At 57.8% G+C, this 55,008-nt stretch carries 47 protein-coding genes and 1 tRNA gene; 32 read left to right on the top strand and 16 right to left on the bottom strand.

Features of this window, described 5'->3' with window-relative positions; all coding sequences use genetic code 11:
• Together AC2FLA_RS19045 and AC2FLA_RS19050 are read left to right on the top strand one after the other, a co-directional pair.
• A partial coding sequence (locus AC2FLA_RS19045; protein ID WP_496724349.1) for a COG4223 family protein occupies positions 1-1,110 on the top strand: 1,110 nt, incomplete at its 5' end.
• Between the two features lie 10 nt (positions 1,111-1,120).
• On the top strand, positions 1,121-2,635 hold the full coding sequence (locus tag AC2FLA_RS19050; protein WP_496724350.1) for a heme biosynthesis protein HemY: 1,515 nt from the start codon (positions 1,121-1,123) through the stop codon (positions 2,633-2,635).
• Between the two features lie 4 nt (positions 2,636-2,639).
• Here AC2FLA_RS19050 and AC2FLA_RS19055 read toward each other — a convergent pair whose 3' ends face one another.
• From AC2FLA_RS19055 to AC2FLA_RS19075, 5 genes are all read right to left on the bottom strand, one after another.
• Positions 2,640-3,419 (bottom strand): citryl-CoA lyase, encoded by a 780-nt coding sequence (locus AC2FLA_RS19055; protein WP_496724352.1) that lies wholly within the window; start codon positions 3,417-3,419, stop codon positions 2,640-2,642.
• Entirely contained in the window at positions 3,416-4,603 is a 1,188-nt protein-coding gene (locus AC2FLA_RS19060) for a CaiB/BaiF CoA transferase family protein (RefSeq protein WP_496724354.1), read from the bottom strand. The genes AC2FLA_RS19055 and AC2FLA_RS19060 overlap by 4 nt, the downstream gene beginning before the upstream one ends.
• A complete protein-coding gene (locus AC2FLA_RS19065; protein WP_058275183.1) occupies positions 4,593-6,104 on the bottom strand; it encodes a tripartite tricarboxylate transporter permease in 1,512 nt (503 codons plus the stop codon). Before AC2FLA_RS19065 ends, AC2FLA_RS19060 begins: the two co-directional genes overlap by 11 nt.
• 1 nt (position 6,105) lies before the next feature.
• A complete protein-coding gene (locus tag AC2FLA_RS19070; protein WP_058275184.1) occupies positions 6,106-6,588 on the bottom strand; it encodes a tripartite tricarboxylate transporter TctB family protein in 483 nt (160 codons plus the stop codon).
• A 69-nt stretch (positions 6,589-6,657) separates the two neighbouring features.
• Positions 6,658-7,635 carry a tripartite tricarboxylate transporter substrate binding protein gene (locus tag AC2FLA_RS19075; RefSeq protein ID WP_058275185.1) on the bottom strand — a complete coding sequence of 326 codons (978 nt, stop codon included), beginning with the start codon at positions 7,633-7,635 and terminating at the stop codon, positions 6,658-6,660.
• Between the two features lie 108 nt (positions 7,636-7,743).
• Between AC2FLA_RS19075 and AC2FLA_RS19080 the strand changes: the two genes are divergently transcribed.
• The 11 genes from AC2FLA_RS19080 (at position 7,744) to AC2FLA_RS19130 (ending at position 19,430) form a co-directional block, all read left to right on the top strand.
• On the top strand, positions 7,744-8,412 hold the full coding sequence (locus tag AC2FLA_RS19080) for a response regulator transcription factor (protein ID WP_282121206.1): 669 nt from the start codon (positions 7,744-7,746) through the stop codon (positions 8,410-8,412).
• Positions 8,402-9,769, top strand: coding sequence for a sensor histidine kinase (locus AC2FLA_RS19085; RefSeq protein ID WP_496724356.1), 1,368 nt, complete (start codon positions 8,402-8,404; stop codon positions 9,767-9,769). The genes AC2FLA_RS19080 and AC2FLA_RS19085 overlap by 11 nt, the downstream gene beginning before the upstream one ends.
• Positions 9,748-10,752 (top strand): ABC transporter substrate-binding protein, encoded by a 1,005-nt coding sequence (locus AC2FLA_RS19090; RefSeq protein WP_496724358.1) that lies wholly within the window; start codon positions 9,748-9,750, stop codon positions 10,750-10,752. The genes AC2FLA_RS19085 and AC2FLA_RS19090 overlap by 22 nt, the downstream gene beginning before the upstream one ends.
• A gap of 142 nt (positions 10,753-10,894) precedes the next feature.
• The gene (locus AC2FLA_RS19095) at positions 10,895-11,992 is read left to right on the top strand and encodes an MHYT domain-containing protein (RefSeq protein ID WP_496724360.1); all 1,098 of its coding nucleotides are present in this window, start codon (positions 10,895-10,897) and stop codon (positions 11,990-11,992) included.
• 139 nt (positions 11,993-12,131) lie between these two features.
• On the top strand, positions 12,132-12,965 hold the full coding sequence (locus tag AC2FLA_RS19100; RefSeq protein ID WP_496724362.1) for an FAD binding domain-containing protein: 834 nt from the start codon (positions 12,132-12,134) through the stop codon (positions 12,963-12,965).
• Between the two features lie 14 nt (positions 12,966-12,979).
• Positions 12,980-13,474 (top strand): (2Fe-2S)-binding protein, encoded by a 495-nt coding sequence (locus tag AC2FLA_RS19105; RefSeq protein ID WP_058279311.1) that lies wholly within the window; start codon positions 12,980-12,982, stop codon positions 13,472-13,474.
• Complete coding sequence (locus AC2FLA_RS19110) at positions 13,471-15,888, top strand: aerobic carbon-monoxide dehydrogenase large subunit (RefSeq protein WP_496724364.1); 2,418 nt, start codon at positions 13,471-13,473, stop codon at positions 15,886-15,888. Before AC2FLA_RS19105 ends, AC2FLA_RS19110 begins: the two co-directional genes overlap by 4 nt.
• A gap of 105 nt (positions 15,889-15,993) precedes the next feature.
• The gene (locus AC2FLA_RS19115) at positions 15,994-16,860 is read left to right on the top strand and encodes an AAA family ATPase (RefSeq protein ID WP_496724366.1); all 867 of its coding nucleotides are present in this window, start codon (positions 15,994-15,996) and stop codon (positions 16,858-16,860) included.
• Positions 16,861-16,907: 47 nt separating this feature from the next.
• Entirely contained in the window at positions 16,908-18,047 is a 1,140-nt protein-coding gene (locus tag AC2FLA_RS19120) for a vWA domain-containing protein (protein ID WP_496724368.1), read from the top strand.
• A gap of 11 nt (positions 18,048-18,058) precedes the next feature.
• Positions 18,059-18,871 (top strand): XdhC family protein, encoded by an 813-nt coding sequence (locus AC2FLA_RS19125; protein WP_496724370.1) that lies wholly within the window; start codon positions 18,059-18,061, stop codon positions 18,869-18,871.
• A 106-nt stretch (positions 18,872-18,977) separates the two neighbouring features.
• Complete coding sequence (locus AC2FLA_RS19130) at positions 18,978-19,430, top strand: SRPBCC family protein (protein WP_109313033.1); 453 nt, start codon at positions 18,978-18,980, stop codon at positions 19,428-19,430.
• A gap of 103 nt (positions 19,431-19,533) precedes the next feature.
• Here AC2FLA_RS19130 and AC2FLA_RS19135 read toward each other — a convergent pair.
• Positions 19,534-19,620, bottom strand: a tRNA-Leu gene (locus tag AC2FLA_RS19135).
• A 198-nt stretch (positions 19,621-19,818) separates the two neighbouring features.
• Here AC2FLA_RS19135 and AC2FLA_RS19140 point away from each other — a divergent pair.
• Positions 19,819-20,802 carry a complex I NDUFA9 subunit family protein gene (locus AC2FLA_RS19140; protein WP_496724372.1) on the top strand — a complete coding sequence of 328 codons (984 nt, stop codon included), beginning with the start codon at positions 19,819-19,821 and terminating at the stop codon, positions 20,800-20,802.
• Here AC2FLA_RS19140 and AC2FLA_RS19145 read toward each other — a convergent pair whose 3' ends face one another.
• Positions 20,803-21,606, bottom strand: a complete 804-nt coding sequence (locus AC2FLA_RS19145; protein WP_496724434.1) for an undecaprenyl-diphosphate phosphatase — start codon at positions 21,604-21,606, stop codon at positions 20,803-20,805. It abuts the gene before it with no gap.
• 229 nt (positions 21,607-21,835) lie between these two features.
• Here AC2FLA_RS19145 and AC2FLA_RS19150 point away from each other — a divergent pair, with 229 nt between their 5' ends.
• The 8 genes from AC2FLA_RS19150 (at position 21,836) to AC2FLA_RS19185 (ending at position 33,491) form a co-directional block, all read left to right on the top strand.
• Complete coding sequence (locus AC2FLA_RS19150; protein ID WP_496724374.1) at positions 21,836-23,269, top strand: NAD(P)-dependent oxidoreductase; 1,434 nt, start codon at positions 21,836-21,838, stop codon at positions 23,267-23,269.
• A 26-nt stretch (positions 23,270-23,295) separates the two neighbouring features.
• Positions 23,296-23,730: a GFA family protein gene (locus AC2FLA_RS19155; protein WP_496724376.1), complete on the top strand. Its 435-nt coding sequence runs from the start codon at positions 23,296-23,298 to the stop codon at positions 23,728-23,730.
• On the top strand, positions 23,727-28,259 hold the full coding sequence (gene gltB / locus AC2FLA_RS19160; RefSeq protein ID WP_496724378.1) for a glutamate synthase large subunit: 4,533 nt from the start codon (positions 23,727-23,729) through the stop codon (positions 28,257-28,259). The genes AC2FLA_RS19155 and gltB overlap by 4 nt, the downstream gene beginning before the upstream one ends.
• 161 nt (positions 28,260-28,420) lie before the next feature.
• Positions 28,421-29,155 (top strand): monofunctional biosynthetic peptidoglycan transglycosylase, encoded by a 735-nt coding sequence (gene mtgA / locus AC2FLA_RS19165; RefSeq protein ID WP_496724380.1) that lies wholly within the window; start codon positions 28,421-28,423, stop codon positions 29,153-29,155.
• Between the two features lie 58 nt (positions 29,156-29,213).
• Positions 29,214-29,879, top strand: coding sequence for an FtsZ-binding protein FzlA (fzlA, locus tag AC2FLA_RS19170; protein WP_496724382.1), 666 nt, complete (start codon positions 29,214-29,216; stop codon positions 29,877-29,879).
• 78 nt (positions 29,880-29,957) lie between these two features.
• A complete protein-coding gene (gene queG / locus AC2FLA_RS19175; RefSeq protein ID WP_496724384.1) occupies positions 29,958-30,995 on the top strand; it encodes a tRNA epoxyqueuosine(34) reductase QueG in 1,038 nt (345 codons plus the stop codon).
• Between the two features lie 72 nt (positions 30,996-31,067).
• Entirely contained in the window at positions 31,068-33,074 is a 2,007-nt protein-coding gene (locus AC2FLA_RS19180; RefSeq protein ID WP_496724386.1) for a hydantoinase/oxoprolinase N-terminal domain-containing protein, read from the top strand.
• Positions 33,075-33,323: 249 nt separating this feature from the next.
• On the top strand, positions 33,324-33,491 hold the full coding sequence (locus AC2FLA_RS19185; protein WP_496724388.1) for a YegP family protein: 168 nt from the start codon (positions 33,324-33,326) through the stop codon (positions 33,489-33,491).
• 35 nt (positions 33,492-33,526) lie between these two features.
• Here AC2FLA_RS19185 and msrA read toward each other — a convergent pair whose 3' ends face one another.
• Together msrA and msrB are read right to left on the bottom strand one after the other, a co-directional pair.
• A complete protein-coding gene (msrA, locus tag AC2FLA_RS19190) occupies positions 33,527-34,036 on the bottom strand; it encodes a peptide-methionine (S)-S-oxide reductase MsrA (RefSeq protein WP_496724389.1) in 510 nt (169 codons plus the stop codon).
• Entirely contained in the window at positions 34,033-34,482 is a 450-nt protein-coding gene (gene msrB, locus AC2FLA_RS19195) for a peptide-methionine (R)-S-oxide reductase MsrB (protein WP_058279328.1), read from the bottom strand. The genes msrA and msrB overlap by 4 nt, the downstream gene beginning before the upstream one ends.
• Before the next feature lie 145 nt (positions 34,483-34,627).
• On the opposite strand from msrB, the gene AC2FLA_RS19200 reads away from it, so the two are divergent.
• On the top strand, positions 34,628-35,149 hold the full coding sequence (locus AC2FLA_RS19200) for a glutathione peroxidase (RefSeq protein WP_496724391.1): 522 nt from the start codon (positions 34,628-34,630) through the stop codon (positions 35,147-35,149).
• Here the strand turns inward: AC2FLA_RS19200 and AC2FLA_RS19205 are convergent.
• Complete coding sequence (locus AC2FLA_RS19205; RefSeq protein WP_496724393.1) at positions 35,125-36,012, bottom strand: DMT family transporter; 888 nt, start codon at positions 36,010-36,012, stop codon at positions 35,125-35,127. The genes AC2FLA_RS19200 and AC2FLA_RS19205 overlap by 25 nt on opposite strands.
• A gap of 181 nt (positions 36,013-36,193) precedes the next feature.
• Between AC2FLA_RS19205 and AC2FLA_RS19210 the strand changes: the two genes are divergently transcribed.
• Both AC2FLA_RS19210 and AC2FLA_RS19215 read left to right on the top strand, forming a co-directional pair.
• Positions 36,194-37,390 carry a BCCT family transporter gene (locus AC2FLA_RS19210; RefSeq protein WP_496724436.1) on the top strand — a complete coding sequence of 399 codons (1,197 nt, stop codon included), beginning with the start codon at positions 36,194-36,196 and terminating at the stop codon, positions 37,388-37,390.
• A 174-nt stretch (positions 37,391-37,564) separates the two neighbouring features.
• On the top strand, positions 37,565-38,902 hold the full coding sequence (locus AC2FLA_RS19215) for a metal-dependent hydrolase family protein (protein WP_496724395.1): 1,338 nt from the start codon (positions 37,565-37,567) through the stop codon (positions 38,900-38,902).
• Between the two features lie 148 nt (positions 38,903-39,050).
• Here the strand turns inward: AC2FLA_RS19215 and AC2FLA_RS19220 are convergent, their stop codons facing one another.
• The 4 genes from AC2FLA_RS19220 to AC2FLA_RS19235 form a co-directional block, all read right to left on the bottom strand.
• Positions 39,051-39,338 carry an HU family DNA-binding protein gene (locus AC2FLA_RS19220; RefSeq protein ID WP_039533371.1) on the bottom strand — a complete coding sequence of 96 codons (288 nt, stop codon included), beginning with the start codon at positions 39,336-39,338 and terminating at the stop codon, positions 39,051-39,053.
• 130 nt (positions 39,339-39,468) lie between these two features.
• Complete coding sequence (locus tag AC2FLA_RS19225) at positions 39,469-40,932, bottom strand: AMP nucleosidase (RefSeq protein WP_282154110.1); 1,464 nt, start codon at positions 40,930-40,932, stop codon at positions 39,469-39,471.
• On the bottom strand, positions 40,929-42,731 hold the full coding sequence (gene ade / locus AC2FLA_RS19230) for an adenine deaminase (protein WP_496724397.1): 1,803 nt from the start codon (positions 42,729-42,731) through the stop codon (positions 40,929-40,931). Before ade ends, AC2FLA_RS19225 begins: the two co-directional genes overlap by 4 nt.
• A 144-nt stretch (positions 42,732-42,875) precedes the next feature.
• Positions 42,876-43,751 (bottom strand): LysR substrate-binding domain-containing protein, encoded by an 876-nt coding sequence (locus AC2FLA_RS19235; RefSeq protein ID WP_496724399.1) that lies wholly within the window; start codon positions 43,749-43,751, stop codon positions 42,876-42,878.
• 118 nt (positions 43,752-43,869) lie between these two features.
• Between AC2FLA_RS19235 and AC2FLA_RS19240 the strand changes: the two genes are divergently transcribed.
• Both AC2FLA_RS19240 and AC2FLA_RS19245 read left to right on the top strand, forming a co-directional pair.
• Complete coding sequence (locus AC2FLA_RS19240; protein ID WP_496724401.1) at positions 43,870-44,625, top strand: class II aldolase and adducin N-terminal domain-containing protein; 756 nt, start codon at positions 43,870-43,872, stop codon at positions 44,623-44,625.
• Between the two features lie 22 nt (positions 44,626-44,647).
• Positions 44,648-45,637 carry a sterol desaturase family protein gene (locus AC2FLA_RS19245; RefSeq protein ID WP_496724403.1) on the top strand — a complete coding sequence of 330 codons (990 nt, stop codon included), beginning with the start codon at positions 44,648-44,650 and terminating at the stop codon, positions 45,635-45,637.
• On the opposite strand, the gene AC2FLA_RS19250 is transcribed toward AC2FLA_RS19245, so the two are convergent.
• Positions 45,634-46,575 carry a GlxA family transcriptional regulator gene (locus tag AC2FLA_RS19250; protein ID WP_496724405.1) on the bottom strand — a complete coding sequence of 314 codons (942 nt, stop codon included), beginning with the start codon at positions 46,573-46,575 and terminating at the stop codon, positions 45,634-45,636. The two genes, AC2FLA_RS19245 and AC2FLA_RS19250, sit on opposite strands and share 4 nt — an antisense overlap.
• Before the next feature lie 78 nt (positions 46,576-46,653).
• Between AC2FLA_RS19250 and AC2FLA_RS19255 the strand changes: the two genes are divergently transcribed.
• The 3 genes from AC2FLA_RS19255 to AC2FLA_RS19265 are packed head-to-tail and all read left to right on the top strand — an operon-like array spanning position 46,654 to position 50,622.
• Positions 46,654-47,814, top strand: coding sequence for an acyl-CoA dehydrogenase family protein (locus tag AC2FLA_RS19255; RefSeq protein ID WP_496724407.1), 1,161 nt, complete (start codon positions 46,654-46,656; stop codon positions 47,812-47,814).
• A 16-nt stretch (positions 47,815-47,830) separates the two neighbouring features.
• Complete coding sequence (locus AC2FLA_RS19260; protein ID WP_496724409.1) at positions 47,831-49,846, top strand: acetate--CoA ligase family protein; 2,016 nt, start codon at positions 47,831-47,833, stop codon at positions 49,844-49,846.
• Positions 49,843-50,622 (top strand): carnitinyl-CoA dehydratase, encoded by a 780-nt coding sequence (locus tag AC2FLA_RS19265; protein WP_496724411.1) that lies wholly within the window; start codon positions 49,843-49,845, stop codon positions 50,620-50,622. The genes AC2FLA_RS19260 and AC2FLA_RS19265 overlap by 4 nt, the downstream gene beginning before the upstream one ends.
• Before the next feature lie 5 nt (positions 50,623-50,627).
• Here AC2FLA_RS19265 and AC2FLA_RS19270 read toward each other — a convergent pair whose 3' ends face one another.
• Entirely contained in the window at positions 50,628-51,260 is a 633-nt protein-coding gene (locus AC2FLA_RS19270) for a class I SAM-dependent DNA methyltransferase (RefSeq protein WP_496724413.1), read from the bottom strand.
• Between the two features lie 90 nt (positions 51,261-51,350).
• Between AC2FLA_RS19270 and AC2FLA_RS19275 the strand changes: the two genes are divergently transcribed.
• Both AC2FLA_RS19275 and katG read left to right on the top strand, forming a co-directional pair.
• On the top strand, positions 51,351-52,196 hold the full coding sequence (locus tag AC2FLA_RS19275; RefSeq protein WP_496724415.1) for an SDR family oxidoreductase: 846 nt from the start codon (positions 51,351-51,353) through the stop codon (positions 52,194-52,196).
• Between the two features lie 269 nt (positions 52,197-52,465).
• On the top strand, positions 52,466-54,667 hold the full coding sequence (katG, locus tag AC2FLA_RS19280) for a catalase/peroxidase HPI (protein WP_496724417.1): 2,202 nt from the start codon (positions 52,466-52,468) through the stop codon (positions 54,665-54,667).
• Positions 54,668-55,008 lie beyond the last annotated feature (341 nt).

Genomic DNA, 55,008 nt, shown 5'->3' on the forward strand with positions numbered 1-55,008 from the left:
GAAGCCGAAGCCGAAGCCGAAGCCGAAGCCGAAGCCGAAGCCGAAGCCGAAGCCGAAGCCGAAGCCGAAGCCGAAGCGGCTGTGGAACTGACCCAGGAAGAGAACTCCACTCCGCCGGAAGAAGCGCATCGTGAAGAGCCGCAGCAGGAAGAAAAACGCAGTGGATTCGTCCCCGCTTTGCTCGGCGGTGTGATCGCGGCGGGAATTGGATTTGCAGCCGGCAGCGCGGGCTTGTTCGGATCTGGTGATACAGATGCGCTTACGACGCTTGAGGCGAAGCTCAACGATCAGTCCACTCAGATCGAGGCGCTGACCAAATCCCTGTCCGACACAACTGGCGTCGACAGCAAGATTGCAGCGCTGACCGACCAGGTGACACCGATCACAACCGATCTGGATACGCTCAAATCCAGTGTCGATGAACTGGCGGGTAAGATCGATCCACTGGTCAGCCGCCTAAATAAAATTGAAAGCGATGCGCTGACCCAAGGTGCATCCCCCGAGGCTTCGGCAGCCTTTGAGGCCGAACTGAAAAAACTGCAGGACTCACTGGCGGCGCAGCGGGCCGAAGTGGAAAAAATGGTGTCGGACGCACAAGCGCTTGAGGCGAAAGCCTCGGCCGAGGCTCTGGCGGCGACAAACGCGGCGATCCTCTCACGCCTACACGGTCAACTGGATGCTGGTCAGCCTTACGCAGACCTTGTAGCGGAACTGAAGGCAGGCGGCGTTGATGTGCCTGAGGCGCTTGCCGGTCCTGCGGACAAGGGCGTTGCAAGCGTATCGACCTTGCGGGCATCGTTCTCACCCGCTGCGCGCGCCGCGTTGGCGGAAGCACGGGATGCGGACAAAGCCACCGGGCTGGTGGCGTTCCTACAGCGACAGACCGGGGCACGTTCGGTCACCCCACAAGATGGCGATGGCCCGGATGCGATCCTGTCGCGCGCCGAGTCGGCCCTGTCCAGTGGCGACGTCTCAACGGCCCTGACCGAACTTAAATCCCTGCCCGAAGCGGCGCAGGCAGCTATGGCTGATTGGGAGCAGGCAGCCCAGGCGCGGGTTTCCGCGGTGGATGCCGCCAATGCGCTTCAGCCTAGCGTGAACTCGAACTGAAGGACCTGCCATGCTGTGGTCACTGTTTAAGATTTTAGTTTTTGTTGCGATTATCGGTCTTCTGGCCGTGGGTGCGGGTTCCCTCATGGAAACCAGCGGTGGTGTACAGATCACAGCCGGCGGGACGGAGTACACTCTGGGGCCGTTGCAATCGGTCATCGCGCTGGGCGTTCTGGTTTTTGCAGTTTGGCTTTTGTTCAAGTTGCTGACCCTGTTGATCGCCACGCTGAAGTTCCTCAACGGAGACGAAACCGCCCTGTCGCGCTATTTCGACCGCAGCCGCGAGCAGCGCGGGTATCAAGCGTTGTCCGATGGTCTGATGGCGCTGGCCTCGGGCGAAGGGCGCGTGGCTGTGAACAAGGCCACCAAGGCGGAGCGGCTTTTGAACAAACCCGAGCTGACCAACCTGCTGGTGGCCCAGGCTGCCGAGATGAACGGTGACAGACAGAAGGCGGCTGACACCTACAAGAAGCTGGTGACAGATAACGCAACTCGATTTGTCGGTGTGCGCGGTATCATGAAGCAGAAACTGGCCGAAGGGGATGACGAAACCGCCCGTAAACTGGCCGAAAAAGCCTTGGCCATGAAGCCGCGCCATCTGGAAATACAGGACATTCTGCTGGGTCTTCAGACCAAGGCGCAAGATTGGGCAGGCGCGCGGTCAACATTGACTGCCAAGTTGAAATCCGGCCACCTGCCGCGCGACGTGTTCAAGCGCCGCGATGCTGTGCTGGCCCTGTCCGAGGCCAAGGGGATTCTGGACGAGAACGCCACGGTCGAACAGCAAGAGCGCGCGATTGAGGCGAACCGCCTGTCTCCTGATCTGGTGCCTGCGGCTGCAATGGCAGCGCGTGCTTACATCGAAAAAGGCAAACCGCGCAATGCGACCAAAATCGTGAAGAAAGCGTGGGAGGTGCAGCCGCACCCCGACCTCGCCCATGTCTTTGCCGAGATTGCGCCGGATGAAACGCCACATGAACGGATCAAACGCTTTACTGCGCTGACCCGCATTCACCCTGAGAATATGGAAACCCGTCTGATTTTGGCGGAGCTGAACATCGTGGCCGAAGACTTCCCCGAGGCGCGTCGCGCACTGGGCGATGTGGTCGAAAAGCAGGCGGATGCGCGCGGTTACACGTTGATGGCCGCTATTGAACGGGGCGAGGGGTCCTCGGACGCGGTAGTACAGGGTTGGCTGGCCAAGGCGCTGACTGCACCGCGCGGGCCACAATGGGTCTGCGACAATTGTCATGACATCCAGCCCGAGTGGGCTCCGGTCTGCCAGAACTGCAGCAGCTTTGACACGCTCAGCTGGCAAACACCGCAAACGCCGGAAATCGCAAGCGCGACGGGTGTTCATATGCTGCCTCTGATTGTTGGTGCGTTGGAAGACAGCAGCGAGCCGGAAGCTGAGGTCGAGGTTGAAGTGGAAGACGTCGAGGAACCGGTTGATCCCGAGATCATCGAATTGGATGTGGAACCAGTCCGCCCTGACGTCGAGCCCGTGGTCGAGAAACAGGCCTGACGCACTATTCCTCAGGCGAGTTCCTGACATAAGTCCAACGGTACGTCGGAGGTGTGGGGCCTTTGTTGCGGCCACCTTGCTGCATTTGCTCCCACGCATGTGCCAGTATCCCGACTGACCGGGAGAGGCAAAACAAACCACGCGCAAGCGGTGGTTCGAACCCAAGCTCTGCATAGATGACAGCCGTGGCCCCGTCGATGTTCATCGGGACGGGTTTGCCTTTGCGGCGTGCAAGCTCTGCCTCGATATCCAACGCGATTTTCCGGAAACGTCCGTCACAGGCGCCGCGTTCTACTGCCTCAGAGACCAGGACCATCAACCGCGGTGCGCGTGGATCGGTGGGTGTGTGAAACCGGTGGCCGAAACCCGGCAGTATCTTTCCGTGGTCGTCGATCCAGTCGTCAATCGCTGCACCGATCCCGCCCGGGTGGGACCCGACAAAGTGATACAGCTCAACCGCCTGCTCACCAGCGCCGCCGTGGATGTCGCCCAGCATGTTCACCGCGCTGGCCATTGCGTTGTTCAAAGGCAAACCGCAGGTCACAGCCATCCGGGCCGTCGCAATAGAAGGTGCCTGCGGTCCATGATCCACGGCGGCGACCAGGGCCGCTTCGAACAGATCTGCCTGCGCGGGTAACGGGCGGTTGCCGCGAACCAGAAACCAGATCATTTCAACGAAACTGAGGTTGCCGATCAGGTCCTCGATGGGTTCGCCGCGCAGGGCGATGCGTCCGGGTTCCATGTCAATGATGGATGTGCTCCACCAGTCGGATACATCGCTCATATCACACCATCCTTGGTCAGTTCCTTGATCTCATCCGGTGACAAGCCAAGTTCGGACCAGATTGAATCGTTATCCACGCCCAATTCCGGCGGTGAGACTTTCGGCATATTTCGCTGCCCGTCCATCACCACCGGGCTGCCTGCCAGCTGCATGTCCTCTCCGTGCACGTGCAGAGATCCAATCAGCCCCCGGTCAGAGAGTTGTTCGTCCGCCAACGCCTCGGGGACTGTCAGCACTTGCCCCGTGGGTACGCCCAAGCCATTCAATTCGCTGACCCACTCGCTCGCGGGGCGCAATTTCAGGGACTTCTCCAGCTCATGCCGCAAAGCGTGGCGGTTTCGTTTGCGATCTTCGCGTGTTGCATAGTCGGGGTCATCCAACAGGTCCTCGCGGCCAAGATGCTGGGCAAGGGTTTGCCATTGTTCATCGCGATTGGCGGCGATGTTGATCGGGCTGTCGGATGTGGCGAAGGTACCGGACGGTGCCGAGGTTGTGTTTTCATTGCCATGCGCGCCGGGCATCACACCGCCGACAAGGTAGTTGGACACAACCCATCCCATGGTCGAGATCACGGCCTCAGACATGGCAATATCCAGAAACGCACCGCGTGGTTTCGCGTTCAACGCAGCACTGATTGCGAAGGCGGCCGTCAGCCCCCCAACCGTATCAGCCAACGGATAGCCAACGCGATAGGGTGCGGTGTCTGGTGCGCCGGTGATAGACATGACCCCGCTGATGCCCTGAACGATCTGGTCATAGGCAGGGTCGTCGCGGCGGGGACCGTCCTGCCCGAACCCGCTTATTGCACAATAGATCAAGGTAGAGTTTTCGGTACGCAGAACGTCATACCCCAGACCCAACCGATCCATCACGCCGGGCCGGAAGTTTTCAACCAGAACATCCGCCGTTTTCACAAGTTGCTTTAGCAGAGCCTTGCCCCGACTGGATTTCATATCCAGCGTGACCGATTTCTTCTGCGCGTTCTGGGCCAGAAAGCTGACCCCCATACCGAATTTGTTCCGGTCAGGATCAGCCCCAAGCACACGTGCCAGATCACCGCTGACGGGGCGTTCGACCTTGATCACCTCGGCCCCCATCAAGGCCAGTTGGTAACAACAATACGGGCCAGCAAGCACGTTTGTCAGATCAAGAACCCGAACACCCCTGAGCGGTTCAGTCCCCATCAGCCACACCAGCGGCCCGTGCCCGTGCACGACGTGCGCGGTAGCTGGGCAGCAGAACCAGCAGGACGGCAATGGCAAGCAGGCCCAGGGTCATCGGACGTTCCCAGATAAACGCGATGCCATCATACAGCTGCATCGAGCGCGAAAAGTTATCCTCCATCATGCCGCCAAGGATGAACCCGATCAGCAGGGGTGCCAGCGGATAGTCTGCGAACTTTAAGGCCGTTGCGCATACGCCGAAACCCACCAGGATCAGCAATTCGGTGGCATTGTTCTGCCCGATATAGGCCCCCATCAGTGTGAAAAACAAAATGAACGGGATCAAATAGTTGCGCGGAACGGCCAGCACTTTGGCGATGTAGGGGATCAGCGGCAGGTTCAGGATCAGCAGGACGAGGTTGCCAATGAACATCGACATGATCACCGCCCAGAAGATCTGAGGCTCATCCAGCATTAGGCGCGGACCCGGGGTGACGTTCAAGGCAATCAAAGCACCCAGAAGGATCGCCGTTGTCCCGGAACCGGGAATGCCCAATGTCAGCAGCGGCACGAAAGATCCGGTGCAAGCCGCATTATTCGCCGATTCAGGCGCGGCCAGGCCTTTGATAGAGCCTTTGCCGAATTCCTCCTGCTCATCCTTGGGGGCAATGTTCCGTTCCACCGCATAGCCGAGGAAACTTGCAATTGTCGCGCCCGCGCCGGGCAGGACGCCAATAAAGAAGCCCTGCACCGATTGACGGCCGATGACCGGGGTGATGGCCTTTGCCTCGGCCTTGGTAATGCGCAGATCCTTGATCTTGCCGTCATCCCCTTTCAGGTCCTTGGGTTTAAGCACCAGGAACAATGCCTCGGGCAAGGCGAACATTGCCATGGCCAGAGTGATGAAGCCAAACCCGGATTGCAGGTCCATGATACCCATTGTGAAACGCGGAAGATTGAACAGCGCCCCCTCTCCGACGGTGGCCATGATCAATCCCATGGTCGTCATGATGATGGCCTTTGCCACTTGCCCCGAACCGGCAAAGGCTGCGATGGCCGAAAGACCTACCACCATCAGCGCGAAGTATTCGGCCGAATGGAACAGCAGAGCGACCGAAGACAGTGCCGGAGCAAAGACCATCAGCAAAATGGCACCGATCGTGCCGCCTGCGAAACTGGCGATTGCTGCGATGGTCAGGGCCTTGCCCGCCTTGCCCTGCCGGGCCATTGGGTAACCGTCAAAGCTTGAGGCCACGGTGCCCGCGACCCCCGGCGCATTCAGCAGAATGGACGACGTCGAGCCGCCGAAGATCGCGCCATAGTAAACGCCTGCCAACAGGATCAGTGCGGCGGATGGATCGCCCATCGAAATAGCAACTGGGATCATGATTGCGATGATCGACATTGGGCCCAGACCCGGAAGCATGCCGATAAACGTGCCGATCAGACAGCCCGCGACAACCATCAGCAGGTTTTGAATTGAGAATGCCGTTTGCAGGCCGATCAGAAGTCCTTCAAGCATGTCAGCCTCCGAACACGCCCGGCAGGGGGCGCATATAAATTCCAAGAACTTCCTGAACCAGATACCAGACGGATCCGGTTGCCACGAACGCGACAGGCAGCATGATGTGCCACTTGCGTTCACCCAGAATGAAAGACCCGAGGATCAGGAAACTGGATGTCGCGATCAGAAAACCGACCGGGCGCAGGCACAGGGCATAGACAACCATCAGCACCAGAAGAGAAATTGCCTGACCCAGGTGATATTCCCCAAGTCTGCGGTAATCGATATCGGCCTCTTTGACTTCGCTCTTTTCAAAGCCAAGCAGGATGATCGAACACGCGACCACGCCCAGAATCGACAGCACCTTTGGAAACGTGCTGGGCCAGATCGGATTTCTCTGCATGAAAGGAGGAAGACTTCCGTCCATCGTGAACCAGGCAGTGTACCCATATGTCAGGCAAACACCCAGTAAAATAAGCGCGATCCAGCGATCCAGCGCCATAACGTCCCCTCCCATGTATCTTGGTTTTTTGGGACGGCAGAGCGACCAAACGCTCTGCCGTAGATTGCCTTAGAGGAAGCCCAGCTTCTTCATCAGGTCGCTGATCTGCTGTTCCTGACCTTCCAGAAACGCTTCGAAATCTGCACCCGAGTTGTGGATGTTGACCCAACCGTTACGGGCACGAACCTCTTCCCATTCGGGTGTGTCATACATCTTGGCGATGGCTTGCTGATAGGCGGCCAGTTTGTCCTCGGGCAGGCCGGGGGCAGCAAAGAATCCACGCCAGTTCACGAAGGTGGTGTCGATGCCCTGTTCTTTCATGGTCTGTGCGTCAGGTGCTGCATCAACGCGTTCCTCTGCGGTCACACCGATGATTTTAACCTCACCCGCGTTGGCCAGATCGACGGCTTCGGAGAAGCCGGTCGACAGTGCGGCGATCTCACCCGACAACAGGGCAGCCATAGCTTTGCCGCCCGCGTCATAAGGGATGTATTTTACGCCCAGCGCGTCTTTGCCTGCGGCTTCCATGACCATCGCGGCGACCAGATGGTCCATGCCACCCGGAACCGAGCCGCCACCGATCGCGGTTGCGCCCGGATCAGCGTCATAGGCGGCCAGCAGGTCCGCCATCGAGTTGATCGGGCTGTCTTTGCCTACAACAATCGCTGCGTAGTCGCCGATCGTGCCCGAGACCAGTGTCAGGTCACGGAAGTTATGCGGGAACACACCGGTCAGCGAGCGGATCACGATGGGGGTCGAGTTGACCATCAGCGTGCCGTGGTTGCTGTCTGCGTTTTCGATCAGGAAACCGATGGCCTTGCCACCGCCGCCGCCCGACATGTTCTCATAAGATGCTGTGCCGACCAGACCAGCATTTGTCAGGGCCTCGCCTGTTCCGCGGGCGGTACCGTCCCAGCCACCGCCGGCGCCGCCGGGGATCAGAAAGTGGATGCTGTCGACGACTTCTTCGGATGCGGCAGGTCCAACCAGACCAATTGCTGCAACAGCTGCGATCAGGGCCCGACGGCCCAGGTTAAATGTTGTCATTATGTCCTCCCATTTGACAACTGGCCGCTCAGCGGCACAGATTATCCTGCACCTAAACACGCCAACCTGACATCAACCTGTCATGCAAAAAGAAACTGATTTTCGCCCATGAAATTTCTGCTTGTCGAAGACAATCTCGACCTCGCGAACGCGATCAGTTCCCGCATGCAGCTGGATGGTCATGTTGTTGATCACGCAGCAAATTTAGAGGATGCGCGCGCCTTTGTTGCGACCGAGGAATACGACCTTATCCTGCTGGATATCATGTTGCCCGATGGGGATGGCCGCGAGTTCCTAAGGCAGCACCGCGCAAGCCGTTTGGACACGCCGGTGATCGTTCTGACCGCGCGCAGTCAGGTGTCGGATCGAATCGGTTCGCTCGATCTGGGGGCGGACGACTACGTCACCAAGCCTTTCGATCATGCGGAACTTGAGGCCCGCTGCCGCGCCGTTCTGCGTCGGAAGTCCGGAAGCTCAAAGTCGACGATTGAAGTTGGCGGAATTATCTTTGATCCGGTTGCTGGTCATTTGACCGTCGATGGTGTCACGCTCTCCCTACGCAATCGCGAGTTGAGAATGATCGAGCTGTTCATAAACGCGCCGGGTCAGGTGTTTTCCAAGCAGAAGCTGGCGGACAGGTTGTTTTCTTATGATGACAACGTGTCGGACAACGCGATTGAGGTCTACGTCGGACGCCTGCGCAAGCATCTTGAAAAATCCCGCATGAAAATCACCACTTTGCGTGGACTGGGGTACAGGCTGGATCATGACGACTAGCGCAACCGTTTCGGGATCACTAAGAAATCGACTGGTGTTGACCCTGATCGGCGGGGCAGCGGTTTTGGCGATCCTTTTGTTCCTGACAGTGCGCAGCTATGCCGCAAAGGTCGCCCAACAGGGACAGGACGATATATTGGGGGCGTCCGTCTCGTCGATCCTTGATGCCGCAGCGCTTAGGGATGGTCAGCTAGAGGTGGATATCCCCTATGCCGCATTTTCCATGCTCAGCACGCCGTCGGATGACCGGGTGTTCTATGCCATTTATCAGGATGGAGAATTCTTGTCCGGCTACGATGATCTGAGCCTCGCAGATGGCCCGATTGAAGGCAGATGGGCCTTTCAAACCGGTCAGGTCCGCGGCGAGCGTGTCCGTCAGGTCAGCGCCAGCCGAGCGCTGGTCGGTTTGGGCCGCCAGACCGAGATTGAGGTCGCGTTGGGGCAAACGCAGGACGCGTTGTCCGATACGCTGGATCAGATTTCACGCAACGCGGCGTATTTGGGGATCGGGTTCTTTCTGCTGACCGCCGCGCTATCGTTCTGGGTGACATCATCAACGATCGGCCAGTTGAACAAACTGACGACCTCGGTCACACGCAGAGGTCCGCAGGATCTAAGCCCGTTCAAGAAGCCGGTGCCAAAAGAGATGGCGCCGCTGGTTACGTCGCTGAATTCGCTCATGGGCCGTCTGGACCAATCGCTTAGCCAATCCGAGGACTTTATCGCCGAAGCCGCGCACCGGGTGCGAACGCCGTTGGCGACGGTCAGGTCTTATGCCGAGGCAACCCTTCACCGCGTGGAACGGGAAGACAACCGCGAGGCCTTGAAGGCCATGGTACGTGCCATCGACGAAAGCTCACGTGCGGCGGGGCAGTTGCTGGATCATGCGATGATCACCTTCCGGGCGGATCATCTGGAACGAGAAGAGATTGATCTGGTCGTCCTGATCCGCGATCTGGTGCAGCGCCTGATCCCGATTGCCGAAATGAAGGAGCTGACGCTTTCATTGTCGGGTGAGCCGTCGGTTCCTTACTCGGGCGACTCGATCCTGATCCAGAATGCTGTGCGAAATATGGTTGATAACGCGATGAAATACGCACCATCTGACAGCGCTGTTGAGATCACGATCATTGCGCATCCCGAACCCCAGATACAGGTGCGCGACTCGGGTCCAGGCTTTCCGCCTGATGAAATCGACACGCTGACGCGACGGTTCGAACGCGGACAGAACGCGGTTGGGACCATCGGGTCCGGGCTGGGGTTGACGATCGCGCAGGATGTGGCAACGGCGCATGGGGGTTCGTTGATCCTCAAGAACCGATCAAAGGGGGGCGCATGCGTTATCTTATCGCTTTAGTATTGTTGGCTGTTCCCTGCCTCGGGTGGGCCGACGACTGGGAAGACCGCCTGGTCTTTAATGAAAGCGCCGATGGTCCACGCCTTCGCGTGATTTCCAGCACCGATACTGTTCTATTCGCCCCGGTGATCGAGGGGTTTGTCGCTGAGAACCCTCGGATTAGTGTCGAATACCTCGTTTCCGGAACCGCCGACATCAACCGTCGTGTCCGCGCAACGCCCGATGCCTTCGACGTGATCATTTCCAGCGCGATGGACCTGCAGTTGAAACTGGCAAATGACGGCTTTGCCCTGCCAATCGACGATGTCCCGGTACCACACTGGGCACAATGGCATCACAGCCTTTTTGCGTTCACTTCGGAACCCGCGACAATCGTGATCAACCGAACCGCGTTTGAAGGGCAGCCCATCCCCCAGACACGGCAAAGCCTGATCGAGGCCTTGCGCAAACGACCCGAAGAATTTCGGGGCAAGGTCGGTACCTATGACGTGCGCCAGTCTGGTCTGGGATATCTGTTTGCAACCCAGGATGCGCGCGCGTCTGAGACGTATTGGCGCTTGATGGAGGTTATGGGCGGCCTGGATGTGCAGCTCTATTGCTGCTCGGGCGAAATGATCAATGACCTAGCGGATGGCTCGATCCTGGTTGCTTACAATGTTCTGGGCAGTTACGCCGCCGTCCGAGCCGAGGGCAAAGACGCCCTTGAGGTCGTGTTACCGTCTGATTTTCAAACAATTATGATGCGCACAGCGATGGTTTCGAAAGCCACGCCAGAACCCAAAGCAGCTGAGTTGCTGCTGCGATACCTCGTAACTGAGCGGCCAGCAGTGGCCGAAGAGGCCAGCCCGCTTCCTCTTTTGCAGCGGAGTGATGGTTCAGACGGGCGCGAGACAATCGGTCTTGATCCTGCGTTACTGACCTTTCTTGACGGGTTGAAACGAACAAAGTTCCTTTCCGCTTGGGAAGATGCCGTTATTCAGTAATAAGACCGCCACCTAAGCCTGCCGGGTCGGTAAAAACTGAATCCGGCACCGATGCTGTTGGAATTCCTTTCCAACATCAATTGTCGCAATCAATTCCGTTTGCTAACGTCACCCACGCGTCGGGGAGGGCGTGTAAATCCAAATGTTGGACTATTCTCATAACGCTTGGCTTGTGGCGGCGTCTCTGGCTGTTGCGATGATGGCCGGATTCACAGGGCTTTATCTGACGCATGGGGCCTCAAAACTGGACGATCAGAAACGCAAACTGGTCGTGGCGTTGGCTGCGATCATTCTGGGCGGTGGCATCTGGTCGATGCATTTCGTGGCCATGCTGGGCCTGCAACTGCCGATCCTGTTTTACTACGATGCTTTGATCACCCTGATCTCAGCCCTGGTCGCGATCCTGATGGTTGGCCTTGCGCTGCTGATCCTGCATTTCCGTCCCCGTACGATGGGAACGATTGTCGGTGCGGGCGTGATCGTGGGTCTGGGGATTGTTGTCATGCACTACGTCGGTATGGCCGGGATGGAGCTGTGCCGCCCCGTTTACAACGTTTGGGATGTGGTGATTTCAACCTTGGCTTCGGTCGTTCTGTCGGTGCTGGCGATTTGGGTGGCCTATGACAACCGTACACAGCGCAACATTCTGCTGGGAACGGTGTGTTTCGGGTTGGCGGTCTTCACCATGCATTTCGTCGCCACCGGCCTGACTGATTTTGTCGCAAGCGATACCGCCGGTCGCGCTGGGCCGGCGCTAAACAATCAGGTGCTGGCGATGGGGGTCACGGTTTCCGTGTTCCTGATCTGTGGTGCATTCCTGCTAACGGGCATCACCTTCATCGAACCTGCGGCAGCAGACGTATCGCCCAGCGCGCCGGAACCTGCCCGGGAGCCAGAGCCCACATTGCGGGCCGGGGTTCCATTTGAGCGGGAAGGACAAACCTTTTTCGCCCAGCCTTCCAATATCGCAGCCATCCGGGCCGAAGGGCACTACACCGTTCTCTATATGAACGCCGAGAAACTGTTTTGCCCGTGGTCCATTACCGAAGCTGAATCGCGCCTGGCGCCTGACGGGTTTTTGCGGGCTCATCGCAGTTATCTGGTGAACCCCAAACAGGTCTCGCGGTTCGAGAGGCACAAGGACAACGGCACCTGCTATTTCGATGGTGTCGATGCGCTAGCCAAGGTGCCGGTCAGTCGATCCCGCCTGACGGACATTCGCGAGGCGCTGGGCCTTTGATCGCAGCTCGTGCAGCGCATTCGCATTTCGTGAAATAAGCCGCGCTCTCCGTTTCCACTGGCTGGAACGGATGGCTTCAGCGTTCTTTCCTTATCGCAGGTCCCCCAAGGCATACCGCTTGGACCCAGGGAGGAAAAACATGATACCAGCCGGTTTTGAGTATCACCGGCCAGGCGATATCGCCTCGGCCATTGGCATTTTGCAGGAACACGGAGATGAGGCGCGCGTGATCGCGGGCGGGCACAGCCTGATCCCGATGATGAAGCTGCGCATGGCCGAAATGGGCCACCTAGTCGATCTGCAAGCGATCGAGGAGCTGAAGGGCATCGAGGTTGGTGCCGACACGGTTTCGCTTGGCGCAATGGTGACCCAGCATGAGCTGATCACTCATGACGGCTTGGCTACAGCCATTCCGTTGATCCGAGAAGCCGCGCTGCAGATTGCGGATCCTCAGGTGCGATATGTGGGAACTGTTGGTGGGAATGTCGCCAATGGTGATCCGGGCAATGATATGCCGGGGTTGATGCAATGCCTGAACGCGACTTTCGAACTGTCTGGCCCCGATGGTCGCCGCAGTGTCGCTGCGCGTGAGTTTTATGAGGCCGCTTACTTCACTGCGCGTGACGATGAGGAAATCCTGACCCGGATTTCGATCCCGGTGCCGGGCGCGGGTGTGGGTCAGGCCTATGAAAAGCAGAAACGCAAGATCGGTGATTATGCGACAGCGGCAGCTGCCGTGATGGTTGGCAATGGTCAGGCCTCGGTCGCGATGACCAATCTGGCGGACACACCCGTCTGGTCTGAAAGCGCAAGCAATGCGCTGGCGGATGGGGATGTCAGCGGTTGTATCGCCGCGATGCTCGAAGCGATCGACCCGGTGGCCGACAATCGTGGCCCCGTCGAATTCAAGAAACACGTGGCCGCTGTGATGCTGCGCCGCGCCATCGAACGCGCGCAAAGCCGCGCGGGTTGAGGGGAGGAACAACGATGTCAAAAATGCACGTAAAACTCACCGTGAACGGCAAACAGGTCGAAGGCCTGGCCGAGCCGCGCACGCTGTTGATCCATTTCCTGCGGGAAGATTTGAAAATCACCGGTCCTCATATCGGATGCGAAACAAGCCATTGCGGGGCCTGTACCGTGGATATTGATGGCAAGTCCGTTAAATCCTGCACGACCTTTGTGGCGCAGGTGAACGGCGCCGACGTCACCACCGTTGAGGGGTTGACCAACGACGATGGCAGCCTTGGGGTTCTGCAAGAGATGTTCCGCGAACATCACGGGCTGCAATGCGGCTTTTGCACCCCGGGCATGATCACCCGCGCGCATCGTCTGCTGCAGGAAAATCCAAACCCGACCGAGGAAGACATCCGCTTTGGCATGTCCGGCAACCTGTGCCGCTGCACCGGATATCAGAACATCGTCAAGGCGATCGCGGCATCTGCCGATATGCTGAACGCTCAGAAGGAGGCTGCGGAATGAACGACCAGACTCTGACCCCCGAGGAACGCGTCGCCAATCTCAAAGGGATGGGCAGTTCGCGCAAACGCGTCGAGGATGTGCGCTTTACCCAGGGCAAGGGCAATTATGTCGATGACATCAAGATGGACGGGATGCTGTTTGGCGCCTTTGTCCGCTCTCCCTATGCCCATGCCCGCGTCGTCAACGTGAACAAAGAGGCTGCGCTGGCGATACCTGGCGTTGTTGCTGTTTTGACTGCCGAAGACCTTGCGCCATTGGGATTGCATTGGATGCCGACTTTGGCGGGCGACAAGCAAATGGTGCTCGCCGATGGCAAGGTTCTGTTCCAGGGCCAGGAAGTTGCCTATGTCGTCGCTGAAAATCGCTATATTGCGGCGGATGCGGCCGAGCTGGTCGAAGTTGACTATGAAGAGCTGCCCGTTCTGACGGACCCGTTCGAGGCGCTGAAATCGGATGTTGTCCTGCGCGAAGACCTTGCAGGTCAGACCGAAGGCGCACATGGGCCGCGAAAGCATCACAATCATATCTTCACCTGGGAACAGGGCGACAAGGACGCGACCGAAGCGGTTCTGGGTGAGGCCGATGTCGTGGCCGAAGAGATGGTCTATTACCACCGCACGCATCCTTGCCCGTTGGAGACCTGCGGCTGTGTCGCGTCGATGGATAAGGTGACCGGCAAGCTGACGCTCTATGGCACGTTCCAGGCCCCGCACGCGATCCGGACCGTTGTATCGCTGATCTCGGGTCTGGCCGAGCACAATATCCGGGTGATCAGCCCTGATATCGGTGGTGGCTTCGGCAACAAGGTTGGTGCTTATGCGGGTTATGTCTGCTCGGTTGTGGCCTCGATCGTCACCGGCCAGCCGGTGAAATGGGTCGAGAACCGGATGGAAAACCTGATGTCCACCGCCTTTGCCCGCGACTACTGGATGCAAGGCAAGATCGCGGCGACAAAGGATGGAAAGATCACCGGCCTGTGGTGTCATACCACGGCGGATCATGGTGGCTTTGACGCCTGTGCCGACCCGACCAAATTCCCGGCCGGGTTCATGAACATCTGCACCGGGTCTTATGACATCCCCACTGCTTATCTGGCTGTGGACGGGGTCTATACCAACAAGGCACCGGGTGGCGTGGCCTATCGTTGCTCGTTCCGGGTGACCGAGGCTGCCTATTTCATCGAACGGATGATTGAGGTTTTGGCCATCAAGCTGAATATGGACGCGGCCGAGCTGCGCCGGATCAACTTCATCAAGGCCGATCAGTTCCCGTATCAGTCCGCGCTGGGCTGGGAATATGACTCGGGCGATTATCACACCGCCTGGGACAAGGCCTTGAAGGCCGTGGACTATGAAAGTCTGCGGGCGGAACAGGCGCAACGGATTGAGGATTTCAAGGCTGGAAAGACTCGCAAACTGCTGGGCATCGGCCTGACGCATTTCACCGAAATCGTCGGGGCAGGACCGGTGAAGAATTGTGATATCCTCGGGCTGGGCATGTTCGACTCGTGTGAGATTCGCATCCACCCGACTGGCTCTGCCATCGCGCGGCTGGGGACGATCAGTCAGGGTCAGGGCCACGCAACGACCTTTGCCCAAATCATAGCCAGTGAGATCGGGCTTCCTGCGGACGATATCACGTTGGAGGAAGGCGATACCGATACTGCACCGTACGGGCTTGGCACCTATGGGTCTCGGTCGACGCCGGTTGCCGGGGCTGCGACAGCAATGGCCGCTCGAAAAATCCGCGCCAAGGCGCAGATGATCGCGGCCTATCTGCTCGAGGTCCATGACAACGATGTCGAATGGGATGTGGACCGTTTCTCGGTTAAAGGTGCGCCTGAGCGGTTCAAGACCATGAAAGAGATCGCTTTCGCCGCCTATAATCAGGCTATTCCGGGGCTGGAACCCGGTCTGGAGGCCGTCAGCTACTATGACCCCCCAAACATGACTTACCCGTTCGGGGCCTATATCTGTGTCATGGAGATCGATGTGGATACCGGTGAATGGGATGTTCGGCAGTTCTATGCGCTGGACGATTGCGGCACCCGGATCAACCCGATGATCATTGAAGGGCAGGTCCATGGTGGGGTGACCGAAGCGCTGGCCATCGCGATGGGGCAGGAGATTGCCTATGATGAGATGGGCAACGTCAAGACCGCGACGCTGATGGATTTCTTCCTGCCGACCGCATGGGAGACTCCGAACTACACCACCGATCACACGGTCACGCCATCTCCGCACCACCCGATCGGTGCCAAGGGCGTGGGCGAGAGCCCGAATGTCGGCGGCGTGCCTGCGTTTTCGAACGCGGTACATGATGCGTTCCGGCCCTTTGGGTTGGTGCAAAGCCATATGCCGCATGATCATTGGCGGATCTGGAAGATCGCCAATGGGTTGGGGATGCACGGGTAAACGGTTTCGAACCGGCTGTTGCCGGTCCGACCGAACGGAGGGGGTTCTACCCCCTCCGAACCTCCCCCGGGATATTTTTGGCCAGATGAAGATTGGATCCTGGTTTTGACTTTGAGTGATGTTCAGAACGGATTGGCCGCGCAGGGCTATGTTTCCGATGACCGGTTGGCGATGGCGCTGCATTTGGCACAGCAACTTGGGCGGCCATTGTTGTTGGAAGGTCCTGCTGGCGTTGGAAAGACCGAAGTGGCAAAGGCCCTGGCCGCGTGGCAGGACACCCGGTTGATCCGGCTGCAATGTTATGAAGGGCTCGATGCCGGTCATGCCATTTATGAATGGAACTATCAGCGTCAGCTTCTGGCGATCCGAGCGAGCGAGGCGCAGGGCGGAACGAGCGAAGCACAGCTTTTCTCAGATGAATATCTGCTGAAACGACCCTTATTAGAGGCTATTTCACAAGATGCCCCTCCGGTTCTGCTAATTGATGAAATTGACCGGGCCGACGAAGAATTCGAAGCGTATCTGTTGGAAATCCTCTCGGATTTTCAAATCACAATTCCCGAACTGGGTACGATCCCGGCGCGTTCAAAACCGATCGTTATTCTAACAGCGAATGGCACGCGGGACTTGTCCGATGCATTGCGCCGCCGATGTCTGTACAGTTTCCTCGACTACCCATCGCGTGAAACCGAAATGGCGATCCTGAAAGCCCGCATGCCCCAAGTTGAAGGGCAGCTGGCGCGCCAGATTGTTGGCGTCGTGCAGGCTTTGCGCAAAGAAGACTTGGAGAAGACTCCCGGAATTGCCGAGATGCTGGATTGGGCGGCAGCCCTTTCAGGATTGGGTGTTAACGACATGGCGCAGTCCCGCGAAGAGGTTCAGGCGACTCTTGTCTGTCTTCTGAAAACCGCAGCCGATTATGACGCGGCCCCGCCTGAAGTGATGGATCGCCTGATTGGAAAGGTGGCGTGATGCAGGTCACCCGGTTCCCTTCTCGTGCCTCTGGTCTAGCGGATCGCATGTCTGGTTTCATTGCACATTTGCGTATGAACGGGATGCGCGTCGGACCGGCTGAGACCGGGGATGCATTGGCGGTGCTGGCGGAAGTAGAGGCGACGGATTTGCCGCAGGCCAGACAAGCGCTGTGTGTCTTGCTGGCCGGTGACGCGGAAGGTTGGCGACAGTTTGACGATCTTTTCGATTCCTATTGGCTCAATGCCGGAAAGCAGCGCACCGGAGTGGCGCAAACCGCGCATGTTCGGGTGCAATCCGCCAAGCCGATGATCTGGCAGCAAGAAAGCCATGACATTCAGGAGTCCAGTTCCGATTCGGATCAGGACGCAACCCCTGATCCGGGCGACGGGGAGGCCGTGGGGAGAGACGGGAAGCTGATTGCGACCCGTACGGCCAACCTGTCGCGTCGGGATTTGCGTGAACTAATGGATGAAGACGCGCTGAAGCAGGCCGAACAAGCGGCGACAGCGCTGGCGCGCGCCATCCGCGACCGCCGCTCGCGCCGACGGAAAAAAGCGCTGCGGGGGCCTGCTCTGGACATGCGCCGAATACAGCGCGCCAGCCTTGCACGGGGCGGCGAGCCGATGGACCTGTATCGCCGTGCCCGCCCACCGCGTCCGATGCGGATCGTTGCACTGTGCGATGTAAGCGGTTCGATGACGGTATATTCGCGCGTCTTTCTGGCTTTCCTGAAAGGCCTGATTGGCACAGGAACCGAAGCGGACGCATATCTGTTCCACACGCGCTTGATGCGCGTCACGGATGCGTTGCGCGACCACGATTCGCTGCGCGCAGCAGGGCGGTTGTCGCTGATGGCCGAAGGGTTTGGCGGAGGCACGGATATTTCAGGCAGTCTTGAGCATTTTCTGAATGGATATGGCGCGCGCGCACTGAACGGTCGAACCATCGTATTGATCCTGTCCGATGGGTACTGCAGCTCGGACCCGCAAGCGTTGGGCGATGTATTGGCCCGGATTCGACGCAAGGCCCGGCGGATCGTCTGGCTGAACCCGTTGAAAGGCTGGCACGACTACCAGCCCATTGCCGCCGCAATGCAGGCAGCTGAGCCGTATCTGGACGCGCACCTGCCCGCAAACACGCTTGAGGCGCTGGCGGCGCTGGAGCCGCAATTCCGTAAGCTGTGAAAGGAGCCCACATGGCAAGCTTCGACATATTCGACACGATTGAGCAGCTGCGTAAAACTGATGAAGCCTTTTGCGTGGCCACGGTGTTGCGGACTGCGGATGCAACTTCGGCGAAAGCCGGGGGCAAGGCTGCGGTTACAAAAGATGGACGGATCCTGGGCCATTTGGGCGGGGGCTGCGTTCAACGTGCGGTTCGATCCTCGGCCCAGCAGGCGTTGGCCAGTGGTTCGCCGCAAATGATCCGGGTCAAACCTTCGGAAAAGGTGGTGAACATGGCCGATCCTGATGGCATTCAGACGTTCAAAAGCGGTTGCCCGTCCGGCGGCACTGTCGATCTGCTTGTCGAGCCGTATCAGCACGCACCGCGATTGGTGATTTTTGGCGAGTCGCTGATTGCAGTGGCACTGGCCGCCCATGGGGCACTGGCTGGGTTTCGCGTGTGTCTCAGTGACGCGTCAGAGACAGAAGGTGACTTTCAACGGTTCACTCTGGATTCCGTCCAAAACCTAGGGGTTGAGCCGCGGGACTTCGTTGTCGTGGCTTCGCAAGGACAGGGCGATGCCGCCGCCCTAGCCGCCGCTCTGCAAACGGACGCCAAGCGGGTGTCGATGGTGGCCAGCCATCGCAAGGCCGAAACGCTGGTGGCCAAGCTGATATCGCAAGGTTTGGACCCGATACGAGCTGCGCGGCTGAAGTCACCGGCAGGTCTGAACATCCACGCGATCGACCCGCATGAGATCGCCGTGTCGATCCTGGCTGAAATTGTGCTTTGGCGAAATAGTGACAAATCCAAAACGGAGTCCCATGATGAGAAACGTGCTTAAACGCCTGAGGTCCCTGTGGCCCGCGCGTCCCGAACAAACTCCGGAAGAGGCGACAGAGACCGCGCTTCTGGTTTATCCAAGATGCTGTTGAACAAAGGAAAGTTGAATGGAACTGAGTGACGAAGTCCGCATCTCTGCGCCGCGGGATGTGGTATACAAGGCTCTGAATAATCCCGAAATCCTGCAGGAATGCATCCCAGGGTGCGAAGAGCTGATCCAAAATTCACCCGAAGATCTGGAAGCCAAGGTGGTCTTGAAAATCGGCCCCGTCAAAGCCCGGTTTGCGGGCGCTGTGACGCTGGACACTGCCAATGCACCGGACGGGTTTTCCTTGACCGGGGAGGGCAAGGGCGGTGCCGCCGGATTTGCCAAGGGTGGTGCAGACGTGACGCTGACTGAAGATGGGGACGAAACCGTTCTGGCTTATACAGCCAAGGTCGAGGTTGGTGGAAAAATCGCCCAACTGGGCAGCCGCCTAATCGCTGGTACGGCGAAAAAGCTGTCGGGCAAATTTTTTACCCGGTTTGGCGAAGTTGTTTCAGAACAATCCGTCACTTAAGGCGCGTGACAGGGCCGGTGAATGGACCGGCCCGCGTCAGATCACATCCCACGGAAACTCAATTCCGGTAAGAGAATATCAGTGGTTTGATTTCAAGGAGATTTGGTGCCCAGGAGAGGACTCGAACCTCCACGTCCATACGGACACTAGCACCTGAAGCTAGCGCGTCTACCAATTCCGCCACCTGGGCAGGTGTCGTGGAGGGGCGTTTAAGCCCACTGGCAGGGAGGGTCAACCAGATTCGGGAAGATTTTTGAAAGTTTTTTTCACACATTCAAATTCAGCTTGAATTGGTTGGTCTTTTCACTGACGCGCGGCGTTATTGCGCCTTGTTTGACAAGCCTCAGAGCGCTAGATCGAAAGAGGACCCACAAGCAGGAGCCCTCTCATGTCTAAAATGGTCACGATTTATGGCGGATCGGGATTTGTCGGCCGGTATATTACGCGGCGCATGGCAAATGAAGGGTGGCGTGTCCGGGTGGCAGTTCGGCGCCCGAATGAGGCGATGTTTGTCAGGCCCTACGGTGTGGTCGGCCAGGTCGAACCCATTTTGTGCAACATCCGTGATGATGCCTCGGTTGCGGCGGCGATGCACGGGGCAGACGCGGTGGTGAATTGCGTCGGTGTTTTGAACGAGCTGGGCAAGAACGCCTTTGACGCCGTGCAGGCTGATGGGGCCGAGCGGATCGCGCGTTTGGCAGCCGAACAGGGCATTTCCCAAATGGTTCATATCTCGGCCATCGGAGCGGACGCCGAGTCCGACAGCGAATATTCGCGAACCAAGGCGCATGGTGAGGCCGGTGTGCTGACCCATATGCCAGATGCAATTATTCTGCGGCCGTCTGTGATTTTCGGAACCGAAGATCAGTTCTTTAATCGTTTTGCCGGGATGACCCGGATGGGACCATTCCTGCCGCTGGTCGGAGCCGAAACCAAATTCCAGCCGGTCTATGTGGATGATGTGGCCAAGGCCGCTGTTCAGGGCGTCCTGGGCCAAGCTGAAGCCGGTGTGTATGAGCTGGGAGGGCCCGAGGTGAAAACCTTCCGCGCGCTGATGCAGCAGATGCTTGATGTAATTTACCGACGCCGAGTGATCATCGGAATGCCCTTCTTTGTGGCCCGCATAATGGCGGGCGTGTTGGACATCTTGAAGTTCGTCAGCTTCCAACTGTTCCCGAACCACATCCTGACGCGCGATCAGTTGAAAAACCTGCGCCGCGACAATGTTGTTTCCGACGGGGCCAAAGGATTTGCCGATCTTGGGATCGAGCCAGCGACGCTGGAATCCGTGCTGCCTGATTACCTGTGGAAGTTCCGCCCTTCGGGTCAGTACGACGACATCCAGAACTCGGCCAACAATCTGCGGACCTGATCAGCTATAGGCGATTACAAGCAGGATGGCGCCCAGGATCACGCGGTAGATGACATAAGGTGTAAAGCTGACACTGCGCAGCAGGCGCATCATTAGGGCCAAGGCTAGCAGGGCTGAAATAAAGGCAAAAAATGCCGCGATTGCCCCGTCTCGGGCCAATTGGGCGTCTGCTGCGCGGATCACATCGACCGACAACAAAACGCCTGAGGCAAGAATGGTCGGAATCGACATCAACATCGCGATCCGCGCGCCATCCTCGCGCGTATAGCCCAGTTGGCGCGCGCCGGTGATGGTAATGCCTGATCGGGATGTTCCGGGTATCAGGGCGAGAACCTGCCACAGCCCCATGATCAACGCATCGCGCAGACCCCATTCGCTTGCCTCTTTGGTCTGCGGTCCTTTTTGATCGGCCCAATACAGAACGAGGCCAAAAACCAGCATGGTCCAGCCAATGACCGCCATTGACCGAAACGCCTCGATCAGGCCGGTTTTGAACAGGATAGCCCCGACAATCACGGTGGGAATCGTGGAGATGATCAGACCCATGGCCAGCTGCGCCTGTGGTGTGTCGACCTGTCCGATCAACGCCCGCGGCAGTCCGGAGACGGCCTGTTTCACATCGGACCAGAAATACAGAATCACAGCGCCCAAAGTGCCCATATGCACGGCCACGTCGATGGCCAGACCTTGATCGTCCAGCCCGGTCAGGCTGGGCAGCAGTATCAAATGACCAGATGAAGAGATCGGCAAAAACTCAGTGATACCCTGAATAATCGCCGCGAGAATCAATTGAAAAAGACCCATCTGCCCCGCCGTGTTGTGGTCACGTCCTTGTTTGCTCAATGGGTATAAGTGCGCTGTGGAAAAGGAAAGCATGCATATAGGTCCGAATCGGAACTAAAAATCATGTTAAATTTCAAACCGCCACCAAATTTCTCGCTAATTTTCGAAATTAGGTCAGTATAGTTGACTTTTCATCCGATCCTGCATCTCTTAAAGAGACGTGACCAAGCCAATTCATGGAGTTTGACCCGTGGCCAAGCAACCGATGCTGAAATTTGTGCAGATCGACCGCGTCATGCCCGAAAAGCGTGCCGCCGATGACCGCAGAGAAGATTTTGATGAAATCTACGCCGAATTTGCAGCAGAAAAAGCCAAGGAACAAGCCAGCCGATGCAGTCAGTGCGGCGTTCCATATTGTCAGTCGCATTGCCCGCTGCACAACAATATCCCTGACTGGTTGCACCTGACCGCGACAGGTCGTCTGGAAGAAGCTTATCAAACCAGTCAGGCCACCAACACATTCCCCGAGATTTGTGGCCGAATCTGCCCGCAGGACCGCCTGTGCGAGGGCAACTGCGTGATCGAGCAATCGGGCCACGGCACGGTCACCATTGGCACGATTGAGAAATACATCACCGACACCGCGTGGGACAAAGGCTGGGTGAAACCCACCGCTCCGGGTGCCGAGCGCAGCGAAAGCGTTGGCATCATCGGTGGCGGCCCCGGTGGTCTGGCTGCAGCTGACATGCTGCGCCGGGCGGGCATTCAGGTCACGGTCTATGATCGTTATGATCGCGCAGGTGGTCTGCTGATGTACGGTATTCCGGGTTTCAAGCTGGAAAAAGACATCGTGCAGCGTCGCAATGACCTGCTGGCCGATGGTGGAGTCGAGTTCGTGCTGAATTGCGATGTGGACGCCGCTAAATTCGAGGAAATACGCACTAAGCATGATGCGGTGATCATTGCGACAGGCGTGTACAAATCGCGCGATCTGTCCATGCCCGGCAGCGGTCTGGCTGGCATTGAAAAAGCCATCGACTTCCTGACTGCGTCGAACCGCAAAAGTTTTGGCGATGACGTCGAAGACTTCGACAGTGGCCGCTTGAATGCCGAAGGTAAGAAGGTGGTCGTTATTGGTGGCGGTGATACCGCGATGGATTGTGTGCGGACCTCGATCCGGCAAGGTGCCACGTCGGTCAAATGCCTCTATCGTCGTGACCGTGCGAACATGCCGGGTTCGCAGCGCGAAACCCAAAACGCCGAGGAAGAAGGCGTGGTGTTCGAATGGCTGAGCGCGCCCAAGGGCTTTACCGGCGACGACACCGTTGCTGGCGTGATGGTGCAGAAGATGCGTCTGGGTCAACCCGATGCGACCGGCCGTCAAGCGCCAGAAGTGATCGAAGGCGCGGATTATGTCGAAGATGCCGATCTGGTGATTAAGGCGCTGGGCTTTGAGCCTGAAGACCTGCCCACCCTGTTCGGCCAGCCCGACCTGCCCGTCACCCGTTGGGGCACCGTCAAAGCAGCGTTTGAGACTGGCGCGACCGAGATGGACGGCGTCTATGCCATTGGTGACATCGTGCGCGGTGCATCTTTGGTGGTCTGGGCCATTCGTGATGGTCGCGACTGCGCCGATGCGATTATTGATCGCTTCAACGCCAAGGCTGCCATCGCAGCCGAATAACCCTAGCCCAGCGACAGGAGGGTCTGATGCCCGAATTGCAAGGTCAATGCATGTGCGGCGCGGTCACGGTGACCGCAACCCCGGCGCGGGATTCGCTGGGTGCCTGCCATTGTGATCAATGCCGTCGCTGGACCAGTTCGATGCTGGTAACCTTCGCGGCCGAGCCCGGCTATGCCGCCTTGGGACCGGTCAGGACCTACACCTCGTCGGATTGGGCCGAACGGGCATTTTGCTCGGACTGTGGTTCGGCACTGTGGTACCGGATCACTTTGCCGGGCGAGATGCACGGACAAACCCAAATGGCTGCCGGTCTTTTCGACGACACCGGCAACCCGCTGAAACTTGAACTTTACATAGATAAAAAGCCCGAGGGCTACGCGTTCGCAGGAGAGCGCCGGCAGATGACCAAAGCCGAGGTCGAAGCCATGTATGCCCTGCCGGAAGAAGGAGACAGCCAATGACCAAATATGATGCCGATTGGGTGCGGGCCGAAGAAGCCAAGCGCAAATGGATGGCCGAAAATGGTCTCTATTCCAAGGATGAAGAGCATTCTTCATGCGGTGTAGGTCTTGTGGTTTCGATTGACGGCAAAGCGTCGCGTAAGGTGGTGGATGCCGGGATCGACGCGCTTAAGGCAATCTGGCACCGCGGCGCGGTGGACGCAGACGGCAAAACGGGTGATGGCGCGGGTATCCACGTGCAGATCCCGGTTCCGTTTTTTTATGACCAGATCCGCCGCACCGGGCATGAGCCGCGACTGGATCAACTGATTGCGGTTGGTCAGGTCTTTTTGCCGCGCACCGATTTCGGTGCGCAGGAGCAGTGCCGGACCATCGTGGAAACCGAAGTTCTACGCATGGGCTATTACATTTATGGTTGGCGTCATGTACCGGTCGATGTGACCTGCTTGGGTGAAAAAGCCAACGCCACTCGCCCTGAGATCGAGCAGATCCTGATCTCGAACTCAAAAGGTGTGGATGAAGACACGTTTGAGCGTGAGCTCTATGTGATCCGTCGCCGCATCGAAAAGGCGGCACTGGCCGCCGGGATTTCAGATTTGTATCTAGCCTCGCTCAGCTGCCGGTCGATCATCTATAAGGGCATGATGCTGGCCGAGCAGGTCGCGGTGTTCTACCCCGATTTGATGGACGAGCGCTTTGAAAGTGCCTTTGCCATCTACCACCAGCGATATTCGACCAATACGTTCCCGCAGTGGTGGCTGGCACAGCCTTTCCGCATGCTGGCCCATAACGGCGAGATCAACACGCTGAAGGGCAACATCAACTGGATGAAAAGCCATGAGATCCGCATGGCCAGCGGCACCTTTGGTGACTATGCCGAGGACATCAAGCCGATCATCGCAGGTGGTTCGTCGGATTCGGCGGCTCTGGACTCGGTATTCGAGGTTCTGGTGCGTGCGGGTCGTTCGGCCCCAATGGCGAAAACCATGCTGGTGCCGGAAAGCTGGTCCAAACAGGCAGTCGAACTGCCGCAGGCGTGGCGCGATATGTATTCCTACTGCAACTCGGTGATGGAGCCGTGGGATGGCCCTGCCGCACTGGCGATGACGGATGGTCGTTGGGTCTGTGCGGGACTGGACCGGAATGGGCTGCGCCCGATGCGCTATGTCGTAACCGGCGATGGTCTTGTAATCGCAGGGTCCGAGGCCGGGATGGTGCCGATTGATGAGGCCACTGTGACCGAAAAAGGTGCCCTTGGCCCGGGTCAGATGCTGGCCGTCGATATGAAGAAGGGTAAGTTGTTCCGCGACACGCAGATCAAGAACAAACTGGCCCGTGCGCTGCCATTTGGCGAATGGGTTGGCAAGATTCACGATCTGGATGCCACGCTGGCAGGCGTGACCGAAACCCCGATTTTCTCGGGTGAAGAACTGCGCAAGCGTCAGATTGCAGCGGGTTATTCAGTAGAAGAATTGGAACAGATTCTCGCCCCGATGGCGGAAGACGGCAAAGAGGCGCTGGCCTCGATGGGTGACGATACGCCCTCGGCGGTTCTGTCCAAGCAATACCGCCCGCTCAGCCATTTCTTCAGGCAGAATTTCAGTCAGGTGACCAACCCGCCGATCGATTCTTTGCGCGAGTACCGCGTGATGTCGTTGAAAACACGGTTTGCGAACCTCAAGAACGTGCTGGATGAAGACAGCAGCCAGACCGAGATTGTGGTTCTGGAAAGCCCCTTTGTCGGCAACGCGCAATGGGACAAGCTGGTTGAAAGCTTTGATGCCCCGCTGGCCGAGATCGATTGTAGCTTCGAGCCCGGCCAAAGCGCACTAAGCGACGCATTAGCCCGTGTTAGAGCCGAAGCAGAAGAGGCCGTCCGGTCTGGCGCTGGGCATCTGGTTCTGTCCGACATGAACTCGGGCGAAGGTCGTGTGGCGATGCCCATGATCCTGGCCACAAGCGCGGTGCACTCGCACCTGACCCGTCAGGGCCTGCGGACGTTCTGTTCGTTGAACGTACGCTCGGCGGAATGTGTCGACCCGCACTATTTTGCGGTTTTGATTGGCTGTGGTGCGACCGTTGTGAACGCCTATCTGGCCGAGGATTCGCTGGCCGACCGTATTGATCGCGGCCTTCTGGACGGGACTCTGACCGAAAATGTCGCCCGCTTCCGCGAAGCGATTGATCAGGGCTTGTTGAAGATCATGGCCAAGATGGGAATCTCGGTAATCTCGTCCTATCGCGGCGGCCTGAACTTTGAGGCCGTTGGCCTGAGCCGTGCGATGGTGGCCGAATACTTCCCTGGAATGACCAGCCGGATTTCCGGTATCGGCGTTACCGGTATTCAGACCAAGGCCGAGGAGATCCACGCCAAGGCATGGGTCAATGGTCTGGACGTGCTGCCCATCGGTGGATTCTACAAAGCACGGAAATCGGGTGAGACCCACGCGTGGGAAGCGACATCGATGCATATGATGCAAATGGCTTGTAACCGCGCGTCCTATGAGCTGTGGAAGCAATACTCGGCCAAGATGCAGTCGAACCCGCCGATCCATCTGCGCGATCTGATGGATTTCAAACCGCTGGGCAAGCCGATCCCGATTGAAGAAGTGGAATCGATCACTTCGATCCGCAAGCGCTTTGTCACGCCGGGCATGTCGCTGGGCGCGCTGTCGCCCGAGGCGCACAAGACGCTGAACGTTGCGATGAACCGGATCGGTGCGAAATCCGACTCGGGTGAAGGGGGTGAAGACCCGGCGCATTTCGTGCCAGAGCCCAACGGTGACAACCCGTCGGCCAAGATCAAACAGGTCGCTTCGGGCAGATTCGGTGTGACCGCCGAATACCTGAACCAGTGTGAAGAGCTGGAGATTAAGGTCGCCCAGGGTGCAAAACCCGGTGAAGGCGGTCAGCTGCCGGGCATGAAGGTCACCGACCTGATTGCACGTCTGCGTCATTCGACCAAGGGCGTGACCCTGATCTCGCCACCACCGCACCATGATATCTACTCGATCGAGGATCTGGCGCAGCTGATCTATGACCTGAAACAGATCAATCCGCGCTGCAAGGTCACAGTGAAACTGGTGGCGTCTTCGGGTGTTGGCACGATTGCCGCCGGTGTGGCCAAGGCCAAAGCGGACGTGATCCTGATATCGGGCCACAATGGCGGCACAGGGGCTTCGCCCGCGACCAGCATCAAATACGCCGGTTTGCCGTGGGAGATGGGCCTGACCGAGGCGCATCAGGTTCTGGCGATGAACAACCTGAGAGACCGTGTGACCCTGCGGACCGATGGTGGCTTGCGCACCGGTCGTGACATCGTCATGGCTGCGATGATGGGGGCCGAGGAATACGGTATCGGCACCGCAGCGCTGATCGCGATGGGCTGTATCATGGTGCGTCAGTGTCAGTCGAACACCTGCCCCGTTGGTGTGTGTACGCAGGACGAATCCCTGCGGGCAAAATTCACCGGCAACGCCGATAAGGTCGTCAACCTGATCACCTTCTACGCACAGGAAGTGCGCGAGCTGCTGGCCAGCCTCGGTGCGCGGTCGATTGACGATATCATCGGACGGGCAGATCTGCTGGCGCAGGTCAGCCGTGGTTCAGCGCATCTGGATGATCTGGACCTCAACCCGCTGCTGATCACCGTCGATGGTGCCCATAACATCGTCTACAACCGCGACAGAGATCGCAATGCAGTGCCCGATACGCTTGATGCGGAGATTGTGCGCGATGCTGCACGGTTCCTGAAAGACGGTGAGAAAATGCAGCTGTCCTATGCGGTTCAGAACACGCATCGGACCGTGGGCACGCGAGTGTCCAGCCATATCGTGCAGAATTTCGGGATGCGGAACACGTTCCAGCCGGACCACTTGCACGTGAAACTGCAGGGCTCGGCCGGTCAGTCGCTGGGGGCCTTCGCGGCCCCGGGTCTAAAGCTTGAGGTGTCGGGTGATGCCAACGACTATGTCGGTAAAGGCCTGTCCGGGGGCACAATCGTCGTGCGTCCGCCGCAGGTCAGCCCCCTGAAAGCGGACGAGAACACCATTATCGGCAACACCGTTCTTTACGGGGCAACCGATGGTCACCTATTTGCGGCTGGCCGCGCGGGTGAGCGGTTTGCGGTACGGAACTCGGGCGCCACTGTGGTGATCGAGGGCTGTGGCTCGAACGGTTGTGAATACATGACCGGTGGTATCGCGGTGATCCTGGGTGGCATTGGCGCCAACTTTGGCGCAGGTATGACGGGCGGTATGGCTTATCTGTACGACCCCGAAGGCAAGGCCCAGCAGCTGATGAACATGGAAACGCTGGTGACCTGTCCGGTGACCGTCGACCATTGGGAAGATCAGTTGAAATCGCTGATCGAAACACATCAGGCTGAAACCAACAGTCGCAAGGCCGCCGACATTCTGCAGCATTGGGAGGTCGAAAAGACCAATTTCCTGCAGGTTTGCCCCAAAGAGATGCTGAACAAGCTCAGCCATCCTCTGACAACCGAGGCAACTGCTGTTCCCGCCGAGTAAGCGGAAATAGTTAGACCAAATCAGACCCCCGCGTGTCACCAAGGACACGCGGGGTTTTCAATTTACGTCCCGGACTTGCCTCGGATTACTTAGCCGCGCAACGCTCAGGCCACGTAACATAAACCGTTCCAAACCCGTCCACAGCGTCGTATAGCAACACAATGGCAAGAAAAGCAGCGCGCAAGTCGAGCAAAAAGAAAAGCAAGGCGTCTAAAACAAAAAAGCCACTGATCCCGCGGATTCGTCGTTGGGTCACACGCGCCGCTTTGGGTGTCGTGGCCTTCATCGTTGGGTTGGTTCTGCTGTACTCGGTGGTCAATCCGCCAGTGACTCATACGATCTGGTCCGAATGGCGACGATTGGGAAAGGTTGAGCGTGACTGGGTGCCGATAGAGGAAATTGCCCCGGTTATGGGCAGATCTGCGGTTGCCGCCGAGGACGCGAATTTCTGCCTGCATTGGGGCTTTGACGTTGAAGCAATTCGCGATGCGCTGGAAGATGGCGGCAGCCGGGGGGCCTCGACCATTACCCAGCAGGTCGTGAAGAACGTGTTCCTGTGGCAGGGGCGTAGTTGGGTGCGAAAAGCGTTTGAAACGTCGATTACGCCCGTCGTCGAAATCTTCTGGAGCAAACAGCGCATTCTGGAGGTCTATCTGAACGTTGCCGAGACCGGTCAGGGGGTTTTCGGGGTCGAAGCTGCGGCACAGCGATATTACGGAACAAGTGCGGCCAAGATGTCCCCAGTACAGGCCGCACGGCTTGCGGCGATCCTGCCGTCCCCTCGCAACAGATCCGTTACAGACCCATCGGTTCGGACCCGCAGACGGGCGGCATCCATACTGGATGGGGCGGCCACCATCCGCGCAGATGGTCGCGCGGATTGTTTCGAGGATTGAAACCCTATGCCTCTCAAGGCTAAAGCTGGGGGGTATTCACTGGTTCGATTGGAAGATTATGGCGCGTCTGTTTCATGTTCCCCTTTCCCCGTATTGCCGCAAGGTGCGCCTGTCGCTTGCGGAAAAGAAGATCGAAGTTGAGCTGGTCGAGGAACGATACTGGGAACAAGACCCAGATTTCCTGCGCCGCAACCCTGCCGGAAAAGTACCGGTATTGCGTCTTGATGGGCAGGTCTTGGCGGAGAGCGCCGCCATTTGTGAGTATATCGAAGAAACCCGCCCGGAACCGCCGCTGATGCCAAAAAAACCCGAAGCACGCTACGAGGTGCGGCGTCTGGTGGGTTGGTTTGATGACAAGTTCCATCACGAGGTCACATCGAGACTGCTGTATGAGCGGGTAAACAAGAAGGTGACGGGCGAGGGTTATCCCGACAGCAAAAACGTCAAGGCAGGCGCGAAGGCGATCAAGTATCATCTGGATTATATGGCATGGCTGCTGGATCATCGGCGCTGGCTGGCGGGGGATCAGATGACACTGGCCGATTTTGCCGCTGCTGCGCACCTGTCGGCGCTGGATTATATCTCAGACGTGGATTGGAACCGATCTCAGGCGGTCAAGGATTGGTACGCCAAGATTAAATCGCGGCCTGCTTTCCGTTCGATTCTGGCGGATCAGGTCCCTGGGTTCCGGCCACCGCCGCATTACGCCGATCTGGATTTCTGATAGGGTCAGGGTTCAGGGGGCCGTCTGCCCCCTCTTGGCCCGTTGGGCCAATTCACCCCCGAGGATATTTGCAGCCAGATGAAGAGCGGATCAGGTTTAAAAGAAAAGCTTGTGGCGCAGGCGCTGAGCGAGGGGTTTGTATCCTGTCGCATTTGCCGGCCTTGGGACGTGCCCGAGGTGCCGACGCGTCTGAAGGCCTTTCTGGATGCCGGGTACCACGGGCAGATGGGGTGGATGGACGAACGGACCCATTGGCGTGGCGATCCGGCTGAATTGTGGCCCGAGGCGCGGTCGGTCATCATGCTGGCCGAAAGCTATACGCCTGACCATGATCCGACCGAAGTGCTGAAGCATCCGGACAAGGCGGCGATTTCTGTTTATGCGCAGAACAAGGATTACCACGATCTGGTCAAGAAGCGGCTGAAGCGGTTGGCGCGCTGGCTGATTGCGGAAGCTGGTGGAGAGGTAAAAGTCTTTGTTGATACCGCGCCTGTGCCGGAGAAGGCTTTGGGCCATGCGGCAGGGCTGGGCTGGCAGGGAAAACACACCAATCTCGTAAGCCGCGACTGGGGAAATTGGGCCTTTATAGGCTCTGTTTTTACGACGTTGGACCTGCCTGCAGACATGGCTGAAACTGACCATTGCGGTAATTGTCGAGCTTGTTTGAGCGCCTGTCCGACGGAGGCGTTTCCCGCCCCGTATCAGTTGGATGCGCGGCGTTGCATTTCGTATCTGACGATCGAATATAAAGGGCCGGTCGACGAAGAGCTGCGCCAAAAGCTGGGAAACCGGATTTATGGATGCGACGATTGTTTGGCAGCGTGCCCGTGGAACAAATTCGCCATCGCAGCGAGCGATGTGCGGTATGCCGCACGTGATGATCTGAAAGCGCCACCGCTGTCCGAGCTTGCCCTGTTGGATGATGCGGCGTTTCGCGCGAAATTCTCGGGCTCGCCCATAAAGCGGATCGGGCGGGATCGGTTTGTGCGCAATGTGCTTTACGCGATTGGCAACTCGGAGCGGTCGGATTTGATGCATGTCGCGCAGTCGCTTGCCGATGATCCTGACCCAACGGTGGCGGACGCCGCGCGCTGGGCGGTGAAACGATTATCGTAAGTGACGCAAACAGGCTGGACGTGTCGGTCCAAACCGCTACACCCATCGGCAGCGAACAGGAAGGAGATCCCGATGGCGTTGGCTTTGGGGGTGGATACGGGTGGAACCTATACGGACGCAGTGCTGATCCGGGATGAAAAAGAGGTGATCGCCTCGGCCAAATCCCTGACAACGCGCGCTGATCTGGCCATTGGGGTTGGACAGGCGATTTCGGCAGTGTTGGATCAAGCACAGGCGTCGCCGGAGCAGATCTCAATGGCGTCTTTGTCGACGACGTTGGCGACGAATGCCTTGGTCGAAGGGCAGGGTGGTCGAGTCGCACTGATTTACATCGGGTTCAAGGAAGCAGATCTTGAGAAACATGGGCTGCGGGCTGCGTTGAAGGGCGATCCGGCGCTTGTGATCGGCGGTGGGCATACACATGCCGGGGGTGAGGCTGCACCATTGGACGTTGATGCGTTGGAAATCTTTTTGGCCTCGCATCAGGACGTTTCCGGTTTTGCGGTTGCGGCGCAATTTGCCACACGGAACCCGGCGCACGAGTTGCAGGCCGCGCGTATCATTTCTGAAAATACCTGCGCTCCGGTGACGTGCTCGCATCAACTCTCGGCCAAGCTAAACGGCCCGAAACGGGCGGTGACTGCGGTTCTGAACGCGCGATTGATCGGGATGATCGACCGTCTGATCGGGCGGGCGCAGGATCAGTTGATTGATCTGGGTATTAAAGCGCCGATGATGGTTGTGCGTGGTGACGGCGCGCTGATGAGCGCAGAACAGGCGCGTGAGCGGCCGATTGAAACCATCCTTAGTGGTCCTGCGGCCTCAATCGTCGGTGCAAGCTGGCTGACAGGGGTTCAAAACGCGCTGGTGTCAGATATTGGTGGTACGACCACCGATGTCGCGCTGATCCGGGACGGCAAACCGGCGATTGACCCAGCGGGCGCGCAGGTCGGCGGGTTTCGTACGATGGTTGAGGCGGTTGCCATGCGCACCCACGGACTGGGTGGAGACAGCCAGGTGCATGTGGTCACCGAAGGGCTGGGTGGCGGTGTGTTTTTGGGGCCGCGACGGGTGCTGCCGGTTTCCCTGATTGCCGCCGAGGCACCTGAGGTCGTTCACGCCGTTTTGGATACCCAACTAAGGGCGACGACTGTGGGTGAGCATGACACGCGGTTCGCCCGCCGTGTTCCCGGCATCAACGCCGACGGGTTGGGTGCGCGCGAAGAGTCGCTGTTGGAGAGGCTGGGCGAGAACGTCATGCCCCTAAGTGAGCTGCTGCGCACCCGTATGGAGAACGGAGCTTTGTCGCGTCTGGTGGATCGCGGTGTCGTTCAGGTTTCGGGTGTGACGCCATCGGATGCCAGCCATGTTTTGGACCGATTGGATGCCTGGGATGCGGACGCAGCCCACAAGGCGTTGGAGCTGGTTGCGCGCAAGCGGGTGGGGACTGGCGACAGATTGGCCGCCACCCCGGAACAGTTGGCGCAGATGATCGTGGATCAACTGACCGAACAAACATCTTTGACCTTGTTAGAGACCGCTTTTGCGGAAGAAACCGAAGGATTTGGTCTACCGCCTTTTGACCTGGCTCGGCATGTCCTGATGCAGAAAGGGCTGGCGCGGCATCGCGGTTTGCTGGCGCTGGACGCATCTCTGAACGTGGATGTGGTAGGTCTTGGCGCTTCGGCTTCAAGCTATTACCCGGCTGTCGGGGATCGTTTGCATTGCGCGATGATCCTGCCGGAACACGCAGGCGTGGCCAACGCGATCGGGGCGGTTGTTGGCCGGCTTACACTGCGCAGATCGGGAACGGTGACGTCCCCGTCCGAAGGGCGCTACCGGGTTCATCTGGAAGAAGGACCGCAGGATTTCACGGAATCCGACAAGGCCTTGGCGTTGCTGGAAACGGTTCTGAGGGATCAGGCCGAGGGCGCAGTGCGACAGGCCGGAGCGGCAGATATTCGGGTGGTTGTCGATCGCGACATCCGGACCGCGCGCATCGAAGCGCAGGACGTGTTTGTCGAAGCGATGATCACGGTCGAAGCCAGCGGGCGCCCAAGGGTGGCCAAAAGCTACTAGAAATAGCAAAAACAAGCGCCCTATCCACAAGTTATGGTAGGATGTTCTAAATTTGGATTCGACTCAGTGTTTGGCTTGTGGATAAAATAAAAGCACCCGGGGATTCCCGGGTGCAAACCGCTGCTGAGCAACGGGCTGTGTCTCCAAACACACGTCGAGACTCACATAGTCTGGCGTAAACGGTCAAGCGCAAAGCAGTATTCTATATCAAGTGCGGGCATGAAATCGCGCAAATTAGGAGGTACTGTTATGTACTTTAAACTATATCGAGACCTTTCCAACGATTGGCGTTGGACACTCAAGGCTGCAAACCACCTTACTATCGCGGATTCTGGTGAAGGGTATCGCAACAAGTCCGACGCCCTAAATGGGATCAGACTAGTTAGGGGTTCGGGCAGCGCACCGGTCTATGAGTAAAAGGTTTGGCGGCGCGTCGGACACGCGCCGCCATTTTACTCAGCTGCGTCGCGTTTGGGCAGAACCCAATCGGGGCGTGGGAAGTGGCAGGTATATCCGTTGGGGATGCGCTCAAGATAATCTTGATGCTCGGGCTCGGCCTCCCAGAAATCGCCTACGGGTTCGACCTCGGTGACGACTTTGCCCGGCCAGATGCCGCTGGCATTCACATCGGCAATCGTGTCTTCCGCCATCTGTTTTTGGGTGGCATTCACATAGTAAATGGCCGAGCGATAGCTCATCCCGCGGTCATTGCCCTGACGGTTCACAGTTGTCGGGTCGTGGATCTGAAAGAAGAACTCGAGCAGGTCGCGATAGGTAATCCGCGAGGGGTCGAAAATGATTTCGATCCCTTCGGCATGAGTGCCGTGGTTGCGGTAGGTGGCGTTGGGTACGTCGCCGCCGGTATAGCCGACGCGGGTGCCAGACACACCGGGTAGCTTGCGGATCAGGTCCTGCATGCCCCAAAAGCAACCTCCGGCAAGAACAGCGCGTTCAGTGGTCATTGGATGTCCTCCACATGGATCAGGTATTCGCCATACCCTTCGGCCTCCATCTCATCGCGATGAATGAACCGCAATGAGGCAGAGTTGATGCAGTAACGCAGCCCGCCGTGTTCGCGCGGACCGTCAGGAAACACATGCCCCAGATGACTATCCCCATGTTTCGAGCGGACCTCGGTCCGGATCATCCCAAGCGTGCGATCTTCGATTTCTTCGACATGCTCGTGCACGATGGGTTTGGTAAAGCTGGGCCAACCGCACCCGGATTCGTATTTGTGGGCTGAGGCAAACAGCGGTTCGCCCGAGACGATATCGACGTAGATACCTGGTTCCTTGTTATTCAGCAGTTTTCCGGTGCCAGGGCGTTCGGTGCCGCTGCGTTGGGTTACGTGGTATTCTTCGGGTGAGAGAGCGGCAATGGCCTCGGGGTCTTTGGTGTAGCGGGTCATGGCTTCTCCGGTGTTGATGCGATCTGGGTTTCTATTTGGGCACAGTGGCGCGGAAATCAAAATCATATTTCAGCCGGCTCGCGTTCTCGTGCAGGTGATCCGAATGCCAGACGCGTACGTAATTCACAATAAAGGAGGTGACGCCATGTTCAGACTGCTTCTGTTATTCGCCCTATTGCTGGTTGCCCGCGTGGTTCAAGCAGCACCTTTGACTGGTGAATTTGTCTCGATCGACGGCGGCACTTTGTCCCTTGAGGATTGGCGAGGCAAGCCGATACTGGTTGTGAACACGGCATCCCATTGCGGATTCACAGGGCAATATGCTGGCTTGCAAAAGATTCATGACACCTATGCTGATCGAGGTCTCGTGGTTTTGGCCGTCCCTTCGGATTCGTTCAATCAGGAATTGGGCACGGCGGCAGAGGTCAAACAGTTCTGCGAGATTAACTATGGCTTGACCTTTCCCATGACCGACATCACGTCAGTAAAGGGCGTTGCGGCCCATCCGTTCTACCGTGCGGTTGCTCAGCAGACGGGATTCGTACCCAAGTGGAATTTCAACAAGATCCTGATTGATCCAGCGGGTGAAGTGATTGCGACCTATGGGTCGAACGTCAAGCCGGATTCACCGAAACTGTTGCGTCAGGTTGAGGCCTTGCTCCGCTGATCGGTTTGCCGGGACAACTGCACCGCAAGAATACCCAGCGTTGTGACACCGACACCTACTGCATCCATGGGCCCAAGTTTTTCGCCCAGGAAAACTGCGGCGACGGCCACACCAAACACCGGGTTCAGAAAGTGAAAAGTCGCGGCCCGGATCGCGCCGATTCGGTTCAACAGCAGGAACCAGATCAGAGTGGCTAACAGTCCCGGGAACAGCGTTGTATAGGCAAACGCCAGAACCCACGGACCGTTAGGGTGAATATAGATCGTCTCGAATACGGGGGCTGCGAGGAACAGAATTGCTGCGCCCACAAGCATCTGAAGTCCGACTACCATCATGAAATTGCCGCCGGAGGTTGCCCCGCGCACAGCCAAGGTCGCAAAGCTGAGCGCCAGTGCCCCAAGCCCGCACAACATGACGCCAAACAGGTCTGCGCCCGCGCTTATCCGGCTGCTCATGATCAACGCGACGCCCGCGAAACCGGCCAGCAACCCGAACACGCCCAGCGGTCGAAGTTTTTCGTGGAAAAGGGTCCAGCTGGCCAGCGCGACGATCAGGGGCATTGTCGAAGCAATAATCGCCGCAATAGACGCCTGTACGGTCTGCATTGCGTAGAAATTCAGACCCAAATACAGGGCATTTTGGCATATTCCGAACAGGATGGTTGCGTACCACTGCGCGCGAGTTAGACGCCAGCTTTGGCCCATGGCCCGCGCAATCGCGACCCCCAGCAACCCCGAAATCAGAAATCGCAGCGCCAGTGAGAACAGGGGCGAGGCATCGGCGACGATGATCCGCGCCGAGGTAAAGGCTGACGACCAAATGAAGGCAAATGCCAGCCCCATGGCTATGGCGCGCAAATCCATGGTGACCCTTTCCCAAATGCCGCGACTGTTTCCGAAATTCCTGAAACGCGCAAGCGCCGCGCGTCAAAATAAACACAGGTTTCGCCTGTTGCATTCAGCATTGGCAGTTTTGTTGATTGACTAGTCAATTAAAGCTATACGATCCGCACTCTGACTAACCAAGGGAGGAATGTTGGTGCTTTTGGAGTATATTCTGTCTTTCGGCGTCCTGCTGGCATTGGGCCTGGTCGCTTTCTTCGTCGTGAAATGGTGGAACCTGCGTTGTGTGGGCGTCACGCCTGTGCATCTGTTCACCTTCATTGCGATCCTGTTCACGTCCGGTCTGGATGTCGGCCTGATCATGTTCCCGCTGACCGAGTTTGGCGGCTATGCCGAGGAACCGGCCTATGCCTTTGCGAACCCGCTGGCCATCGAGTTCGGCTTCTGGGGTTTCCTAATCTGGGCCTTCTACTTCCTGACAGCGTTCTATTTCTGCGTCATCGAACCCCGCGTGAAGTTCTTTGAGATCCCGTTGGTCAAGCTGATCAACAACGTGGTCATCATTGGCACATGCGCCTTTACCGCCAGCCTGTTCCTGATCTACCTGCCCGGCTATCTGCCCGAGGTTGGAGATGGCGAATCCGTGGTCACCACTTTCTATGTCATCGTATTTGTTGTCATTCTGGCGGCGGCTTATTCGTCAACCGACCTGAAATACGTGCGTATCCTGTCTGTAGGTTCGACTATCCTGTTCCTCACGCTGATCCTCGGAATGTGGATTGCCGCCGGCATGGGCATGACCGGAATTGTTGAAACCGGCAGCAATATCGGTGCCTATTTCACCAATCTGCACAAGTTCGTGTTGCCGCTGACTGATTATCACGCCTTCTACCTGTTCTGGTGGTTCGCGTGGTCGATCATGATTGGCCAGTTCACCTCGCGCTTTGTTGGTGGGTTGAAAACCTGGCAATTGCTGGCGGCGCTGCTGATCTTCCCGTCGATCCCGTTGGCGATCTGGTTCACCGTTCTCTACTACTATCACCTGAACGGCATCAGCACCGCGGGCATCACCAACATCGCGATGGTGATCGTGGGCGTGACCTTTGTGATCAACTCGCTGGACTCCCTGATCCGCCTTTATACCGACAACCTGAACCTGACAGTCGAGCGGTTCGGCAAGGCGATCTACGTCGCAGGCAACGTCGCTTTGTTGTTTGTCCTCACCCTGCTGTTCCAAAGCCAGTGGCTGCAGATTCAGTGGATCGGAGCCGTGGTCGTCGGTCTATACTTGGCATGCGTGGTCTATATCCTGATCACCAGGCGCAAAGAGGTGATGAGCATCGATTCAATGCCAGAAGGTCGTGATCTGGACTTCCACAAGGTTGAGACGGTTCACTGATTAGTTAGTAACAGAACTTAAAAAAAGGGCGCCGCATTTGGCGCCCTTTTTTGCTACTCATCGCAGTATCAGATATGCGGACGAAGCCGACCTTGCAGAAAAGTGAGGGAATCCTTGAAAAAGCTTGCTTCCGCTGGGATGGTTTCTCCGACAGAGTTTTCTGAGGAATTTAGAATGCATTTTCCCAAACTTGCGGCGGTTTCGTCGATTTTTCTCACTATAGCCAGTTCCCAAGTGCTCTCCCAGGATGGGGGACCGATACTGTTCACAAACGTCAACGTGTTTGATGGTGTGAATGAGGAAATGATTACAAATGCCAATGTCGTTGTAACCGACAATCTGATCACAGATGTGTCCTCAGAACCCCTCGCCGTCGCCAATGGTATCGTCATCGATGGCGGCGGTCGCACGTTGATGCCGGGCCTGATCGACGTACACTGGCACACGCTTTACTGTTGCAATCCGCAGAGTGTGGTTGTGACCGGCGATATTCTTGAGGTCGCGGTGCGGGGTGCCATCGGGTCCGAAGGCACGTTAATGCGCGGCTTTACAACGGTGCGCGACGTTGGCGGCAATTCATTTGCCATAAAACGGATGATTGACGCAGGCGAGATCGAAGGCCCCCGTATACTGCCGTCCGGCCCACCCGTGACACAAACCGGCGGCCACTTTGACTATCGTCCCTACCAAGCGGTTCCGACGAACGGCGCGGATTCGCAATGGTACTGGTACAGCGTTGGTTTGATGGCGCAGGCTGATGGTGTTCCGGAAGTGGTCAAACGCGCGCGTGAAATCATGCGCATGGGCGCAAGCCAGCTTAAGATTTCCACCGGTGGCGGGGTGTCATCCACTTATGACCCTCTGGATGTACGCCAATACACCAAGGCCGAAATCGAGGCTTTCGTAGAGGTGGCCGACACCTACAACACCTATGTTGCATCTCATGTCTTCACGGACGAGGCCGTGGAAATTGCCGTTGCCGCTGGCGTTAAGTCCATCGAACATGGCTTTTTGATGAGCCGCGAAACGATGGAACTGATGCGCAACAATGAAGTTTGGTTGTCAGTGCAGCCCCTGCTGGATGACGAGGATGGCTTTTCTTTCGACGACCCTGTTAGCCAGCAGAAATGGATCGACGTCACCAACGGTACAGATTTCACCTACAAAACGGCGAAAGAAGTTGGCGTGAAAGTCGCTTTCGGCACCGACATCTTGTTCGATCCCAAACTGGCCGAACGTCAAGGCGCGTTCCTTGCCAAATTGCAGCGCTGGTACACGCCATACGAGGTGCTGAAAATGGCGACTTCAACCAATGCTGAACTGCTCAAACTCTCAGGCCCGCGCCACCCCTATCAACAAGGTGACTTGGGTGTAATCGCAAAGGGCGCTTATGCCGACTTAATCCTTGTGGACGGCAATCCGCTGCAAGATATCGACCTGATCGCAGACCCGCATGAGAACTTCGATCTGATCATGAAAGACGGCAAAGTCTACAAGAACACGCTGGACTGAGTTCCAGATGAAGTCCTTTGCTCAAAGCCAATTTTGTAACGACTGCTTTGTGCTCATAGCTGACATACCCAAAAATTTGAACCGAGAAGCGAAATAGAAAAAGGGCCCCCAAGCGGCGGCCCTCAATCGTTTGCACTGAAAGCTGAGGTCAGCCGTTCACGCTGTCCTTCAGAGCTTTCGCAATGGTCATTTTGACCACTTTGTCCGCTTCTTTCTTGAACTGCTCGCCGGTGGCGGGGTTGCGCACCATGCGCTCGGGGCGCTCGCGGCAGTAGATTTTGCCAACGCCAGGCAGGGTCACTGCGCCGCCGGCTGAAACTTCGCGGGTGATCAGGCCGGTCATGGCCTCCAACGCTGCGTTTGCAGCTTTCTTGTCGGTTCCCATTTCCTCAGCGAGAGCAGCCACCAGCTGAGTCTTTGTCATAGGCTTTGCCATTTCTTGGTCTCCTTAACGTGCCCGATACATAGGGCCTCACCGCGTAACTGTAACGGGATATTGTGGTCGAACACAACGAATAGTAGCGTTGAAAACCCTAAAAATATGGGGAAATCGTTGCTTTTTTGCGTCAGAGAAAGGCTGTTTCGTCGAAAGAACGTAATTTCCGGCTGTGCAGACGCTCTAACGGCATGCCGCGCAGATGTTCCATCGCCCGAATTCCGATAGCAAGATGGCGACTGACCTGGGTGGTATAAAAGGCAGATGCCATGCCCGGAAGCTTTAATTCGCCGTGCAGCGGTTTGTCAGAAACACACAACAACGTGCCGTAGGGAACCCGAAACCGATAGCCATTTGCAGCGATGGTTGCGCTTTCCATATCCAGTGCAATGGCGCGGGATTGGCTGAGCCTTTGCACAGGGCCGGATTGGTCGCGCAGTTCCCAGTTGCGGTTGTCGACCGAGGCGACGGTGCCTGTGCGCATGATCCGCTTAAGCTCGTATCCTTCCAACTCGGTAACCTCGGCCACGGCGCTTTCCAGCGCGACCTGAACCTCGGCCAGCGGCGGGATCGGAACCCAGACCGGCAGGTCATCGTCCAGCACCTTGTCTTCACGCAGGTAGGCGTGGGCCAGAACGAAATCCCCCAGCGCCTGCGTGTTACGCAGCCCGGCACAGTGGCCGACCATCAGCCAGGCGTGGGGCCGCAGAACGGCGATATGGTCAGTGGCCGTTTTAGCGTTCGAAGGCCCAACGCCGATATTGACCAGCGTGATCCCGGACCCGTCCTCGCGTTTCAGGTGATAGGTTGGCATTTGCGGCAGCTTCAGCGGTTGGGCCAACTCTTCCTCGGAGCCCTTGATCTCGACATTCCCGGTCGAAACGAAGCTGGTGTAACCGCTGTCCGGATCGGCCAATTGCGCGCGCGCGTAATTCTCGAACTCAGAGACGTAGAACTGGTAGTTCGTGAACAGGACATGGTTCTGGAAATGGCTGGGATCCGTCGCGGTATAATGCGCAAGCCGGGCCAGCGAATAGTCGACGCGTTGGGCAGTAAACAAGGCTAGCGGACCGGCTTCATCCTCGTGGTCGTACACCCCGTTGACGATATCATCGTTGGTCGTGGTCAGGTCGGGAACGTCAAAGACATCGCGCAACGTGAATCCGGCCGCGCCCTGTTGCGGAACGTGCAGATCGGGATTGTTGGCAACCGCGAAATGCACCGGGATCGGCGTGTCGGACGGCCCAATCGTAACCGGCTGGTCGTGGTTTTTGATCAGCAACGCGATCTGCTGGGTCAAATAAGACCGAAATAAATCCGGTCGCGTAACGGTCGTGGCATGAATACCGGGTTCTGAGACGTGGCCAAAACTCAGGCGGCTGTCGACATGCGCATAGGACGACGTTCTGATACGAATTTCCGGGTAATAGGCTCTGAAACGTGCAGTAGGTGCGCCGTGTTCAATGGCTGCCGAGAAACTGTCGCACAGAAAGCGGGTTGCTTGTTCATAGAGCGCTTCCAACCGAGCGACCGCTGCCTTGGGGTCGGTGAATTGTTCCGGTTTAGGTGCGTCGGGTGTTTTTATTATTGTCATGCAAGTGGTTCCAGAAGATCAATCTTTTCAAAAGTGCGCACATCCACCAGACCCAGGTCAGAAATCCGGAGTTCCGGGATCACGACCAGCGCCAGCAATGAGTGCTGCATATATGCGTTGTTGAGGGTGCAGCCGCAGGCCACCATCGCGGCAACCATGTCGTCGGCCTTGGTAGCAACCTGTGATACAGGGCTGTCAGACATCAGGCCCGCAATGGGCAATTCGACCAGCGCCAGTTCTTCGCCATCGCGGAAGATGGTTATGCCACCACCCACCTCGGCCAGCCGATTTGCGGCCAGTGCCATCTGTTCGCGATCCGTGCCGACTACGATCATGTGATGACTGTCATGTGCCACGGTCGAGGCCATGGCCATTTTGCCCTGATATCCGAATCCGGAAACGAAAGCGTTCGTCACGCCGCCCGTCGCCTGGTGCCGTTCAACCAGCGCGATCTGGCAGACATCGTCGTCGCCCTCGACCAATCCTTCGATGATCGGCAGTTCAGCTTTCAGAGCTTTGGTCGGAGCCTGGTTTTCCACCACGCCGATCACGTTGGCCTGCACGCGGTTTGCCCCTGCAGGTGCTTGAATTTCGAAATCAGCAGCGGTCAGCGTATGCCCCAGATGCACGGTGTTCCGGGCGGTATCAGGCCAGTTGAGGTGCGGGCAATCCACGGTGATTTTGCCGCTGTCGGCGACGATCTGACCGCGCGCAATCACGGTGTCGATGGGTAGTTCTTTCAGGTCCGAGCTAAGGATAATATCCGCGCGCCGCCCCGGTGTGATCGAGCCGATCTCACGTTCCAGCCCGAAATGGGTCGCCGTGTTGATCGTCGCCATTTGCAGGGCAATCAGCGGATCACATCCGCAAGCGATGGCGTGCCGAACCACGCGATTCATATGGCCGTCATTAACCAGCGTGCCTGAGTGGCAATCGTCGGTGCACAGGATAAAGTTGCGCGGGTCCAACCCTTTTTTCGTGACCGCAGTGATTTGGCTTTCCACGTCATACCAGGCCGAGCCCAGCCGCATCATCGACCGCATCCCCTGCCGAACACGTGCGATCGCGTCTGCCTCGCAGGTACCTTCGTGATCATCCGCCGGACCCCCGGCAACATAGGCGGCAAAATCAGGCCCTAAATCAGGCGAAGCGTAGTGTCCTCCTACGGTTTTCCCGGCGCGTTGCGTTGCGGCGATTTCCGCCAGCATCTTTGGGTCGCCATTGATGACACCGGGAAAGTTCATCATCTCGCCCAAGCCGATGATGCCGGGCCAGCTCATCGCTTCGGCCACGTCTTCGGCGGTAATTTCATACCCTGTGGTTTCCAACCCCGGTGCGGAGGGGGCACAGGACGGCATCTGGGTAAAGATGTTCACCGGTTGCATCATCGCCTCGTCATGCATCATGCGTACGCCGTCCAGGCCAAGGACATTTGCGATCTCATGCGGGTCGGTGAACATGCTGGTGGTTCCATGCGGAATGACAGCGCGGGCAAATTCAGCCGGGGTCAGCATGCCCGATTCGATATGCATATGGGCATCACACAGCCCAGGGATCATATAGCGCCCGGTGGCCTCGATGACCTGAGTCTCTGGGCCGGCGCAATGTGATGCATCGGGTCCGACGTAAGCGATGCGCCCATCAGCGATCGCAATGTCATGGTTCGGAAGGGTTTCGCGGCTGTGCACATTTACCCAGATTCCGCCGCGAATGACCGAATCTGCAGCTTCACGACCTGCGGCTACGGCAATCAGACGGGGGGCGACATCGGGCCAACTAGGGAAGGGTGTGTGTTCCATGGCCCAACTTTCCCGAATGCGCAGGAAGGTTCAACCCCTTGTGAACAGGTATCATCAAACCGTCACGCAGCGCGTCAGCGCTGCACTGTCCAACCAGAAGAGACGCCCGGCAGGGCATCGATGATGGGCGGGAGCAAGCCTCGGTTATTTCTGTGTATCATGCTCCAGCTCGCGGCGAACCCAATTGGCAAACGCTATAGCACCGGGGCTTTCTTCGGCGCGCGGTGACAGAAGCAGATAATAGGCTTCAGGCATGGGTGCGCGATGGGCGAACGGGGCTACTAAACGACCTTGCGCAATCAGGTCACTGGCAATGGTGTCATGCGCCAGACACAGCCCTCCGCCAGCCATGGCAACGGACAAGCTGACCAAGTAGGTCGTCGAATAAGTGATTGCAGGATTTGCCCAGTTTAGACCCTGTTCCTCAGTCCAACCCAGCCAATTCGACAGCAGGTTCGAGCAGTCAAAAAGCGGGTGTTGTTGCAGGTCTTCCAACGTCACGTGATAGCCCGGCGCACAGACTGGATAGTAGTGATCAGTTCTCAGTAATTCGGTTCGAACCGTATCTGACGGTCGTAGTGAATAACGGATTTCCACGGCGGCCCCTTCGGCCATTTCGCGCGGCTCCCAAAGCTCAGTAAAGATATTCAGCTGAACATCGGGATGTAACGCCCTGAAATTCGGCAGTCTGGGTGCCAGCCAATTCACGGCAAAGGTGATGTTGCTTTGAACTTGAACCGCGTTCTGCTGGGCGCCGGTCACGGCCTGAGTTCCACGTACGAGTGTCCGAAATGCCTCGCGCACCACCGGAAGATACGTGATGCCCGCTTCGGTCAGTTCCAACGCGCGTGGTCGACGCAAAAATAAAGGCTGGCCAAGGTACCCTTCCAAAGACTTGATCTGCTGGCTGACCGCGCTTTGCGTCATGTTCAGATCCCGGGCTGCGCCGGTAAAGGACAAATGCCGCGCCGCCGCCTCAAACGTGCGGAGCCAACCCAGCGGAGGAAGTGGTTTTTGCATGCGTATAACCTTGCCATTAGTTCAGCTAATGGAATAGTTGCGTTTTTTTCGTTGGTCAATTTTTGACGCTACAGGCACGATTTCCGAAAGTTCACAGCTATCCGCAAAGGATCCCGGAATGACTGTTACAAACCTGCGCGCCAATATCGACCACTGGGCCGAACGTGTTGATCTGGCTGCAACCTTTCGCTGGGTCGAGCGGCTGAACATGCACGAAGGTGTCGCCAACCATTTTAGTCTGGCGGTGAACCCGGAAGGCACCCAGTTCCTGATGAACCCGAACCAGATGCATTTTGCGCGGGTCAAAGCGTCAAACCTGTTGCTGTTGGATGCCAATGACGCCGAAGTGATGAGCCAACCCGGTGCACCGGATCCGACGGCGTGGGGTCTGCACGGATCAATCCACCGCCACTGTCCGCATGCGCGCTGTGTGATGCACGTGCATTCGATCTTTGCGACTGTCCTCGCATCGTTGGCGGATAGCACCTTGCCCCCGATCGATCAGAACACGGCCACTTTCTATAACCGGTATGTGATCGATCAGGAATTCGGAGGCCTCGCCTTTGAAAGCGAAGGTGAGCGCTGTGCATCCATGCTGTCGGTCCCCAAGAAAAAGGTCATGATCATGGGCAATCACGGTGTTCTTGTGATCGGCAGTGACCCGGCGGATGCTTTTAACAGGCTTTATTATTTTGAACGCGCAGCGGAAACCTACATCCGAGCGCTGCAGACCGGCCAGCCATTGCGCGTCCTGCCAGATGAGATTGCCGAAAAGACTGCGCAAGAATTGGAAGACTATCCCGATCAGGCCCAGGCTCATTTGCGAGAGATCAAGGCCTTACTGGACGATGGCGGCTCTGACTACGCCACATGACAACCTCATCAGGGTAACGACCATGTCTGACACTCCACAGAATCCGGAATCCGCCCGCTGGCACTATCATCCTGAAGGCCCGGTGGGGTTAAACCCCTTGTTCAATTGGCCACCACGTCCGTCAGCTGTGCTGAAATGGTACAGCGGGGCGTGGCTGCAGATCACGGCATTAACCTTGTGCCTTGCGCTGGCGGTCACCGCCTATGCTCTCTTTTTCCCGTCCTTGGAAAGTATGCAAAGCTTTGCACTGGGTTGGATGTTTCGCATCTGGCTGCTGAACATGGTGCCACAGATCCTGATCGCAGGTGGGCTGCACTGGTGGCTGTACATGCGAAAAGGGCAGGGCATGTACAAAAAGTTCGACCGCCGCGACCTGACCCGCAACAATGGTACCTTCACATTCCGCAATCAGGTTCTGGACAATATCTGGTGGACGCTAGGCAGCGCGATGACCGTCGCGACCGTTTATCAGTGGATCATCTACTGGGCGATGGCCAATGGGTATGTGCCAACCGTCACATGGTCCGGCGCGCCTGTCTGGTTCGTCGTTTGGATGGTGTTTATCCCAATGTGGTCTGGTCTGCACTTTTACTGGGTGCACCGGCTGGAACATCACCCGAAGCTCTACAAATACGTGCATGCTGTGCATCATCGCAATGTGAACACCGGGCCTTGGTCGGGGATATCAAACCATTGGTTTGAGAACCTGTTGTACTTCACGACCTATTTCATCCATCTGATCGTGCCGTCGCACCCGCTGCATGTGCTGTTTCACGCCTATTTCCAGCAGGTCAGCCCTGTGTTGTCTCATTCCGGTTTTGAAAAACTAAAGGCCGGGGATACGGATGCCGCTCGTGCCGGTGATTTCTTTCACCAGCTTCACCACCGGTATTTCGAGTGCAACTACGGCACCTCTGAAATCCCGTTCGACAAGTGGTTTGGCACGTATCATGACGGGTCGGCCGAGGCGACGACCCGGACAAGGGCGTACAAGAAACAGATGTATACCTAGCTGGTTCGAAGCGCGCGCGGCGTGATCCCGAACTCGGCTTTGAAGGCACGGGTCAGGGCGCTGGGGTCGTCATAGCCCGCGCGCAGGGCAACCTCACCGATGCTCAGGTCGGTTTCCGCCACCAGTTTGCGCGCAAGGTTCAGGCGCAGTCGGCGATAGACCTGCGCCGGGCCAGCGCCCAGTTCGGACTGCATGCGGACGGACAATGCTTTTTGCGATCGGCCAACCCGGCTTGCGATTTCGGACACTGGCAATGGGGTCTCAAGGTGTTCCTGCATCAAGGCCAGCGCCCTGTTCACGTAACCGCTGGTCGCGCCGGCACCGCCCGCATGTGAGCGCGCTGAATCGCAGGTCATGAACAGCTGCGACACTTCCAGCGCCAGGGCCTGTCCCTGATCCCGTGCAATCAGATGAAGCACCAGGTCAAAGGCCGCCATGGCCCCGGAACAAGTGATGCGATTGCGGTCGATGACATAGCGTTCGCGGTGGGCTTCGACATCGGGGAACCTCTCGGTAAATCCGGTCAGCTCTTCCCAGTGTATCGTGGCGCGATGGCCGTCCAGTAGACCCGCCTGCGCCAAAAGCCAGCTGCCAGTGTCGAGGCCTGCCAGCACTTTGAACCGCTGATCCGCAGAACGCAGGCCCGACAGGGTCCGCCACCCGCCATGCGCGCGGAACCCATAAGATGGCATGACCATCAGCATATCCCCACGGGCGGTCCGCAAAGGGCCATGCGGCGCAACCTGCAGCCCGGATGACGAGGTCACCGGACCGTCCCCCAGCGCGAGGAACTGCCAATCGTACAATTTGCGACCAGCCAGAGTGTTTGCAGCGCGCAGCGGCTCGACCGTGTTGGCCAGGCAATGGTTCGAGAATCCGTCGAACAGAAGAACCCCGATTTGCTGCGGTGCAGAGGGTGATTTAGTCCATTCTTGCATGGTAAACTTCTATTTCTGCACGTTTCGAATGGCAAGCCGCGTCAGAATATGCCCCAACGCCAGATGTGGAGACGCCCGATGCAATATGGATTGTCCGACGAACAAGAGATGATCGTCTCAACCGTTCGCAGCTTTGTGGAAAACGAAATCTACCCGCATGAGGCGCTGGTCGAGCGCACCGGCGAAGTGCCGCAGGAGATCGCGGATGAGATCAAGCGCAAGACGATTGAGCTGGGTTTTTATGCCTGTAACTTCCCCGAAAGCGTTGGTTGCGCCGGGCTGATTCACTTGGAATTTGCCTTGGTCGAACGTGAGCTGGGCCGAGGGTCCATGGCGCTGAATCACTTCTTCGGGCGTCCTCAGAACATCCTGATGGCGTGTGAGGGCGAGCAGGTCGAACGATACCTGATGCCCGCCGTGCGTGGCGAAAGGATGGACGCGCTGGCAATGACCGAACCCGGTGCCGGGTCAGATGTTCGTGGAATGAAGTGCGCCGCGGTGCGGGATGGCGGTGACTGGGTGGTCAATGGCACCAAGCACTTCATCTCGGGCGCGGAGCACGCGGATTTCATCATCGTTTTCATCGCGACCGGAGAGGACCAGACGCCCAAAGGTCCGAAAAAGCGGATAACGGCGTTCCTGGTGGATCGCGGAACGCCCGGTTTCACCATCCGGGACGGGTACAAGTCGGTTAGCCATCGCGGTTACAAGAACATGGTTCTTGATTTCGATGATTGCCGTCTGCCGGACGCCCAGGTTCTGGGTGAGGTTGATGGCGGCTTTGAAGTGATGAACACCTGGCTCTATGCGACCCGTATCACGGTTGCCGCCATGTCCGTAGGTCGGGCGCGCCGGGCTTTCGACTATGCGTTGGACTATTCCGCCACGCGCGAACAGTTCGGCCAGAAGATCGGCAAGTTTCAGGGCGTGTCATTCCAAATCGCGGATATGATCACCGAGATTGACGCGGCGGACTTGTTGACGCTGGCCGCTGCGGATCGGCTGGACAAAGGGTTGCCTGCAAATCGCGAAATTGCTTCGGCCAAGCTCTATGCCTCGGAAATGCTCGCGCGGGTCACCGATGCTGCCATCCAAATCCACGGCGGCATGGGTCTGATGGACGATTACCCGCTTGAGCGGTTCTGGCGCGATGCGCGGGTCGAGCGTATCTGGGACGGGACCAGCGAAATTCAGCGCCACATTATCAGTCGCGATCTTCTGAGGGCGCTCGGTGCGTGATGGAGGGGGCCGCCTGATGTTTTCCCTGTCACGCGTTTTGCACCCCACATCCATCGCTGTGATTGGCGGCGGCGCCTGGTGCGTCTCAGTGATCGAACAGGCCCGGAAATTCGGGTTTCAGGGCGACATCTGGCCGGTCCACCCAAAAGCCGGTCAAATCGCGGGTCTGACTGCCTTTGCACGCCTTGAGGACCTTCCAGCGGCCCCCGACGTAGCCTTTGTTGGCATCAACCGTCATGCAACGATCGAGACGATCGCGATTCTTTCGGCCATGGGGGCCGGGGGCGCAGTGTGTTTTGCCTCGGGATTTACCGAAGCGCATGCCGAGGACGATCAGGGTGCAGATTTGCAGGTCCGTTTGGTGCAGGCCGCAGGCGAGATGCCGATCCTGGGACCAAACTGTTATGGCTTCGTCAACGGGCTGGACCGCGCCGCTGTTTGGCCCGATCAGCACGGCATGCGACCGGTAGATCGCGGTGTGGCGATCCTGACGCAAAGTTCGAACATAGCGATCAATATGACGATGCAGCGGCGGGCCTTGCCGCTGGCCTTTATGCTGACCAGCGGAAATCAAGCGCAGACCCATCAGGCCGACATCGCCTCGGCCCTGTTGGATGATGACCGGATCACAGCGATAGGTGTCCATATCGAGGGGTTCCGTGACCTGCGCAAATGGGAGGCGCTGGCCAAAAAGGCGCGGGATCGCAACGTGCCGATTGTTGCGCTGAAAGTGGGCCGGTCCGCCCATGCACAGGCGGCGACGATTTCTCACACAGCATCATTGGCCGGAGGCGACGCGGGCGCGCAGGCATTTCTGGATCGCCTTGGGATCGGGCGTTTGGATGACATTCCCAGTTTCCTGGAATGCCTCAAGCTGCTGCACGTGACCGGGCGGTTGGATACGAACGGTTTGGGGTCGATCAGTTGCTCAGGTGGTGAGGCAAGTCTGGCTGCCGACATGGCCGAAGGGCGCGACCTGCACTTCCCGCCGTTGTCGCATGCACAAAAAGCTGACCTGCGCGATGCCTTGGGACCGATGGTAGCACTGGCGAACCCGTTGGATTATCACACCTATATCTGGCGGGACACGCAGGCCATGACACGGGCGTGGTCCGCAATGATGAGCCCTGAACAGGCCCTGACTATGGCTATTCTTGACTATCCGCACACGGACGCCACCGATTGGGAATGCGCCACGCAGGCTTCCTTGAATTGCGTTGCTCAGACGGGGCGTCCCTTTGCAGTAACGGCGACCTTGCCGGAGCTTTTACCGGAAGACGTTGCGCAAAGGTTACTCGATGGCGGTGTTGTCCCTTTTGCCGGATTGCACGAAGCGCTTGCGGCAATTGAGGCAGCCGCGCGACCGCAAGCAACGGAGGCCGAACCGGTTCTGCTGCCCTCTGATACCGTTGCGGATCATGTTCTGACCGAAGCAGAAGCCAAGCAGGCTCTTGCGGAATTCGGTGTGCGTGTACCGCACAACGTTGTTGTGTCGGCAGATCTGGCGAAACAAGCCTCTGCCGCGCTGACTGGTCCTTTTGCGATCAAGGGCGTCGGGCTGGCGCATAAGTCGGAACATGCGGCCGTGCGCCTTGAGGTTCACGCTGACGCCGTGGCTGAAGTCGCGGCGGATATCGGAACCGATGACGTCCTTATTGAGGAAATGGCTGTTGGCGGCGTGGCAGAATTGTTGGTCGGCGTGACCCGAGACCCGGCGCATGGGTTCGTTCTGACGCTGGGTGCCGGAGGTGTGTTGACTGAAATCCTGCGCGACACGGTTTCCCTTTTGATCCCATCCTCGCGCACCGCGGTGAAAGAGGCGCTGGGTAATTTGAACTGCGCCCCTTTGCTGGCGGGATATCGCGGCAAACCAGCGGCAGAGATTGAGGCCATCCTGGACACTGTCGATGCGGTGCAGGCCTACGTTATTGCCAACGCAACCCATGTCAGCGAAGTTGAAATAAACCCACTGATCTGCACAACGGACCGTGCCATAGCGGTGGATGCTCTGATCCGAAAGGCAAGTAAATGAACCCGGTCAAAACCAAGCGCGATGGCGCAATTCTGGAAGTCACTTTGGACCGTCCTAAAGCGAACGCGATTGATTTGGCGACCAGCCGTGTCATGGGCGAGGTGTTTCGTGACTTCCGTGATGATCCTGATCTGCGCGTCGCAATCCTGACCGGGGGTGGCGAGAAGTTCTTTTGCCCCGGCTGGGATTTGAAAGCAGCCGCTGACGGAGATGCCGTGGACGGAGATTATGGCGTCGGCGGATTTGGCGGATTGCAGGAATTGCGGGATATGAACAAGCCCGTCATCGCTGCGGTCAACGGGATTGCTTGCGGCGGCGGGTTAGAGCTGGCCCTGAGCGCCGACATGATCCTTGCCGCGGACCACGCCAGTTTTGCGCTGCCGGAAATCCGCTCCGGCACAGTGGCTGATGCCGCCAGTGTCAAACTGCCAAAACGTATTCCGTATCACGTGGCGATGGAACTGCTTTTGACTGGACGCTGGTTCGACCCGCATGAAGCGAAGAACTGGGGGTTGGTGAACGAAATCGTTCCAGGTGATCAGTTGATGGATCGGGCATGGGAACTGGCGCGCCTTTTGGCCAGCGGCCCGCCCTTGGTTTATGCCGCGATCAAGGAAATCGTGCGCGATGCCGAAGATTCCAAATTTCAGGATGCCATGAACCGGATCACCGGGCGGCAATTGCCGACCGTTGATACGCTCTATGGCTCTGAAGACAATCTGGAAGGCGCCCGCGCTTTTGCTGAAAAGCGTGATCCCGTGTGGAAAGGTCGATAGTCGGCCTAAGCGCGTTCAAACAGGGCTATCAGCGCTGTGTCATCTTTGTTGGGGCCAGATGCAAGATCGCCATAGATGCGAACTTCGGGCAGGTTCAGGTTTCGAATCTGGCCTTGTGCCAACCGGTGCAGGGCTTCTGCAAATCCCAGCTTTTCATAATGTTGGGCATTGATCGACAGCGCGAATTGAGCACCGGGGCGGGCCACACGCAGCAGTGCAGTCAAAGCTTCTGGCCCGAGGTGGCCATGGGTGAACGAACCGGATGAAACGATTCCGGAGTAGCTTTCGCGCGGCACCGGGATGCCTTCGTTCAGATCGGCCTCAATGGCGTCGCGGTAGATATCCTTGCGCATGGCCTGATCCAGCATCTCGGCGCTGATATCGGTGGCATCTATCGGTCCCACACCCAGCCGGGCCAGAACCGCGCCGCACAGGCCGGTGCCTGCACCTACATCAAGCACAGGCCCTTGCCCGCCGGCGCCGACAAATGCGCGGGCGGTATGGATGTGCAGCTGATAGTCCTCGCGCGTGGCAAAGCCTTCGTCGTAATCCCCGGCCCATTCAGCATAGAGGCGTTTGTGGTCTTCAGGGGAATCCAGCGCGTAGGCGGCATGCAGATCTGGTGTTTTGTCACTCATACCCAAAAGAAAGGCGCATTGGGGGATTCGAATCAAGTATCCTTGGCAGAGTTCTTGCATCTGGCGAAATTGCGGATCATCTAAGAGCGTATGACAGGCACACTATTTTCCTTCGGTCACGGGTACTCGGCACAGGCCTTGTCCCGTCAGTTGCAACCCCATAGTTGGCGTATCTTCGGCACGACGCGTGATCCGGCCCAATCGCAGGTGGTCAAGGCATCAGGCGCAGAGCCGGTGATCTGGCCGGGGCAAGTGCCACAGCTGGATGGGGTGACGCATCTTTTGATCTCGGCTGCGCCAAACGCGGACGGGGATCCGGTTCTGGCTGCATTGGCGGATGAGATTGCGGAACGGGCGGCGCAATTCAAATGGGTTGGCTATCTTTCAACCACGGCCGTGTATGGCGATCATCAGGGCAACTGGGTCGACGAGGCCACCCCCGCGACGCCAACTGCGCAGCGCGGCAAATGGCGGGTGCAGGCCGAAGAGCAGTGGCAGAATATCCCCGGCTTGCCGACACACATCTTTCGCCTTGCGGGCATCTACGGTCCCGGTCGTGGGCCGTTTTCCAAGCTCAAGCGTGTGGGTATGCGGCGCATCATCAAGCCGGGGCAGGTCTTTTCCCGAATTCATGTCGCCGACATTGCCCAGGTTCTTGCCGCGTCCATGTCCGCGCCCAATCCGGGGGCGATTTACAACGTATGTGATGATGAACCCGTCCCACCGCAGGATGTCATCGCCTATGCGGCCGAATTGCAGGGATTGCCATTGCCGCCCGAAGTACCGTTCGACGAGGCAGATATGACCCCCATGGCGCGCAGCTTTTACAATGAGAACAAGCGGGTCAGGAACGATCGGATCAAGGATGCGCTGGGTGTAAACCTGATGTATCCGAACTATCGGGTCGGGCTTCGGTCGCTGATGACCGGTGACTGAGCTATCGCCCTGATTTTCGGTGATGCGCCCCGGATGCCTAGTGATAGTTTTTGGTTATCAGAACCATCCATAAAGAAAACTTATTTGCATGGTTCGAATTTGCTAGGTCTGGCGGCGACAAGACAAGAGTCGCCGATACCTTTGACAGAATGCGCGCAATCCAAGCCGCGCATCTAAAAGAGGTAAAAGTGTCATCTATATATGTTCTTGATCGCCCGCGTTTCTCACCGCGCGAACGAGCCGGATTTTAGCCAGGATTGGAGATCGACATGGACGGAAGTGATAACCCTAAAACGGGCGGATGCCCTGTAATGCACGGCGCAGGAACCCGGTCAAACCGGGATTGGTGGCCGAACCAGCTGAACCTGTCGATCCTACATCAGAACGCGCCCGCGTCGAACCCGCTGGGGCCTGATTTCGACTACGCTGAAGAATTCAAGAAGCTGGACATGAAGGCGCTGAAAGAAGACCTGTACGCGCTGATGACCGATTCTCAGGATTGGTGGCCTGCCGACTATGGTCATTACGGCGGTCTGTTCATCCGGATGGCCTGGCACAGCGCCGGTACATATCGCACGGCGGATGGCCGCGGCGGTGCCTCGACTGGGAACCAGCGCTTTGCGCCACTGAACAGCTGGCCGGATAACGGCAACCTTGATAAAGCGCGCCGTCTGTTGTGGCCGATCAAGCAGAAATACGGCAACCAGATTTCCTGGGCCGACCTGATGATCCTTGCCGGCAATTGCGCCATTGAATCTATGGGCGGTAAGACATTTGGCTTTGCTGGTGGTCGCGCGGATATCTGGGCGCCTGAAGAAGACATCTATTGGGGTTCCGAAACTGAATGGCTTGCCCCCACCGACAACCCGCACAGCCGGTACACTGGTGAGCGCGACATGGAAAACCCACTCGCCGCCGTTCAGATGGGCCTGATCTATGTGAACCCCGAGGGCCCGGATGGTGAACCAAACGTGCTGGCCTCGGGTCGAGATATCCGCGACACCTTTGGCCGGATGGCGATGAATGACGAAGAAACCGTCGCACTGGTTGCTGGTGGCCACACCTTTGGTAAGGCGCACGGCGCGGGTGATCCTGATCTGGTCGGCCCCGAACCCGAAGCGGCACCGATCGAAGAGATGGGTCTTGGCTGGATCAACAAGTTCGGTTCGGGTGTCGGTGACGATACCACGACCTCGGGCATCGAGGGTGCATGGACCGCAAACCCGATCAAATGGGACAATGGATACTTTGACCTGCTGTTCGGATACGAGTGGAACCTGACCAAAAGCCCCGCAGGCGCATGGATATGGGAACCAATCGGCGTCAAAGAAGAGGATATGGCCCCAGCGGCCGGTGATCCGACAAAGAAGGTCAAAACCATGATGACCACCGCCGATATGGCGATGCGCATGGATCCGATCTATGGTCCGATCTCGAAACGCTTCCACGAGAACCCGGAAGAGTTCGCAGATGCCTTCGCACGCGCCTGGTTCAAGCTGACCCACCGCGATATGGGTCCGCGTTCGAACTATATCGGTTCGGAAGCCCCGACCGAGGAGTTGATCTGGCAGGACAACGTGCCTGCGGTGGATCACGACCTGGTTGATGATGCCGATGTAGCGGATTTGAAAGCCAAGATCGCTGCATCCGGTCTGTCGGTGTCCGAGCTGATCTCGACCGCATGGGCCTCGGCCTCGACCTTCCGTGGGTCAGACAAGCGGGGCGGTGCCAACGGCGCCCGTATCCGTCTTGCGCCTCAGAAGGATTGGGACGTCAACGAGCCAATGAAACTGTCCAAGGCGCTGGATGCGCTGACAGGCGTTCAAGAGGCGTTCAACGGCGCGCAGTCAGGCAACAAGAAAGTGTCGCTGGCCGACCTGATCGTTCTGGCCGGTGCCGTCGGCATCGAGCAGGCTGCCAAAGCTGGCGGTCAGGATGTCGAGGTTCCCTTCACCCCGGGCCGCACCGATGCATCGCAAGAGCAGACCGATGTGGACAGCGTCGCAGTCCTGGAGCCCGCAGCAGACGGGTTCCGCAACTACCAAAAGGCCGACTACACGGTCTCGCCCGAGGAGTTGCTGGTCGATCGCGCACAATTGTTGACCTTGTCCGCACCAGAGATGACGGCACTTGTCGGTGGCCTGCGTGTTATGGGCGCCAACTTCGGTGACGCCAAGCATGGGGTGTTCACGGATCGAGTGGGTGTACTCAGCAATGACTTCTTCACCAACATTCTGGACATGGGCACCGATTGGAAACCTGCCGGCAAGGGCGTCTATGAAGGTCGTGACCGCGCCAGCGGTGAGGTCAAATGGACCGGTACACGCGTCGATCTGGTCTTCGGTTCCAACTCGCAACTGCGGGCGCTTGCTGAGGTCTACGGTCAGACGGGTGCCGAGGGTAAATTTGTCTGCGACTTTGTCTCGGCCTGGAACAAGGTGATGAACGCGGATCGTTTTGATCTGAAGTAAACCGACGATCATCTCAGAGATAGCGCCGCCCGAGGACACTCGGGCGGCGTTTTTTTAGGGTCGGGTCCCTCAGGCATACCAACCATTGGGTACGATTCCGCCTAAAGCTCTGACTAACCCCCGCATCACGCAGCGCCCGGTCGAGATTCTTACCCAAATTATTAAGCTAGCTTATTGTTTTTATTAACATGGGCGAGTTTAAGTAGAGAAATGTGAAGTTTTTTCAAAATGGGGGTTGCAGGTCCCAGACCTAATCCGTAAATACCCCTTCACCGGCGCTGCTGAGGCGGCGCTGACGGGCCGGAGAGACGGTTGGACGGGTTGGAGAGACAGCCGGACGC

It is taken from the genome of Ruegeria sp. CDSA033, from assembly GCF_059612305.1.

What these genes read in the sequence shown, in the direction of transcription:
- AC2FLA_RS19050 (WP_496724350.1), top strand. Translation starts at nt 1,121, where the DNA reads ATGCTGTGGTCACTGTTTAAGATTTTAGTTTTTGTTGCGATTATCGGT.
- AC2FLA_RS19055 (WP_496724352.1), bottom strand. Translation starts at nt 3,419, where the DNA reads ATGAGCGATGTATCCGACTGGTGGAGCACATCCATCATTGACATGGAA.
- AC2FLA_RS19060 (WP_496724354.1), bottom strand. Translation starts at nt 4,603, where the DNA reads ATGGGGACTGAACCGCTCAGGGGTGTTCGGGTTCTTGATCTGACAAAC.
- AC2FLA_RS19065 (WP_058275183.1), bottom strand. Translation starts at nt 6,104, where the DNA reads ATGCTTGAAGGACTTCTGATCGGCCTGCAAACGGCATTCTCAATTCAA.
- AC2FLA_RS19070 (WP_058275184.1), bottom strand. Translation starts at nt 6,588, where the DNA reads ATGGCGCTGGATCGCTGGATCGCGCTTATTTTACTGGGTGTTTGCCTG.
- AC2FLA_RS19075 (WP_058275185.1), bottom strand. Translation starts at nt 7,635, where the DNA reads ATGACAACATTTAACCTGGGCCGTCGGGCCCTGATCGCAGCTGTTGCA.
- AC2FLA_RS19080 (WP_282121206.1), top strand. Translation starts at nt 7,744, where the DNA reads ATGAAATTTCTGCTTGTCGAAGACAATCTCGACCTCGCGAACGCGATC.
- AC2FLA_RS19085 (WP_496724356.1), top strand. Translation starts at nt 8,402, where the DNA reads ATGACGACTAGCGCAACCGTTTCGGGATCACTAAGAAATCGACTGGTG.
- AC2FLA_RS19090 (WP_496724358.1), top strand. Translation starts at nt 9,748, where the DNA reads ATGCGTTATCTTATCGCTTTAGTATTGTTGGCTGTTCCCTGCCTCGGG.
- AC2FLA_RS19095 (WP_496724360.1), top strand. Translation starts at nt 10,895, where the DNA reads ATGTTGGACTATTCTCATAACGCTTGGCTTGTGGCGGCGTCTCTGGCT.
- AC2FLA_RS19100 (WP_496724362.1), top strand. Translation starts at nt 12,132, where the DNA reads ATGATACCAGCCGGTTTTGAGTATCACCGGCCAGGCGATATCGCCTCG.
- AC2FLA_RS19105 (WP_058279311.1), top strand. Translation starts at nt 12,980, where the DNA reads ATGTCAAAAATGCACGTAAAACTCACCGTGAACGGCAAACAGGTCGAA.
- AC2FLA_RS19110 (WP_496724364.1), top strand. Translation starts at nt 13,471, where the DNA reads ATGAACGACCAGACTCTGACCCCCGAGGAACGCGTCGCCAATCTCAAA.
- AC2FLA_RS19120 (WP_496724368.1), top strand. Translation starts at nt 16,908, where the DNA reads ATGTCTGGTTTCATTGCACATTTGCGTATGAACGGGATGCGCGTCGGA.
- AC2FLA_RS19125 (WP_496724370.1), top strand. Translation starts at nt 18,059, where the DNA reads ATGGCAAGCTTCGACATATTCGACACGATTGAGCAGCTGCGTAAAACT.
- AC2FLA_RS19130 (WP_109313033.1), top strand. Translation starts at nt 18,978, where the DNA reads ATGGAACTGAGTGACGAAGTCCGCATCTCTGCGCCGCGGGATGTGGTA.
- AC2FLA_RS19140 (WP_496724372.1), top strand. Translation starts at nt 19,819, where the DNA reads ATGTCTAAAATGGTCACGATTTATGGCGGATCGGGATTTGTCGGCCGG.
- AC2FLA_RS19145 (WP_496724434.1), bottom strand. Translation starts at nt 21,606, where the DNA reads ATGGGTCTTTTTCAATTGATTCTCGCGGCGATTATTCAGGGTATCACT.
- AC2FLA_RS19155 (WP_496724376.1), top strand. Translation starts at nt 23,296, where the DNA reads ATGCCCGAATTGCAAGGTCAATGCATGTGCGGCGCGGTCACGGTGACC.
- gltB (WP_496724378.1), top strand. Translation starts at nt 23,727, where the DNA reads ATGACCAAATATGATGCCGATTGGGTGCGGGCCGAAGAAGCCAAGCGC.
- mtgA (WP_496724380.1), top strand. Translation starts at nt 28,421, where the DNA reads ATGGCAAGAAAAGCAGCGCGCAAGTCGAGCAAAAAGAAAAGCAAGGCG.
- fzlA (WP_496724382.1), top strand. Translation starts at nt 29,214, where the DNA reads ATGGCGCGTCTGTTTCATGTTCCCCTTTCCCCGTATTGCCGCAAGGTG.
- queG (WP_496724384.1), top strand. Translation starts at nt 29,958, where the DNA reads ATGAAGAGCGGATCAGGTTTAAAAGAAAAGCTTGTGGCGCAGGCGCTG.
- AC2FLA_RS19180 (WP_496724386.1), top strand. Translation starts at nt 31,068, where the DNA reads ATGGCGTTGGCTTTGGGGGTGGATACGGGTGGAACCTATACGGACGCA.
- AC2FLA_RS19185 (WP_496724388.1), top strand. Translation starts at nt 33,324, where the DNA reads ATGTACTTTAAACTATATCGAGACCTTTCCAACGATTGGCGTTGGACA.
- msrA (WP_496724389.1), bottom strand. Translation starts at nt 34,036, where the DNA reads ATGACCACTGAACGCGCTGTTCTTGCCGGAGGTTGCTTTTGGGGCATG.
- msrB (WP_058279328.1), bottom strand. Translation starts at nt 34,482, where the DNA reads ATGACCCGCTACACCAAAGACCCCGAGGCCATTGCCGCTCTCTCACCC.
- AC2FLA_RS19200 (WP_496724391.1), top strand. Translation starts at nt 34,628, where the DNA reads ATGTTCAGACTGCTTCTGTTATTCGCCCTATTGCTGGTTGCCCGCGTG.
- AC2FLA_RS19205 (WP_496724393.1), bottom strand. Translation starts at nt 36,012, where the DNA reads ATGGATTTGCGCGCCATAGCCATGGGGCTGGCATTTGCCTTCATTTGG.
- AC2FLA_RS19215 (WP_496724395.1), top strand. Translation starts at nt 37,565, where the DNA reads ATGCATTTTCCCAAACTTGCGGCGGTTTCGTCGATTTTTCTCACTATA.
- AC2FLA_RS19220 (WP_039533371.1), bottom strand. Translation starts at nt 39,338, where the DNA reads ATGGCAAAGCCTATGACAAAGACTCAGCTGGTGGCTGCTCTCGCTGAG.
- AC2FLA_RS19225 (WP_282154110.1), bottom strand. Translation starts at nt 40,932, where the DNA reads ATGACAATAATAAAAACACCCGACGCACCTAAACCGGAACAATTCACC.
- ade (WP_496724397.1), bottom strand. Translation starts at nt 42,731, where the DNA reads ATGGAACACACACCCTTCCCTAGTTGGCCCGATGTCGCCCCCCGTCTG.
- AC2FLA_RS19235 (WP_496724399.1), bottom strand. Translation starts at nt 43,751, where the DNA reads ATGCAAAAACCACTTCCTCCGCTGGGTTGGCTCCGCACGTTTGAGGCG.
- AC2FLA_RS19240 (WP_496724401.1), top strand. Translation starts at nt 43,870, where the DNA reads ATGACTGTTACAAACCTGCGCGCCAATATCGACCACTGGGCCGAACGT.
- AC2FLA_RS19245 (WP_496724403.1), top strand. Translation starts at nt 44,648, where the DNA reads ATGTCTGACACTCCACAGAATCCGGAATCCGCCCGCTGGCACTATCAT.
- AC2FLA_RS19250 (WP_496724405.1), bottom strand. Translation starts at nt 46,575, where the DNA reads ATGCAAGAATGGACTAAATCACCCTCTGCACCGCAGCAAATCGGGGTT.
- AC2FLA_RS19255 (WP_496724407.1), top strand. Translation starts at nt 46,654, where the DNA reads ATGCAATATGGATTGTCCGACGAACAAGAGATGATCGTCTCAACCGTT.
- AC2FLA_RS19260 (WP_496724409.1), top strand. Translation starts at nt 47,831, where the DNA reads ATGTTTTCCCTGTCACGCGTTTTGCACCCCACATCCATCGCTGTGATT.
- AC2FLA_RS19265 (WP_496724411.1), top strand. Translation starts at nt 49,843, where the DNA reads ATGAACCCGGTCAAAACCAAGCGCGATGGCGCAATTCTGGAAGTCACT.
- AC2FLA_RS19270 (WP_496724413.1), bottom strand. Translation starts at nt 51,260, where the DNA reads ATGAGTGACAAAACACCAGATCTGCATGCCGCCTACGCGCTGGATTCC.
- AC2FLA_RS19275 (WP_496724415.1), top strand. Translation starts at nt 51,351, where the DNA reads ATGACAGGCACACTATTTTCCTTCGGTCACGGGTACTCGGCACAGGCC.
- katG (WP_496724417.1), top strand. Translation starts at nt 52,466, where the DNA reads ATGGACGGAAGTGATAACCCTAAAACGGGCGGATGCCCTGTAATGCAC.